The organism is Pseudomonas sp. NFACC02, assembly GCF_900110765.1.
Lineage (GTDB): Bacteria > Pseudomonadota > Gammaproteobacteria > Pseudomonadales > Pseudomonadaceae > Aquipseudomonas.
The window spans coordinates 1-57,671 of record NZ_FOEO01000026.1 but is presented as its reverse complement, the minus strand read 5'-3'; the positions used below and the strand labels follow the sequence as shown (position 1 = coordinate 57,671).

Here is a 57,671-nt window from a genome sequence, read left to right as displayed (position 1 = left end):
TCCTACCTGGCCCCGCGAGTCAGAGTTACGGCCTGGCCGTGGCCCAGTTGGCGGGGGTTCCCGGCAAAGTGATCAGTCGTGCGAAGGAACACTTGCAGCGCCTTGAAACCACCAGCCTGCCCCATGAACAACCCAAGCCAAAGCCAGGCAAAACGCCAGCACCACAGCAGGCCGACCTGTTCGCCACGTTGCCGCACCCCGTGCTTGAAGAGTTGTCGAAGCTGAAGATTGACGACATGACGCCACGCCAGGCAATCGAATGGTTATATGGACTGCAAAACCGGATCTAACGGTCTTTGCAACAAGCTGTTAGAATCCCGCGCGGTTTGGGAATGGTGCGGCCTCTAGCCGGGCCGTAAGAGATCCGAGCCGCGTTCGAACACAGCGAACCAAAGTACCGCGCTCATGCTTTTCAGTATGAGACGAGCTGACTGCGTTCTGAATGGCCCGGGAAACACCCCGACCCAGCAACCCTGCCGTGAAGGGCTCTGCTGCCGCCGCCTGAGGAGAGAATTAGAAATGACCTTCGTCGTCACCGACAACTGCATCAAGTGCAAGTACACCGACTGTGTAGAAGTCTGTCCGGTGGACTGCTTCTACGAAGGCCCGAACTTCCTGGTGATTCACCCGGATGAGTGCATCGACTGCGCACTGTGCGAGCCTGAATGCCCGGCTACCGCGATCTTCTCGGAAGACGAGATCCCGGCAGGCATGGAAAATTTCATCGAGCTGAATGCCGAGCTGGCAGAGATCTGGCCAAACATCACCGAGCGCAAAGAAGCGCTGCCGGATGCTGAAGAGTGGGATGGCAAGACGGGCAAGATCGCCGACCTGGAACGTTAAGCCAAAGGCGGACATCTGCAAAAGGCCCTTCGGGGCCTTTTTGCATTGTCGGAAACGATACGCTGATGGGGTCACTTTTCAGCAGACGAAAAAAGGGGCGGTTTGACCCGCCCACATTTTTTCCGTAATCCCTTTAATCCTTTTCATCATCCTGATGAATCGCATCCTGCGATGTCCTTGCGGCTGTCTTCCTTGACCGCCTGTGCCTGTCCCTTGGCACAGTTCTGATCTTAGTGATTTCAGCAGACAGAGCAACACCCCTGAGTTTTCAAAACACTACATGAAGGGATGAGCGAAAAAAGATAAGTGCCTTTTAAATCAACGAGTTAATTTATTTCATTCGCGCCATGGCGCGTTATGCCCTGTGCATTTGGCTAATAACTGACAACTTATGTACGAAAGGTCTTACAACGAGCGTTATATCCCCTGACGAGCGCCATACATATCAGGAACGATCTGATTGCGCTGAGCTCGCCATTTATTCGTAAAAGCCATAAGAATCGGCGACATTAAAAAGCCCCGACACGTCGGGGCTTTAGTTGATACCAATCTGCCATCTAACAGGGCAGTCAAAGAGCGCCGTTATTGGAATAACGACTCACTTGAAAGGCCGTTCTTCTCCAGGATTTCTCGAAGACGCTTGAGGCCTTCGACCTGAATCTGCCGCACTCGCTCGCGCGTCAGACCAATCTCCAACCCTACATCCTCCAGCGTGCTGCTTTCGTGCCCACGCAGACCGAAGCGACGCACCACCACCTCACGTTGCTTGTCGGTCAGCTCAGAGAGCCACTGATCGATGCTCTGCGACAAGTCGTCGTCCTGCAGCAGCTCACACGGGTCCGTGGGGCGATCGTCCGTCAGCGTGTCGAGAAGGGTCTTGTCGGAATCAGGGCCCAGAGAAACATCCACCGAAGACACCCGCTCGTTGAGACCCAGCATGCGCTTGACCTCGGCGACCGGCTTCTCCAGCAGGTTGGCAATTTCTTCCGGGGAAGGTTCATGATCGAGCTTTTGGGTGAGCTCGCGTGCGGCGCGCAGGTAGACGTTGAGTTCTTTAACCACATGAATGGGCAGGCGGATGGTCCGCGTCTGGTTCATGATCGCGCGTTCGATGGTCTGACGAATCCACCATGTCGCGTAGGTAGAAAAGCGGAAACCGCGCTCCGGATCGAATTTCTCGACCGCTCGAATGAGGCCCAGGTTGCCCTCCTCGATCAGGTCCAGCAATGACAGACCACGATTGACATAACGTCGGGCGATTTTCACCACCAGGCGCAGATTGCTCTCAATCATGCGTTTACGTCCGGCCGGATCACCGCTCTGCGACAAACGCGCAAAGTGGACCTCTTCTTCCGGGGACAGTAGAGGAGAAAAGCCGATTTCGTTGAGGTAGAGCTGCGTGGCATCCAGTGCCCGCGTGTAATCGATGTACTTGTGCTGCTTGAGTGCTGTGGAGTTTTTGGCCTTCGCACGAATAGAAGGTGTAGCTGGCTTCTCATCCGTTGCAGAATCCAGGACGATCGCGTGCTCCATAAGGAGAACTTCGTCGTCTATGTCAAACTCCGGCACTTCTTTGTTGAGAGCCATTGTTATAGTCCTTTGGTGAGTTCGACCTCAAGCCCCCGTGGCGCCTTCTTCCTTGGCAACACTTGAGCCTGTCCCCTCTACGGCAGGAACAGGCTGGTAACCGATCAACGACGTGGCAAAAATTCCAGCGGATCAACAGGTTTACCCTGACGGCGAATCTCAAAATGCAGTTTCACCCGGTCAGTACCCGTGGAACCCATCTCGGCAATTGTCTGCCCAGCCTTGACCTGTTGCCCCTCCCGAACCAACAGCCTACGGTTATGACCGTAAGCACTGACGTAGGTATCGCTGTGTTTGATGATGACTAACTCGCCGTAGCCCCTTAAACCACTCCCGGCGTAGACCACTGAACCATCAGACGCGGCTAAAACAGGCTGTCCCAAATCTCCGGCGATATCAATTCCTTTATTCAAACTACCGTTTGAAGAAAATTTACTGATCAAAACACCGCTGGTTGGCCATCCCCAACCGCTGGCTGATCGGGCACCGGTCACGACGGGCGTGTTGACCGGCGTTGCTGTCGGGGCGGTGGCAGACGCGGTCGTACCGCCTGAAGTGGCGCCGACAGGTCGCGTGATAACGGTGGTTTTAAGCGATCCCGAGGCCGAACCGGAGTTGGTCGTCGTGCTCTGGGTACCGCCACCGGCGGCCGTCCGAGGAACAACGACAGGTGCAGTTGCCACGGCAGTGGACGATGAATTTGAACGCCCATCGAAGCGAATCGCCTGACCGACGTGGATCGTGTAGGGCTCAGGGATATTGTTCCGGGCCGCCAGCGCCTTCCAGTCCCAGCCGTAACGGAAGGCGATCGAAAACAGGGTGTCGCCCCGCTTGACCACATACTGGCCGGTGGTCACCGGCTGGCGGGTGGGTGCTGAGGACTTGCCGTTGCGATCAACGACGCGCACGCCGCCCGACGGTGCGCTGGAGCAGCCAACCAGAAGGACACTCAGGGCAATGCCAATCACCAGACGTGGAAAGCTTGTTGAAGACATACGCTGCCGAATGACTGTGAGACTCACCCGCCACTCCCTTTACTGGTGACTGAATTGAAGCTGTCCATTGTGTCGAGATGATGACGGACAGCCATGAAAAAACCGGTTACAAAAATATACACGGCGACATTTAGCAGAACGGTAAGACCCTCATCGCAAATCGCCAGCCTGTAGACAGGCGGCGCCTCACGGAATTCATTGCAGTTGTGAAACAGTGGTTACGCCAGGGGCCCATTGAGCAACGGCACGAACCGCACCGCCCCAAGCACGTGACGTGAGAAGCCATGTTCTTCCCGAATAATCAGCATCAACTGCTGGACTTCACCCGCCCCGACCGGAATCACCAGACGGCCGCCGGGTGCCAGTTGGTCAAGCAACGCCTGGGGTACGTCAGTCGCAACTGCCGTGACAATGATGCCGTTGTAAGGAGCCAGGGCCGGCCAGCCCTCCCAGCCGTCTCCCCAGCGAAACACCATGTTGCGCAGGTTGAGTTCCAACAGGCGTTCCTTGGCGCGATCCTGAAGCACCTTGATCCGCTCGACCGAGAACACCCGCTCCACCAGCTGCGCCAGCACGGCCGTCTGATAACCCGAGCCGGTGCCGATCTCCAGTACTTTGTCCAGCGGGCCCGCCGCCAACAGCAACTCGCTCATGCGAGCGACCATGTAGGGCTGGGAAATGGTCTGGTTATTGCCAATCGGCAGCGCGGTGTCTTCGTACGCTCGATGGGCCAGTGCCTCGTCGACGAACAGGTGTCGAGGCGTCTTGCGAATGACGTCCAGCACCTGTGTGTTGCTGATACCTTCCTCGTACAACCGCTGAATCAACCGCTCACGCGTGCGCTGGGAGGTCATGCCCACGCCACGACGTAAAAGATCATCTTGCTCACGCGACATCAGGCCATTCCCTCCAGCCATGCGTTCAGGCTGTTGAAACCGTCCTGATAGGTCCTATCCAGCTGCAACGGCGTAATTGACACGTACCCCTGCATCACGGCGTGGAAGTCCGTGCCCGGACCGCCGTCCTCAGCATTGCCGGCCGCGGCAATCCAGTACCCGGCCTTGCCACGCGGATCGACCACACGGACCGGCGCCGCAGCGCGCGTCCGGTGCCCGAGGCGGGTCAACTGGATGCCGCGTATGTGTTCCAGCGGCAAATTCGGAATATTCACATTCAATACGGTACGCGGTGGAAGATCGAGTTGCTCGTGCGCCTCGACCAGGAGCCGGGCGAAATGCGCGGCGGTTGCCAGGTTATCGACCTGACGCGACAAAAATGAAAACGCGAACGACGGGCGTTGCAGAAAACGCCCTTCCAGCGCGGCTGCGACGGTGCCGGAATACAGTACGTCATCCCCCAGATTGGCGCCCAGGTTGATACCGGAAACCACCATATCGGGCTCTTGCTCCAGCAGACCGTTCAACCCCAGGTGGACGCAATCGGTGGGCGTGCCGTTAAGACTGATAAAGCCGTTGTCGAGCAGATGAGGGTGCAATGGCCGGTCAAGGGTCAAGGAACTGCTGGCACCACTCTTGTCTTGATCGGGAGCGATGACCGTGCACTCGGCATAACCCGTCAGCGCTCCGTGGAGCGCAACGAGTCCGGGTGCCGAGACCCCATCATCATTTGAAATCAGAATACGCATGAGCTGTCCGTCTGTCCCGCAGGCGCCAGATCGACGAGTTCGCGCACCAATGCGGTGGCGAAGCATCCGGCCGGCAGGACGAATTCCAGTTGCAGAATGTCAGGCTCGGGATAATGCCACGTCAACCGCCCGATGGGCAGTCGCAGGATGCGACGTTCGTGTTCCATTCCCGCTTTTATCAACCAGTTACAGAGCGACGACTCGCTTTGAGCGACCTTGTTCTCGAGCACTGCCGTGGCCCCGCCCGCAGGCGAATCGCCCTCGCCCCACTGCGGGCCGGTGGGGTGCAGATCGAGAATCGCCAGACGCGGGTCACTGCACTCGGCCTCGCCCGCCGGGAAAAAGCTGCGGCTGTCGGTGAATGCCAGCAAATCGCCCACTTGTGCCTTGTTCCAGGTGCCATTGGCAACGCGCTCGGCCAACACAAGATTGAACAGATAGCTGCGCGCGGTGGAAAGCAGGCGCGAACGGACATTGCGCTGTTCTGGCAATGCCTGTCGTTCAGCGTAATGCCTCGCTTCGCCAAGGTTACCGCCCTGGTGACCGAAGCGCTGAGCGCCAAAATAATTGGGAATGCCGCTGAGCTTGATCGCTTCCAGGCGCGCATCCAGCTCAGCCTTTTTCGCCTGCAACTGCGTCAGACGCAGCGTAAAGCCGTTGGCGGCATGCGCGCCGCGCTGCAGTTTGCGCTTATGGCGCTTGCTGTCGAGAATCCTGAGGGTGTCGTCCTCAGCCGTCGACATCTGCGGATCGGCCTTGCCGGGCAGTTGAATGCTGAACCACTGCCGGGTCAGTGCCTGACGGTCCTTCAAACCGGCATAGCTGACCGTGCGCAATGGAACGCCAGCCGCCCTGGCCAGACGTCGGGCCGCTTCTTCGGTGTTCAAACCACGCTTCTCAACCCACAGCCAGAGATGCTCACCGTCGCCAGACAGCGGAATGTCCAGCACCTCATCCACCTGGAAGTCGTCAGCCGTCGCTTTAAGCACTGCGGTGCCCAATGCGTCGCCGTAGGCCCTCGGGCCCAGAAGTTCGAATTCGGTCATGCGGCAATCAACAGCGCAACGGCGTGAACCGCGATGCCTTCTTCACGGCCGGTAAAGCCGAGCTTCTCGGTGGTGGTCGCTTTGACGTTGACCTGATCGAGGTCCACTTGCAGGTCTTCGGCAATTAGCGCGCGCATCGTGTCGATGTGCGGTGCCATTTTAGGGGCCTGGGCAACAATCGTGGCGTCGACGTTGCCGACTTTCCAGCCTTTGGCCTGCACCTGTTTCAGCACATGGCGCAGCAGGACGCGGCTGTCCGCCCCCTTGAATTGCGGGTCGGTGTCAGGAAAGTGCTTGCCGATGTCGCCCAGCGCGGCTGCGCCCAGCAAGGCGTCGCTCAGGGCGTGCAGCAGGACATCGCCATCGGAATGAGCGAGCAGCCCAAACCTGTGCGCGATACGCACCCCACCCAAGGTAATGAAGTCGCCCTCAGTGAAACGGTGCACATCGTAGCCGTGGCCAATACGCATAAAAAAACGCCCTGAAAAAGTCAGGGCGTGATTCTACCTACTTTGTCGGACATTAGGGCCACGTCGTCACGCCGCCAATGCCACGGCGTGATGGCGTAGATGGTCTTCGATGAAGCTTGCGATGAAGTAATAGCTATGGTCATAGCCGGGCTGCATGCGCAACTCCAGTGGATGCCCCACGGCTTTCGCCGCTTGCACCAGTGACTCAGGCTTGAGTTGGCTGGCAAGGAAATCGTCCCGATCCCCTTGATCGACCAGCAGCGGCAGACGTTCCCTGGCGTCGGCGATCAGCACGCTGGCATCCCATTCGCGCCAGCGTGAGCGGTCTTCGCCCAGATAGCGGGAGAACGCTTTCTGGCCCCATGGACAGTCCATCGGGTTGGTGATCGGCGAAAACGCAGAAACCGACTTGTAACGTCCCGGGTTGCGCAACGCACAGACCAGGGCTCCGTGCCCGCCCATCGAGTGGCCACTGATACTGCGTTTTTCAGACGCAGGGAAGTGTGCCTCGATCAACGCCGGAAGCTCGCTCACCACGTAATCGTACATGCGGTAATGACGAGCCCAGGGCTGTTGCGTGGCGTTGAGGTAGAAGCCGGCGCCCAGACCGAAATCATAGGCATTGTCCGGGTCGTCCGGCACGTCAGCGCCACGCGGGCTGGTGTCAGGCGCAACGATGATCAGCCCGAGTTCGGCCGCAATACGTTGCGCGCCGGCTTTCTGCATGAAGTTTTCGTCGGTACAGGTCAGGCCCGAGAGCCAGTAAACCACGGGAAGCTTGCCGCCCTGCTCTACCTGGGGCGGCAGATAAACGGCGAATACCATGTCGCAGCCCAGCACGTCGGAATGATGTTTATAGCGTTTATGCCAGCCGCCGAAGCTCTTCTGGCACGAGAGATTTTCCAGATTCATGGTCGTGAACTCCCAACTGCAAGCTGCAAGCCTAAAGCTGCAAGAGGACGCGGCGCTCTTGCTTGCAGCTTACGGCTTGCCGCTTGGGGCGGCTTTTAGAAGTGAATGACCGAACGGATGCTTTTACCTTCGTGCATCAGGTCGAACGCTTCGTTGATTTTGTCCAGGCCCATGGTGTGGGTGATGAAGGTGTCCAGCGGGATCTCGCCCGTCTGCGACTTCTCGACGTAGCTTGGCAGTTCGGTACGGCCCTTGACGCCACCGAACGCCGACCCGCGCCAGACGCGACCGGTCACCAGCTGGAAGGGACGCGTCGCGATTTCCTGACCCGACGGTGCGACGCCGATGATGACGGACTCGCCCCAGCCCTTGTGGCAGCATTCCAGAGCAGCGCGCATCAATTGCACATTACCAATGCACTCGAAGCTGTAATCGACGCCACCATCGGTCAATTCGACGATCACGTCCTGGATCGGCTTGTCGCCGTAGTCTTTTGGATTGATGAAATCAGTGGCGCCCAGTTCACGTGCAACGTCGAACTTCGCCGGGTTGATGTCGATGGCAATAATGCGGGAGGCCTTGGCCATCTTCGCACCGATGATTGCCGCCAGCCCGATGCCACCCAGACCAAAGATGGCGACCGTGGCGCCCTCTTCTACCTTGGCCGTGTTCAACACGGCGCCGATGCCGGTGGTGACACCACAACCCAACAGGCAGACCTTTTCCAGCGGGGCTTCTTTAGGGATTTTGGCCAGGGAAATTTCCGGGACCACCGTGTATTCGGAGAACGTCGAGCAGCCCATGTAGTGATAGACCGGCTCGCCGTTGTAGCTGAAGCGCGTGGTGCCGTCCGGCATCAGGCCTTTGCCCTGAGTGGCGCGGACTTTCTGGCAGAGGTTGGTCTTGCCGGATTTGCAGAATTTGCACTCACGGCACTCGGCGGTGTACAGCGGGATCACGTGGTCGCCAACGGCGAGCGAGGTCACGCCTTCACCGACGGCTTCAACGATCCCGCCGCCTTCATGGCCCAGAATGCACGGGAATACACCTTCGGAGTCAGCGCCGGACAGGGTGTAGGCATCGGTATGGCAAACACCCGACGCCACGGTGCGGATGAGCACTTCACCCGCCTTCGGCGCCTCGACGTCCACCTCGACGATTTGCAGCGGTTGGTTGGGCGCGAAAGCAACGGCAGCACGTGACTTGATCATCATGATCTCCAGCGAAGTGAAAACGAGTCTGGAGTGTAAAGCAGTGCGGTTTGATTAATAATCCGTGCGAAAGCAAAACATTAATGCTGTACAGGGATAATCGATGTACACCAATCGCTGGGAAGGGCTGGATGAATTTGTCGCCGTGGCGGAATGCGGTCAGTTCACGGCTGCCGCTGAGCGGCTGGGTGTTTCCTCGTCGCACATCAGCCGACAGATCGCTCGTCTGGAAGAACGCCTGCAGACTCGCTTGCTGTACCGAAGCACACGCAAGGTAGCACTCACCGAAGCAGGCCAGACGTTTTTGCATCATTGCCAGCGTTTGCAGGATGGCCGCGAAGAAGCGTTGCGCGCGGTGGGTGACCTGACCAGCGAGCCCAAAGGCCTGCTGCGCATGACCTGCGCGGTCGCCTACGGCGAGCGGTTCATAGCGCCACTGGTGACGCGTTTCATGGATGAATACCCGCAGCTGCGTGTCGACATCGAATTGACCAACAACACGCTGGATCTGGTGCATGAAGGCATGGATTTGGCGATACGCCTTGGCCGTTTGCAGGAATCCAGGCTGGTCGCCACGCGCCTGGCCCCTCGGCGCATGTACCTGTGTGCATCGCCTTCTTACCTGGAGCGGTATGGCCGACCGCACAGCGTGTCGGAGTTGAGCCGCCATAACTGCCTGATCGGCAGCTCCGACAGTTGGTTGCTGCAACAGAACGGAAAGGAGTTTTCACAACGCGTTCACGGAAACTGGCGCTGTAACAGTGGACAGGCGGTGCTGGATGCCGCGCTATTGGGCGTGGGGCTATGTCAGTTGCCGGACTACTACGTGCTTGAGCACCTTAAAAGCGGCGCACTGGTGTCGCTGCTCGACGCCCACCAGCCGCCGAATACCGCGGTATGGGCGCTTTACCCACAACAGAGGCACTTGTCGCCGAAGGTCAGGAAACTGGTGGATTATCTGAAAGCGGGGTTGGCGTTGCGGCCGGAATACCGGCAGTAAAGCGGTACATTGTAGGAGCGCGCTTGCCCGCGATGACGTAGGCAAGCTCAACAGTTGCGGTAGCTGACACACCGCAATCGCGCGCAAGCGCGCTCCTACAATGGAACTATGGACGGGTCAGCGCTGCTTCAGCGATTGAACTCGCCTCGCCGCTGGCGCAGCCACTCCAGGTCTTCCGGGCGGGTGACCTTGATGTTGTCCGCCCGGCCCTCGATCAGGCGTGGCGACTGGCCCGCCCATTCGATAGCCGACGCTTCGTCGGTGATCGAGACGTTCGACACCAGACTGTCCGCCAGCGCCCGGTGCAACGCCCCGAGACGAAACATCTGTGGCGTGTAGGCTTGCCAGATCAAGCTGCGGTCTACGGTTTCCGTGACCCGGCCATTGGCGTCCGCGCGCTTGAGGGTGTCTTTGGCAGGCACTGCCAGCAAGCCGCCAACGGGATCGTCTTTCAGCTCACTGAGCAGGTTATCCAGGTCAGAACGCATGAGGTTCGGCCGCGCGGCATCGTGTACCAGCACCCAGTCATTGTCGTCCGCGCCACTGGCATGCAGATGGAGCAATGCGTTGAGGACCGAGTCCGCGCGCTCCTTGCCGCCCGCCACCTGCTGGATTCGCGAATCCAGGGCGCATGGCAAGGTCGGCCAATAAGGATCGTCCACAGCCAGACTGATCACCAGTCCCTTGAGTCGGGGATGATCGAGGAAACAAAGCAGGCTGTGTTCAAGAATGGTGAGTCCGCCCAGTTGCAGGTACTGCTTGGGACGGTCTGCCGCCATACGGGCACCGACACCCGCTGCGGGAATCACTGCCCAGAAGGCAGGAAGGGATTGAGTCATTACGCCAGGGTCACTGTGCCAACTGATAAAGGGTTTCGCCGTCCTTGACCATGCCCAACTCATGACGGGCACGCTCTTCAACGGTTTCCAGACCTTTCTTCAGCTCCATCACTTCCGCGTCCAGCACACGGTTACGCTCGAGCAACGCGTCATTTTCGGCATGCTGATCGGCGATCTGCTGGGTCAGACTGGCCACCTGAGCGAGACTGCCGTTACCCACCCACAGGCGGTATTGCAGGCCAGCGAGCAGCAAGAGCAGAACGAGGAACAACCAGTTAGGACTGCGCATTGTGAATATCTGTTACCCGGTGGAGAAAGACAGCAAAACCGACCATATCAAATGACCAAGAGCCCGGTGGTCACCGGGCTCTTGGGTCAGGGCGTCAGGATAAATCGCATTTAGCGAAAAACCCTACCGCGCCTGCTGCCTTTTTACCATCTTGCAATCAGCCGCGAAACTCACCGCGACCACGATAAACCGCTTTGGCACCCAATTGCTCTTCGATACGCAGCAGTTGGTTGTACTTGGCGATGCGGTCGGAACGGCTCAGAGAACCGGTCTTGATCTGACCTGCCGCGGTGCCCACTGCCAGATCGGCAATGGTCGAATCCTCGGTTTCACCCGAGCGGTGGGAGATCACTGCTGTGTATCCGGCTGCCTTGGCCATCTGGATGGCTTCCAGGGTTTCGGTCAGGGTACCGATCTGGTTGAACTTGATCAGGATCGAGTTACCGATTTTCTTCTCGATGCCTTCTTTCAGGATCTTGGTATTGGTCACGAACAAGTCGTCGCCCACCAGCTGGATCTTGTCGCCGATCTTGTCGGTCAGGACTTTCCAGCCATCCCAGTCGGACTCGTCGAGGCCGTCTTCGATGGAGATGATCGGGTGCTTGCTGACCAGATCGGCCAGGTAGTCGGCGAAACCGGCAGAGTCGTACTCGCCTTCTTCACTCAGCGTGTACTTGCCGTTCTTGTAGAACTCGCTGGCCGCGCAGTCCAGGGCCAGGGTCACGTCAGTGCCCAGCTTGTAACCGGCGTTGGCCACTGCTTCGGCGATCGCGTCGAGTGCGTCGGCGTTGGAGTTCAGGTTCGGTGCAAAACCGCCTTCGTCACCCACGGCAGTGTTCAGGCCACGGGCCTTCAGAACCGCTTTCAGGTGATGGAAAATCTCGGTGCCCCAGCGCAGGCCTTCGGAGAAGGTCTTGGCGCCAACTGGCTGAATCATGAATTCCTGGATGTCGATGTTGTTATCGGCATGCTCGCCACCGTTGATGATGTTCATCATCGGGACCGGCATCGAGTAAACACCTGGCGTGCCGTTCAGGTTGGCGATGTGCGCGTACAACGGCAGGTCCTGATCCTGCGCTGCAGCCTTGGCAGCCGCCAGGGACACCGCCAGGATGGCGTTCGCACCCAGGCTGGCTTTGTTTTCGGTGCCATCGAGCTTGATCATCGCCTGATCCAGTGCTTTCTGGTCAACCGGATCCTTGCCCAGCAGCAGGTCGCGGATCGGGCCATTGATGTTGGCCACGGCCTTCAGAACGCCCTTGCCCATGTAACGGCCCTTGTCGCCATCACGCAGCTCAAGCGCTTCACGCGAGCCGGTGGAAGCACCGGACGGCGCACATGCACTGCCGATGATGCCGTTGTCGAGGAGCACATCTGCTTCCACGGTGGGATTGCCACGGGAGTCGAGAACTTCACGACCTTTGATGTCGACGATTTTTGCCATTGTTGTTAACACTCCAAGATTGACGAAAACGACGCAGCTGGGAAAACGACTGCCATCTTCAGGCACTAGACAGCGGGCAGGCCCAAGACGACAAAAAATCCCGACCCGTTGGTCGGGAAAGAAACGAGCGGCACTGTACCGGAGGCGTCAGTGCCGGAGAAGCGGGTTTTACGCCGTTTCGATTGTCGGGAAGCTCTTCACCAGATCATCGAGCGCCTTGAGCTGGGTCAGGAATGGCTCCAGCTTGTTCAGTCGCAGCGCGCAAGGACCGTCGCATTTGGCGTTATCCGGGTCCGGATGCGCCTCGAGGAACAGGCCCGCCAGACCCTGGCTGATACCCGCCTTGGCCAGGTCGGTGACCTGGGCACGACGACCGCCAGCAGAGTCGGAGCGACCGCCAGGCATCTGCAGCGCATGGGTCACGTCGAAAAACACCGGGTATTCGAACGCTTTCATGATGCCGAAACCGAGCATGTCCACCACGAGGTTGTTGTAGCCGAAGCTCGAACCACGCTCACAGAGAATCAACTGATCGTTCCCGGCCTCTTCGCACTTGTTCAGGATGTGTTTCATTTCCTGTGGGGCGAGGAACTGGGCTTTCTTGATATTGATCACGGCACCGGTTTTGGCCATCGCCACCACCAGATCGGTCTGCCGCGACAGGAAAGCCGGCAACTGGATGATGTCGCAGACTTCGGCAACGGTCGCCGCCTGATGCGGCTCATGCACATCGGTGATCACCGGCACGTTAAAGGTACGCTTGATCTCTTCGAAGATCCGCATGCCCGCTTCCAGACCCGGGCCGCGATAAGAGGTCACCGAGGAACGGTTGGCTTTGTCGAAGCTGGCCTTGAACACGTAAGGAATGCCGAGCTTTTCGGTCACCCGTACGTATTCTTCGCAGACCTGCATGGCCATGTCCCGTGATTCCAGAACATTCATGCCACCGAACAAGACCATCGGCTTGTCGTTGGCAATGTCGATGGAACCGACGCGGATGATTTTCTGTGCCATGTAATGAATTCCCTATCAGGCGTTTTTCTGGTGCTGGGCGAGTGCAGCCTTCACAAAGCCGCTGAACAGCGGATGACCGTCGCGCGGAGTCGAGGTGAACTCAGGGTGGAACTGGCAGGCCACGAACCACGGATGGTCCCTGGACTCGACCACTTCGACCAACGCGCCATCACCGGAACGACCGGACACTTTCAGACCGGCGTCGATCAGTTGCGGCAGCAGCTTGTTGTTCACTTCGTAGCGATGGCGATGGCGCTCGACGATCACATCGTTGGCGTAGCAATCATGCACCAGCGAACCCGGCTCCAGCTGGCACTCCTGAGCACCCAGACGCATGGTGCCGCCCAGATCGGACGCTTCGGTGCGGGTTTCAACGGCGCCGGTGGCGTCTTCCCACTCGGTGATCAGGCCGACCACAGGGTGCGGGCTGGCGCGGTCGAACTCGGTGGAGTTGGCGTCTTTCCAGCCCAGCACATTACGCGCGAACTCGATGACGGCCACCTGCATGCCCAGGCAGATGCCCAGGTAAGGCACTTTGTTTTCGCGGGCGAACTGGACGGCCGTGATCTTGCCTTCCACGCCACGCAGACCGAAGCCGCCTGGAACCAGGATCGCGTCCACGCCTTCCAGCAGGCCGGTGCCCTGATTCTCGATGTCTTCGGAGTCGATGTAACGCAGGTTGACCTTGGTGCGGTTGGTGATGCCGGCGTGACTCATCGCTTCGATCAGCGACTTGTAGGCGTCCAGCAGCTCCATGTACTTACCGACCATGGCAATGGTGACTTCATGCTCAGGGTTTAGCTTGGCGTCAACGACCTTGTCCCACTCGGACAGGTCGGCACCCGCACACTGCAAACCGAAGCGCTCCACGACGAAATCGTCCAGCCCCTGCGAATGCAGGATGCCCGGAATCTTGTAGATGGTGTCGGCGTCTTCCAGCGCGATCACCGCGCGCTCTTCGACGTTGGTGAACTGGGCGATCTTGCGGCGCGACGAGACGTCGATCGCGTGATCGGAACGGCAGATCAGCACGTCAGGCTGCAGACCGATGGAGCGCAGTTCCTTGACCGAGTGCTGAGTCGGTTTGGTCTTGGTTTCACCGGCCGTGGCGATATACGGAACGAGGGTGAGGTGCATCAGCATGGCGCGCTTGGCGCCCACTTCGAAACGCAACTGGCGGATGGCTTCCAGGAACGGTTGCGACTCGATGTCACCGACCGTGCCGCCGATTTCCACCAGGGCAACGTCGGCATCGCCGGCACCCTTGATGATGCGACGTTTGATTTCGTCGGTGATGTGCGGAATCACCTGAATGGTGGCGCCCAGATAATCACCACGGCGCTCTTTGCGCAGGACGTGTTCGTACACACGGCCAGTGGTGAAGTTATTGTTCTGGGTCATGGTGGTGCGAATGAAACGCTCGTAGTGACCCAGGTCCAGGTCGGTCTCGGCGCCGTCGTGCGTGACGAACACCTCACCATGCTGGAACGGGCTCATGGTGCCGGGGTCGACGTTGATGTAGGGGTCCAGCTTGAGCATGGTGACCTTAAGTCCCCTCGCCTCCAGGATGGCCGCCAATGAAGCCGAGGCAATGCCTTTCCCCAATGAAGAAACAACACCGCCCGTGACGAAGATGTAGCGCGTCATGAAAAACCCTAGAAGTCTGCGTTAAAGCGGTCAGAGCCGCCGGGGAAAGCGAAGGAAGGCCGAAGCCCCCGATGACCTGCCAGTCTCACGATGCAGTTCTGAAATAGCCGCGCTGAAAATGACTGGTCGAAATCGGACCTGTCCATTGCTCGCCACATTTTGAGAATCGCCCAGTAATGACTGGCTGGTAATCGGCAACTTGCATCGTTCCGAAAGGATCGACAGAAGCTGTATCAAGAAGGGAGCGTAGTCTACCGGAAACGGGCTCTCATCTCAAACTGTGGTCATTCGTCGGTGGCTGCCAATGCAATCGCCAGTCACCACGGGGGTCGGCGTCCAGCCCAGGCAGATTGGCAACGGCCAACAACTGCTCACCCCGATACAACAGCGGCAATCGGCCGCGCAAAAAGACCGGCACACCCTTTTCATTGAGCAGCCGTTTGAGATCCCTTCGTCCCCTCTCGGGCACATCGACGATTTCGCCGCCCTGCCGATAGTGAACGTGCAAGCCACCTCGAGGAATCTCGCCGAGGATTTCCAGCATGCCGTTCCCGGGCAGGATCAAGGGTTGCGACGCAGTCGACCAATGTTGGGAACCGGCAACGTTCTTCAGCCAGATGCCCGACAACCACCAGATGCGCCCCTCCGCGCGGTGCAGTTGCCCATCCGCCAGACGCCAGATCGGTCGGCCATCGGGCCCTGCATCGCGCAACGAGTCCCAGCCTGCCCAGTGATCGCTGTCCGGCAAGCGCGTCAGCGGCCCGAGCCAGTGGCGCAGCGCATTACGTTGCCGTGCGCCGGACAAGGCTTCCAGCGGTGCCAGTTCCAGTGAAGGCACATTCAGCCACGGCCACGGGCACGGGGTGTCCACGTGTGCGAGGTCCTGCAACGCCAGCTCGTCCAGCAGTCCTTGCGCTTCTGCCAGGTGCGCTGCACTGCGGTTGATGCTCGCAATCGCTTGTGGCCAGCGCGCCGTGAGCATGGGCAGTACCTGGTTGCGCAGGTAATTGCGAGAAAACCGCGAATCCTTGTTGCTGGGGTCTTCGATCCAGCTCAGCCCTTGCTCCGTGGCATAGGCTTCCAGCAGCGCACGTGGCTCCTCCAGCAGCGGCCGAAACAACTGCCCCCTGCCTAACGCTCTTTGGGCAGGCATGGCGGCCAGCCCCTTGACGCCCGCACCTCGCAGCAACCGAAACATCAGGGTTTCGGCTTGATCGTCACGGTGCTGTGCAGCCAGAAGCACTTCCCCCGGGAGAAGCACTTCGTCGAACGCGGCGTAACGGGCGTCGCGCGCCGCCTGCTCCACGCTGGCGCCTGGACGCACCTGCACCTCGATGACTTGAAACGGCACGCCCAGAATCTGACACATCTGGCGGCAATGCCCCGGCCACGACGCGGCAACGGCCTGCAGGCCGTGATGAACATGGATGGCGCTCAGCGGAGGGAGGCGGTGATGCCGGGCCAGATCGGCCAGCAGGTGCAACAGAACGGTGGAGTCGAGCCCACCCGAGAAGGCAATGCGCCAACCGGCTGCGCCACGCCAGTTGGACAAGCGTGACAACAGTCGTCTGGATAACTCTTTTTTGATGGTGTCCGGCCTGGTCATGCTGGTTTAACCCTGCGTTACGCTGGCCGGACCTCGATGCTGGCCTCGGTGAGAGGCCCGCCTCGATTAAACGCCGTAGCTCATGAGGCGCTCGTAACGGCGAGCCAGCAGTTCGTCGTTGTTGAACTTCTTGAGCATCGCCAACTGGCTGCTCAGTTCTGCACGAATCAATTCGGCAGCCGCCGCTGGATCGCGGTGTGCGCCGCCCAGTGGCTCGCTGATCACTTTGTCGACAATGCCCAGCCCTTTGAGACGCTCGGCAGTGATGCCCATCGCCTCAGCGGCGTCCGGCGCCTTCTCGGCAGTCTTCCACAGAATCGATGCGCAGCCTTCCGGCGAGATCACCGCGTAGGTGGAATATTGAAGCATGTTGAGCTGATCGCAGACGCCGATGGCCAATGCCCCGCCCGAACCGCCCTCACCGATCACGGTGGCGATGATGGGCGTCTTCAGGCGTGCCATGACGCGCAGGTTCCACGCGATGGCCTCGCTCTGGTTACGCTCTTCGGCGTCGATACCGGGGTAAGCGCCCGGGGTGTCGATGAACGTCAGGATCGGCATCTTGAAGCGCTCTGCCATTTCCATCAGACGGCAGGCCTTGCGATAGCCTTCAGGACGCGGCATGCCGAAGTTGCGACGCACTTTTTCGCGCACTTCACGGCCCTTCTGATGACCGATCACCATGACCGGCTGATCTTCCAGGCGAGCGATACCGCCCACGATGGCCGCGTCGTCGGAGAAGTGGCGATCGCCATGCAGCTCGTCAAATTCGGTGAAGATGTGTTCGATGTAGTCCAGCGTATACGGACGGCGCGGATGACGCGCCATGCGCGCGATCTGCCAACTGGTCAGGTTGCCGAAAATGCTTTCGGTGAGCGTATTGCTCTTCTCTTGCAGTCGAGAGATCTCGTCGCCGATGTTCAGCGAGTTGTCATTGCCGACCAGACGCAGCTCTTCAATTTTGGCTTGCAGGTCAGCAATCGGCTGTTCGAAATCCAGAAAATTCGGGTTCATAGGCATCCGTCTTGGGTCGACGGCCAAGAGGCCGGCCGGTTGATCCGTAAGCGCCATACCATAAAGGATCTGGCGGCTTACGGTCGAGATTAAAAAGGTCGAGCTTAAAAGTGTCGAGTTTAAAAATCGAGATCAGCTTTCAGCGATACTGCAGGAAGACGTTCTCTCGTCCGAACTGGTCACGCAGCGCCTGAATCAGGCTGTCTGCGGGATCGATTCGCCACGCTTCGCCGAACTGCAGCAACGCCCTGGCTTCCTGCCCGGTGTAATCGAGCGTGATCGGGCACGCTCCCCGGTGCTTCCTGCACAGGTCACCCAGCCAGCGTAGACGATCGCCCTTGAGCGCCTCGCTATGCACGGTCAGGCGTAAACTTTCGGCCAGGCCCGTTCGCGCCTCCTCCAGACTCATGACCCGTTTGGCGCGCAAACGCAGGCCACCGGAGAAATCATCTGAACTGACCTCACCTTCCACAACGACCATCGCGTCCGTCTGCAGCAGCGATTGGGCCGCCTGAAACGAATCGGCGAACAACGACGCTTCAATACGTCCGGAGCGGTCATCAAGGGTGATGAACCCCATCTTGTCGCCCTTTTTGTTCTTCATGACGCGCAGCGCGATGATCAGTCCGGCAACGGTCTGAGTGTCGCGCGCAGGTTTCAGGTCGACGATTCGCTGACGGGCGAAGCGGCGGATCTCACCTTCGTATTCATCGATGGGGTGACCGGTCAGGTACAGCCCCAGCGTTTCCTTCTCACCACGAAGCCGCTCTTTGAGAGTGACCTCCTTGGCGTTGCGATGGTTCGCATAAACATCAGCGTCCGCTTCCACGAACAGCCCGCCGAACAGGTCGGCGTGACCACTGTCATGACTGCGCGCGGTCTGCTCGGCGGCCTGAATCGCGCCTTCCAGCGAGGCCAGCAACACGCCACGGTTACGATCGATGTTGGCTTGATACTGTTTCGGCTCATCAAAGAAGAACGGGCCAAGACGGTCCAGCGCGCCACTGCGAATCAAGCCGTCCAGGGTGCGCTTGTTGACCCGCTTGAGGTCGATGCGTGCGCAGAAGTCGAACAGATCCTTGAACGGGCCCGCCTGACGCGCCTCGGTGATCGCTTCCACCGGACCTTCGCCGACGCCCTTGATCGCGCCCAGGCCGTACACGATGCGACCTTCGTCATTCACCGTGAACTTGAACTCGGAGTTATTCACGTCCGGCGCATCAAGGCGCAGCTTCATGGTCCGCACTTCTTCGATCAAGGTCACGACCTTGTCAGTGTTGTGCATGTCCGCCGAGAGTACCGCCGCCATGAACGGCGCCGGGTAGTGCTTCTTGAGCCAGGCCGTCTGGTACGAGACCAGCCCGTAGGCGGCGGAGTGGGATTTGTTGAAACCGTAACCGGCGAATTTCTCTACCAGGTCGAAGATGTTACCGGCCAGGTCAGGGTCGATGTTGTTGGTCTTGCAACCTTCGATGAAACCGCCGCGCTGCTTGGCCATTTCTTCGGGCTTCTTTTTACCCATGGCACGACGCAGCATGTCGGCGCCGCCCAGGGTGTAGCCCGCCATGACCTGGGCAATCTGCATCACCTGTTCCTGATACAGGATGATCCCGTAGGTCGGCGCAAGGACAGGCTTGAGGCCTTCGTATTGATAGTCGACGTGCGGGTACGACAGCTCGGCACGACCGTGCTTACGGTTGATGAAGTCGTCCACCATGCCCGACTGCAGCGGCCCTGGACGGAAAAGCGCCACCAGTGCGATCAAGTCTTCCAGGCAGTCAGGCTTGAGCTTCTTGATCAGCTCTTTCATGCCGCGCGATTCAAGCTGGAATACCGCCGTGGTTTCGGCTTTCTGCAGCAAGTCGTAGGTCGGAGCGTCGTCCAGCGGAATGAACGCGATGTCCAGCGGCTCCTCTCCGGCCTTGGCACGGTCGCGGTTGATCGTCTTCATCGCCCAATCGATGATCGTCAGCGTCCGCAGACCGAGGAAGTCGAACTTCACAAGACCGGCGGCTTCGACGTCGTCCTTGTCGAACTGGGTGACCAGGCCGCTGCCCTCTTCGTCGCAATAGATCGCCGCGAAGTCGGTCAGTTTGGTCGGCGCAATGACCACACCACCGGCGTGCTTGCCCACGTTGCGGACAACGCCTTCGAGCTTGCGGGCCATTTCCCAGATTTCCGCCGCTTCTTCGTCAGTCTTGAGGAAGTCGCGCAGAATCTCTTCCTGCTCGTAGGCTTTTTCCAGGGTCATGCCGACTTCGAACGGAATCATCTTCGACAGACGATCCGCCAGACCGTACGACTTGCCCTGTACCCGCGCCACGTCTCGTACCACGGCCTTGGCCGCCATGGAACCGAACGTGATGATCTGACTGACCGCGTTGCGGCCGTACTTCTCGGCCACGTAGTCAATCACGCGGTCACGGCCGTCCATGCAGAAGTCGACGTCGAAGTCGGGCATTGACACCCGCTCCGGGTTCAGGAAACGTTCGAAGAGCAGGTCATACTGCAGCGGATCGAGGTCGGTGATCTTCTGCACGTACGCCACGAGCGAACCCGCACCCGACCCACGGCCCGGACCGACCGGCACACCGTTGTTCTTCGCCCACTGGATGAAGTCCATAACGATGAGGAAGTAACCGGGAAAGCCCATCTGGATGATGATATCCAGCTCGAAATTCAGGCGGTCGACGTAGACCTGGCGTTTTTCTTCGTAGTTGGGCGTCGTCTCCTTCGGCCAAAGCACCGCGAGCCGTTCCTCCAGGCCCTCGAACGAGACCTTGCGGAAGTACTCGTCGATGGTGAGGCCATCCGGGATCGGGAAGTTGGGCAGAAAGTGCGTGCCCAGCTTGACCTCGATGTTGCAGCGCTTGGCAATTTCCACCGTATTGGCCAGCGCATCCGGCAGATCGCTGAACAGCTCGGCCATTTCCTCGGCGCTTTTCAGGTACTGCTGATCGCTGTAGTTGTGCGATCGGCGCGGATCGTCCAGCGCACGGCCCTCACCGATGCAGACCCGCGTTTCATGGGCCTCGAAGTCTTCCTGCTTGATGAAGCGCACATCGTTGGTCGCCACCAGCGGCGCGCCATGGCGCTCGGCCAGGGCCACGGCCGCGTGCAGATGTTCTTCGTCATTGATGCGATGGGTGCGCTGGACTTCAACGTAGAAGCGGTCCGCAAACACGGACATCCATTCCTTGAGTAACTCGTCGGCTTCAGACGGGTTACCGCCCAGCAGGGCCATGCCGATTTCGCCTTCTTTGGCCGCGGACAATGCAATCAAGCCTTCGTTGGCCTCAGCGACCCACTCACGCTCGATGACCACCATTCCGTTACGCTGCCCATGCATGAAGCCACGGGAAATCAGTTCGGTGAGGTTCAGATAGCCTTTCGGGTTCATCACCAGCAGGCTCATGCGGCTCAGCGGCGCCTCGCGGTCGCGCCCCGCCAGCCAGATGTCAGCGCCGCAGATCGGCTTGATCCCGGCACCCATGGCGGCTTTATAGAATTTGACCAGCGAACACAGGTTGTTCTGGTCGGTCACCGCCACCGCCGGCATGTTCATGGCGCTGAGCGCTTTAACCAGCGGCTTGACCCGGACCAGACCATCAACCAGAGAGTATTCGGTGTGCAGGCGTAGATGAACGAAAGAAGCCGGCATGGGTGATCCTATAGCGCACAGAAAACAAAGGCCGGATTGTACCGGCCTCTCATGAAAACATCAGCCCGCGATCAACTGAACGGCAACGGGGTAAAGCCGGTCGAGATCATCATCTCCCGTGCTTCGTAGGCTGCTCGCACCGGGGCGAACGAACGCCGATGAATGGGCGTCGGCCCCAGTCGGGCCAGCGCCTCCAGGTGAACCGGCGTCGGATAACCTTTGTGGCCGCCAATGCCGTACCCCGGATAAACAAGCTCCATCGCCGCCATTTCCCGATCACGGCTGACCTTTGCCAGGATCGATGCGGCAGCGATGGCGGGCACCTGAGCATCGCCCTGAATCACCGGCGCAGACGGCACGGACAACTGAGGGCAGCGATTACCATCGATCAGTGCCAGCTTCGGCGTGATGAGCAGGCCTTCGACGGCACGTTTCATGGCCAGCATCGTGGCGTGCAGAATGTTCAATTCGTCGATTTCTTCGACTTCAGCCCGTGCGATGTGCCAGCACAGCGCTTTCTCGCAGATCTCGTCGAACAGCTTTTCGCGCTTGGCTTCGGTGAGCTTTTTCGAATCGTTCAGACCCAGAATGGGGCGATTGGGGTCCAGGATCACGGCGGCCGTCACGACCGCGCCGCACAGCGGGCCACGGCCCACCTCGTCGACACCGGCGACCAGATCCTCGACCAGATTGAAGTCCAGGCCCATTTGCATTGATTGCACACTCATCGTGAAGGCGACGCGCCAATCAGGCTCAATACCGCATCGGCAGCCTGATTGGATGCGTCGCGACGCAAGGTTCGGTGAAGCTCATCGAAGCCGGCTGTCTGCTCCGCGCCGTTATCGAGCAGCGGCAGCAAGGTTTGCGCCAGGGCATCGGCGGTCGCCGCATCCTGTAGAAGCTCAGGGACCAGCAAACGCCGGGCCAACAGGTTCGGCAGCGACACATACGGACTCTTCACCATCCGCTTGAGTATCCAGTAGGTCAGCGGCGCCAGACGATAGGCAACCACCATCGGTCGTTTGTACAGCAGCGCTTCCAGGGTGGCCGTGCCCGACGCGATCAGGACCGCATCACACGCGGCCAAAGCGACATGAGAGCGACCGTCCAGGAGAGTGAGCGGGAGATCACGCCCTTGCAACAGCAGTTCGATCTGCGCACGACGTTGCGGGCTCGCACAGGGCAGCACGAAACGGATGTCTGGACGCTGAGCCAACAGGCGTTCTGCCGTATCGAAGAACAGCGCCCCCAGACGGCCCACTTCTCCACCACGGCTGCCCGGCATCAACGCCACCACGGGGCCATTACCCAATCCCAGCTCGGCGCGCGCGGCGTCGCGATCGGCCTGAAGGGGAATGGTGTCGGCCAGCGGATGGCCGACAAAACGCACCGGCACGCCTTTCTCTTCGTAAAAACGCGCCTCGAAGGGCAGCAAGGTCAGCATCAGATCGCACCCTTCGCGAATCTTCAGCACCCGCTTTTGCCGCCATGCCCAGACGGACGGGCTTACGTAATGCACGGTCTTGATCCCGGCCTGGCGCAGCTTGAGTTCGATATTGAGGGTGAAGTCCGGCGCATCGATACCGATGAACACATCCGGCTTTTCGTCGATGAGGGTCTGGATCAACAGCTTGCGACGAGCCAGCAATTCTTTGAGTCGGCCGAGCACTTCGACCAACCCCATGACCGAGAGCCGTTCCATCGGGAAGTAAGAGCTCATGCCCTCCGCTTCCATGAGCGGACCACCCACGCCAATGAACTGAGCGTCAGGATGACGGGCCTTGATGGCACGCATCAAACCGGAGCCCAGGATGTCGCCGGAAGCTTCTCCGGCGACCAGTGCTATACGCAGGACACTCATGATTAACGGGTGATGCCGCGGGTCGATTTCTGGATCGAATCAAGAAACAGCGCGACTTCCGGAAACTGTGCCGCAGGCTCGGCGAGATCGATGATCGCCTGCTCAACGGTCAACCCCTGACGATAGACCGTCTTGTAGGCGCGGCGCAGCGCGTGGATCGCCTCATCAGAGAACCCACGACGGCGCATGCCCTCGAAGTTCATGCTGCGCGCCTCGGCCGGATTACCGAACACCGTGACGAACGCCGGGACGTCCTTGCCGATGGCTGTACCCATCCCGGAGAAGCTGTGGGCACCGATGTGGCAATACTGATGCACCAGGGTAAAACCGGACAGGATGGCCCAGTCATCCACATGCACGTGACCGGCCAGCGCAGTGTTGTTGACCAGAATGCAGTGATTGCCGATGACGCTGTCGTGGCCGATGTGGGCGTAGGCCATGATCAGGTTGTGATCACCGATCGTGGTTTCGGCGCGGTCCTGAATGGTGCCGCGATGGATCGTGACGCCTTCACGAATCACGTTATGGTCACCAATGACCAGACGCGTCGCTTCGCCTTTGTACTTGAGGTCCGGCGTATCCTCACCCACCGATGAAAACTGGTAGATGTGATTATGTTTGCCGATTTTGGTCGGGCCACGCAGGATCACGTGCGGACCAATGACCGTACCCTCGCCGATTTCCACACCGGGCCCGACGATCGACCAAGGGCCGACCTCCACATTGTCAGCCAGAATGGCCGTCGGATCGATGATTGCGCGAGAGTCAATCAAACTCATAGTTTACGTTCCGCACAGATGATTTCTGCGGAGCAGACTGGCTTGCCATCCACCGACGCCTGGCATTCGAACTTCCAGATCTGACGCTTGCAGCTGATGAACCTGGCTTCAAGGATCAACTGATCGCCCGGCAGCACCGGCTGGCGGAAGCGCAGTTTGTCGGAGCCCACGAAATAGTACAGGGTGCCGTCGGCAGGCTTCACGTCAAGCATTTTGAAGCCAAGGATGCCAGCGGCTTGCGCCATGGCTTCGATGATCAGCACACCCGGCATGATTGGATGCTGGGGGAAGTGCCCGTTGAAAAAGGGCTCATTGATGCTGACATTCTTGTAGGCACGAATGCTCTTATTCTCAACATCCAGCGCCACGACACGGTCCACGAGCAGGAACGGGTAACGGTGGGGCAGATATTCGCGAATTTCGTTGATGTCCATCATTTCGAGAGGAAGCCTGTAGTAAAGATTGGGAGTGCGCGACGAATGCGCAGCACTCCTCTAGCAAATCAAGGAGGCAGTTTATCGGCTTTGCACACTTGATAAGAAAAAGGTATCAGCCATCAGATGACGCTTTACCGCCTGAGGTCACTGCCTCGACAATCTTTTCCAGCTGTTGCAGCCGTCGCGCCATATCGTCCAGTTGGCGAATACGTGCTGCGCTCTTGCGCCATTCCGCCGCCGGCTGCATCGCCGTCCCCGAAGAGTAAGAGCCAGGCTCGGTAATCGACCGGGTCACCATGGTCATCCCGGTAATGAAAACACCGTCGCAAATTTCAATGTGTCCGACCAGTCCCACGCCACCGGCCAGCATGCAATGCTTGCCAATCTTCGCGCTGCCGGAGATACCGACACAAGCGGCCATCGCCGTGTGATCGCCTACCTGTACGTTGTGTGCGATCTGAATCTGGTTATCCAGCTTCACACCATTGCCGATGCGGGTATCGTCCATGGCGCCGCGATCAATGGCGGTGTTCACGCCGATCTCCACGTCATCGCCGATGGTGACGCCACCGATCTGCGCGATCTTCTGCCACACGCCTTTCTCGTTGGCGAAGCCGAAGCCCTCACCACCGAGCACCGCACCGGACTGAATCACCACACGCCGACCGATGCGCACATCGTGATAAAGCGTCACGCGGGGCGCCAGCCAGCCACCTTCACCGATCGTGCTGCGCGCGCCGATGAAACAATGAGCGCCGATGGTGACGCCGGCCGCGATGCGCGCTCCGCTTTCGATCACCGCATAGGCCCCCACACTGGCAGTCGCATCAACGAATGCGTCTTCAGCCACCACTGCAGTCGGGTGAATGCCGGCTGCCGCTTTGGGCTTCGGATCGAACAAGTGGGAGATGCGTGCATACGCCAGGTAAGGATCGGCAATCAACAACGCGTCGCCCGCATAACCTTCGGCATCCGCCGGCTTGAGCAACACGGCAGACGCATGAGTGGTCGCGAGGAATTTACGGTACTGAGGGTTGGCCAGAAAACTGACCTGACCGGGCCCTGCCTCCTGCAAGGTGGCAAGGCCGGTGATTTCTTTGTCCGCCGGACCACGAAGCGTGGCACCGAGGAACTCGGCCAACTGGCCGAGCTGGATAGTCGCGGTCATGAAGTTACTTCAGCTGGTTCATGCGCTCGATGACCTGGCGAGTGACGTCATACTGTGGCTTGACGTCAATCACGGCACCGCGCTCGAACACCAGGTCGTAACCGCCTTTCTTGATCACTTCCTCAACCGCCGAATCCAGTTTTGGCTTCAGTTGCTTGAGCATCTCACGGTCGGCGACGGCCTTGGCCTCGTTCAACTCTTTGGACTGGAACTGGAAGTCACGGGCTTTCTGTTTGAAGTCCAGCTCCAGTTTCTCGCGCTCAGGCTGAGCCATTTTGTCGCCACCAGCAACCAGACGATCCTGGATACCCTTGGCGCTGCTTTCCAGCGCTTTGAGCTTGGTCAGTTGAGGACCGAATTTCTTTTCAGCGTCGACGGCGTATTTCTTGGCCGCGTCCGATTCCAGCAGCGCCATCTGATAGTTCAGGACAGCGATCTTCATGTCAGCGAATGCCGGGCCTGCGATCAGAACCGTTGCCAGCAATGCCAATTGGGTCAACTTACGCACAATGTAACTCCTGCAAATCCGTTGTCGTGATCAATGACCAGACCCTTAGAAGGTCTGACCGAGAGAGAATTGGAAGACCTGGGTTTCGGTGTTGTTGTCCGGTTTCTTGACCGGCATCGCCAATGCGAAGCTCAACGGGCCCAGCGCGGTCACCCATGTCACGCCCACACCGACGGAGCTGGCCAGGCCGGAAAGATCGGGGCCGTTACACTCGACCTTCTCGCCGTTGACGGTGGTCTTGGCCCCACCACAGTTGGTGTCGAATACGTTACCCACGTCCCAGAACAGAGAGGTGCGAATGGAGCGTTGGTCCTTGATGAACGGCAGCGGGAACAGGATTTCAGCACCGCCGGTGATCAGCACGTTACCACCGAATGGCAACGGATCCTGATCAGGGTCAAGCACCGTACCGGGTTTACCACCAGGCACGCCTGCACCCCGGCTAGGCGTACTGCGTGGACCCAAGGTGCTGTCCTTGAAACCACGAACCGAGTTGAAACCGCCCGCGTAGTAGTTCTCGTAGAACGGCAGACCGGAGGTTGAACCGTAGCCGTCACCGTAACCCAGTTCCGAGTGCAGACGCAGGGTGGTGTTGGTGGTGATCGGGTGGAACAACTGGCCACGGTAGTCGAGTTTATAGAACGACAGGTCGCTGCCGGGAATGGTGGTTTCCAGGGTCAGGCTCTGGGAATGACCACGGGTCGGCAGCGTGCCTTTGTTCAGGGTCGACTCGGACCAGCCGACAGACGCCTTGAAGTTGGTGAAGTTATCGCCTTCCTTCTCGAGGAAGTCGAAGATTTCGTCAACGGTGTACTTGCCGGTGTTGATCTCGTCTTTCTGGACCGACAGGCCGAAGTTCAGACGCGACGTCTCGCTGATCGGGTAGCCCATGTTGATACCGGCACCCAGGCTGTCCACCGAATAGCTCGCCACGTCGACATTGAGGTCGTCGTAGTTGGTTTTGCGGTAGAAGGCGCTGTAACCCAGGCTCACACCGTCCGGTGTGAAGTACGGATCGACGTAGCTGAAGTTGTAGCGGGTCTGGTATTCACTTTTGGTCAGACCGATGCTGACCTTGTTACCGGTACCCAGGAAGTTGTTCTGGCTGATGGAACCGCCCAGGATCAGACCGGCGCTCTGTGCAAAACCGACGCTGGCGGTGATCGAACCGGACGCCTGCTCTTCCACGGCGTAGTTCACGTCAACCTGGTCGTCGGTGCCCGGCACCGCAGGGGTTTCAACGTTCACTTCCTTGAAGAAGCCCAGACGGTCGAGACGGGTCTTGGACTGGTCGATCAGGTAGGTCGAAGCCCAGCCACCTTCCATCTGACGCATTTCGCGACGCAGCACTTCGTCCGCGGTCTTGGTGTTGCCACGGAAGTTGATGCGGTTGACGTAAGCACGTTTACCCGGATCCACGGCGAACAGGATGTCGACCGTGTGGTCCGCGTCGTTCGGTGTCGGCACGCCGTTGACGTTGGCGAAGGTGTAACCCTCGTTACCCAGACGGCGGGTGATCAGCTCGGACGTGGTGGTCATCACCTTGCGCGAGAACACCTGGCCCGGCTTGACCAGCAGCAACGACTTGACCTGGTCTTCAGGCACCTTGAGGTCGCCGCTCAGCTTGACCGACTTGACGGTGTACTTGTCGCCTTCATGGATGTTGACGGTGATGTACACGTGTTTCTTGTCAGGCGTGATCGAGACCTGAGTCGAGGCGATATCCATGTTGATATAGCCGCGGTCCAGATAGTACGAACGCAGACGCTCCAGGTCGCCGGACAGTTTTTCCCGGGCGTACTTGTCGTCGTTTTTGAAGAAGGAAAGCCAGTTGGTGGTCTTCAGCTCGAACAGGTCAATGAGGTCTTCCTCGGGAAACACCGAGTTGCCCACGACATTGATGTGCTGGATCGCTGCGACCGCACCTTCGTTGATGTTGATCTTCAACCCAACGCGGTTGCGCGGCTCAGGCACCACCTCAGTCGCGACTTCTGCGGAATAGCGGCCTTGGGCCACGTACTGACGCTGCAGCTCGTTACGAACCCCTTCCAGGGTCGCACGCTGAAAGATCTCGCCTTCGGCCAGACCCGATTGCTTCAAGCCCTTCATGAGGTCTTCGGTCGTGATCGCCTTGTTGCCTTCGATCTCGATGCTGGCCACCGACGGACGCTCGACCACCGTGATGACCAGAACGTTGCCGTCACGGCCCAGCTGGATGTCCTGGAAGAATCCGGTTTTGAACAGCGCACGCGTTGCGTCGACAAGACGCGCGTCATCGGCCTGTTCACCCACATTCAACGGCAACGCACCAAAGACGCTACCGGCGGAAACCCGCTGTAGGCCGTTGACACGGATATCGGAGATAGTGAAGGACTCGGCGTGAACTTCGGCGATCATCAGTACGGCAAGAACCGCAGTTAGCAGCAGACGTTTCATGAAGTCCTTTCTTATTCCAACTGGCAATAAACAAACTGCCGCAAAATGCGGCAGATTCACAATTCGGCGTAGCTTTTACAGTCGTCCCAGATCGTTGACCAGTGCGAGCAACATGACTCCAACCACCAGACTTATCCCGATCTGAACCCCCCAACCCTGTACCTTTTCCGACAGTGGACGACCACGTGCCCACTCGATCAGATAAAACAGCAAGTGCCCCCCGTCCAACACTGGAATGGGCAGCAAATTGAGAACCCCCAGGCTTATGCTCAGATAAGCAAGGAAATTCAAGAAGTCACCTACACCTGACTGGGCCGAAGCGCCCGCCACTTTAGCAATGGTTATCGGTCCGCTCAAGTTTTTTACCGACAGCTCGCCGAACAACATTTTCTTCAGCGAATCGAGGGTCAGTACGCTCATGGTCCATGTACGTCGCGCGCCCTCTGCCACGGCGGCGAGCGGACCGTAACTGACCTCGCGGAGCATCTCCGGTGGCCAGTCGACACCTTTCACCCCTGCGCCCAGGTATCCCGTCGCAGCCTTGCCCTCGCCATGAGCGACCAGCGTGACCGGCACGTCGATTTTTGCACCGTCGCGCTCAACGGTCAGTGAAATTCGCGCATCGGGACGGGCGCGCACCCAGTCCACGAGTTGCTGCCATTCGTTGATCGGCTGACCATCGGCGGCCAACAGACGATCACCGGTTTTCAGGCCAGCGGCCTGAGCGGGCCCCTTGGGATCGAGTTCCGCCAGCACGGGTGCCAGCGCCGGACGCCATGGACGAATGCCCAACGACCGTATGGGGTCCGGCTCATCCGCCCCTTTGAGCCAGTTGTCCAGCACCAAGGTGCGTGGCGTGTCGACATCGGAGCCCTGCTCGCGCACCTTCAACGCAATGCTGCCGGTTTCACCCAAACGGCGCACCAGCTGCAGATTGACGGCGGACCACCCGCTGGTGGGTTCGCCATCCACGGAAACGATCTCCTGTCCCGAGGTGAGTCCCGCTTTTTCGGCGATACTGCCGGCCTCGACACCGCCAATAACCGGGCGCACCTGCTGGCTACCCAACATGGCAAGCACCCAGAAAAATACGATGGCCAGCAGAAAGTTGGCGACCGGCCCCGCGATGACAATCGCGATACGCTGATAAACCGATTTGCGATTGAAGGATTGATCGACCAGCTCGGGTGGCACCTCGCCTTCGCGCTCATCGAGCATTTTCACGTAGCCGCCCAGCGGGATAGCGGCTACCACGTACTCGGTGCCCTTGCGGTCATGCCAGCGCAGGAGGGGCATGCCGAACCCGACGGAGAAACGCAAAACCTTGACGCCACAACGCCGGGCCACCCAGAAGTGACCAAATTCGTGAAAGGTGACCAGCACACCCAAGGCAACCAGGGTGCCGACAATCATATATAGCGCGCTCATCGCTGTTCTCCGGGTACCGGTTCAGCGCTGCAGGCGCATCTGAAATACAGCCTTGCCCGCAGCGATGGACCTGTGCCTTCTGGCATGTGCCGTTTACCGCCCATGGCGGCCGAGCCAGTGTTCGGCCAGCACACGAGCCTTGGCGTCAACTTCGAAAACCGTCTCAAGCTCGTTCACCGCCACGACAGGCTCCAGATTCAAGACTTCGTCGATCATACTCGCGATTTCCGGATAACGAATCCGCCGATCCAGAAATGCTGCAACGGCCACTTCGTTAGCGGCATTCAACACCGCCGGCGCGCTGTTACCGGTTTCCGCAGCTTGCCGTGCCAGACGCAGGCAAGGGAAGCGTAATTCGTCCGGCGCCTGGAAATCCAGCCGCGCAATGCTGAACAGGTCCAGCGGGGCAACGCCTGAATCAATACGCTCCGGCCAGGCCAGTGCGTGGGCGATGGGCGTACGCATATCCGGATTCCCCAACTGGGCCAGCACCGAGCCGTCGACGTAGTCCACCATTGAATGGATGACACTTTGCGGATGAATGACCACTTCGATACGCGCCGGAGCGGCATCGAACAGCCAGCAGGCTTCGATCAGCTCGAGCCCCTTATTCATCATGCTCGCCGAGTCCACGGAGATTTTGCGCCCCATGGACCAGTTCGGGTGAGCGCACGCCTGCTCGGGAGACACGTGTTCAAGATCCGCCAGCGGCGTCTCGCGGAACGGCCCGCCTGACGCCGTGAGGAGTATCCGCCGCACGCCGACTGCACCCAGACCACTGGCGTAGTTGCCCGGCAAGCATTGAAAGATTGCGTTGTGTTCGCTGTCGAGTGGCAACAAAACCGTGCCACTGCGGCGCACGGCCTGCATGAACAGGGCGCCGGACATGACCAGCGCTTCCTTGTTGGCCAGCAGGACCTTCTTGCCCGCTTCGACGGCGGCCAGCGTCGGGCGCAAGCCCGCAGCACCGACAATCGCCGCCAGCACGGTATCGACCTGAGGATGGGCCGAGACTTCGCACAGACCGCCCTCCCCCACCAACACACGGGTATCGAGGCCCGCAGCGCGCAAGTCGTCCTGCAACTGACGCGCCGCCAGTGCAGTCGGCACCACCGCGAACCGAGGCGTGTGGCGAACGCACAACGCCAGCAGCTCGGTCAGACGCGTAAAACCGGTCAGCGCAAAAACCTGATAGCGCGACGGATGACGAGCAATGACATCGAGGGTGCTCAGGCCAACCGAACCGGTAGCGCCCAACACGGTAATCTGTTGAAGTCCGCTCACATCACGCCCCAGTCTTTCGCTGCCCACAGCAGCAACGCAAACACCGGAATGGCAGCCGTCAGGCTGTCGATGCGATCAAGCACGCCACCGTGACCCGGCAGCAGGTTGCTGCTGTCCTTGACCCCGGATTTGCGCTTGAACATGCTCTCGGTCAGATCGCCGACCACGGAGATGAGCACCACGATCGCAGCGCCGATCAGCGCAAACAAAATCTCAGGAAACGACCAGCCGCGGGAGATACCCACGACAGCCGTGATGACCAGGCACGCCGCGAGCCCGCCATACAGACCTTCCCAGCTTTTTCCAGGACTGACCTTGGGCGCAAGCTTGCGTTTGCCGAACGCCTTGCCGGAGAAGTAGGCACCGATGTCAGCCCCCCACACCAGCACCATGACCGACAGGATCAACCAGTTACCCATAGGCTCCTGCTTGATCAGCATCAGCCCCTGCCACGCTGGCAGCAGAATCAGCAGGCCGATCACCAGCTTGCAGACCACGCTGGACCAGTGACCACTGGATTCAGGATACGTGAGCACCAGCCAGGTCGCTGCCAGCCACCAGATCAGCGCAGCCACCAGGATCCAGGGCGCCAGCCCCGGGAGCAGGTAAAGCAGAAACAGCAGGACCGCTACTACGGCAGCGTAAAGCACACGAATCGACTGGGTTTCAAACCCCGCCAGACGCGCCCATTCCCAGGCACCGAGCGCCACTACCGCGCCGATGAACAGGGCAAAGCTGCCGCCCTCTAGCAGAAAGAAGCCGCACAGTGCGAGTGGCGCAAGGATCAGCGCTGTAATGATTCGTTGTTTGAGCATTAAGCGCGGGCTCCAGCTTCTACCTGCTCGCTGGTTTTCCCGAAGCGGCGTTGGCGAGAAGCGAAATCGGCCAGCGCGTGGCGCATGGCGTCGTGTTTGAAGTCCGGCCAGAAGAGGTCGGAGAAATACAGCTCGGCATACGCCAGCTGCCACAGCAGGAAATTGCTGATGCGGTGCTCGCCCCCCGTGCGAATGCACAGGTCCGGCAAGGGCAGATCGCCTGTTGCCAGGCAGGTCTGCAACAGTTCCGGGGTGATGTCCTCCGGACGCAGGTGCCCGGCCTGAACCTCACGCGCCAGCCGCTGCGCAGCCTGGGCAATGTCCCACTGACCGCCATAGTTGGCGGCGATCTGCAGGACGAAGCGGCTGTTGCCCGCGGTACTGGCTTCTGCCTCGCGAATGGCCGCCTGCAGCTCGGGATGGAACCGTGAACGGTCACCAATGATGCGCAGGCTGATGCCGTTCTCGTTCAGCCGTTTGGTCTCGCGACGCAAGGCGGTGAAGAACAGCTCCATCAATGCCCCGACCTCGTCGGCCGGGCGTTGCCAGTTCTCACTGGAGAATGCGAACAGTGTCAGCACCTCGACCTTCGCCTCGGCACACACCTCGATCACCGCACGGACAGCATCCACGCCCGCCTTGTGACCTGCCACACCCGGCAACAGACGCTTTTTAGCCCAGCGGTTGTTCCCATCCATGATGATCGCGACATGACGCGGTACCGATGACGGCACAGCCAGCTTCGTCTTTTCCATGAAAGCTTCCCGGCCTTTATACGGCCATCAGGTCCGCTTCTTTTTTCTTCACAGCCACTTCGATCTCGGCCACGAACTTGTCGGTCAGCTTCTGGATGTCATCGGCCGCACGACGCTCTTCGTCTTCGCTGATTTCTTTTTCCTTGACCAGCTCTTTCAGGTCACTCAGCACATCGCGGCGAATGTTACGCACGGCAACACGGGCGTTCTCGGCCTCTTCACGCGCCTGTTTGGTGAAACCACGGCGGGTTTCTTCAGTCAGCGCAGGCATCGAAATCAGCAGCAGCTCGCCCAGGTTGGTCGGGTTCAGGTTCAGACCGGCGCTACCGATCGCCTTGTCGACAGCGCCCAGCATGTTGCGCTCGAACGCCACGACCTGAAGGGTGCGCGCGTCCTTGACCGTGATATTGGCCACCTGTTTGATCGGGGTGTCCGCACCGTAATAAGGCACCATGACACCTTCCAGGATGCTCGGGTGAGCCTGCCCGGTACGGATGCGACCGAAGTTGTGAGCCAGGGACTCCAGGGATTTCTGCATGCGCTCTTGAGCGTCTTTCTTGAGTTCGTTGATCATTGTTCGCCTTCCTCGATCAAGGTTCCTTCCGCCCCGCCATGCACGATGTTCAGCAATGCGCCGGGCTTGTTCATATTAAAGACACGCAGAGGCATCTTGTGGTCACGGCACAGGCAGATGGCCGTCAGATCCATAACGCCCAGCTTGCGATCCAGCACTTCATCGTAAGTCAGATGATCGAACTTCTCGGCATGCGGGTCCTTGAATGGATCGGCAGTGTACACACCATCGACCTTGGTTGCCTTCAGCACGACGTCAGCGTCGATTTCGATGGCACGCAAACAGGCGGCCGAATCGGTGGTGAAGAACGGGTTGCCGGTCCCCGCCGCGAAAATCACGACTTCCTTCGCGTTGAGGTGACGCATCGCCTTGCGACGATCGTAGTGATCGGTCACGCCCACCATGGAAATGGCCGACATCACGATCGCGGAGATATTGGCACGCTCCAGGGCGTCGCGCATGGCCAACGCGTTCATCACAGTGGCCAGCATGCCCATGTGGTCGCCTGTTACCCGATCCATGCCGGCAGCGCTCAACGCTGCACCCCGGAACAGGTTGCCACCGCCGATGACCAGACCGACCTGGACACCGATTCCAACCAGTTGACCCACTTCAAGCGCCATGCGATCCAGCACTTTAGGGTCAATACCGAACTCTTCCGACCCCATCAGGGCCTCGCCGCTAAGCTTGAGTAGAATGCGTTTATAGCGAGCTTGATAACCACTGCCCTGCTGAGCCATTGCGAATCTCTCCTGCGGCGTTTTAAAAAAAATCTTCTGAGCGAAAGGCCGTTTTCAGCCTGCTGCTTCTGAGCCTGCTAACTCTAGGCTACTGCGCCAGGGATGTGCAGCCTCGTAAGCTGCCTCCTGAAAAAACAAATCCCCCGCCGCTTTGACAAAGAGGCTGCGCGCGTGAGCGGGCAGCCTCTTTGGGGCGACAGCGGTAAACCGTCTTATTGCTTACTGGCGGCTACTTGAGCAGCGACTTCTTCAGCGAAGTTGTCGACTGGCTTCTCGATGCCTTCACCGACCTTGAAGTAGGTGAACGAAACGATTTCAGCACCGGCTTTCTTGGCCAGCTCACCGACCTTGATTTCCGGGTTCTTGACGAACGCTTGCTCGACCAGACTGGCTTCAGCCAGGAATTTGGAGATACGACCGGCAACCATCTTCTCGGCGATATCGGCAGGCTTGCCTTTCAGTTTGTCTTCGTTCAGTTGCATGAAGACATTCTTCTCACGCTCGATCGCTTCAGCCGAAACGTCGGTAGGCAGCAGGAACTCAGGATTGCTGGCAGCTACGTGCATGGCGATGTCCTTGGCCAGTTCAGCGTCACCGCCTTTCAGGGCCACAACAACACCAATCTTGTTGCCGTGCAGGTACGAACCCAGTACGTCGCCTTCAACGCGCGCCAGACGACGGATGTTGACGTTTTCGCCGACTTTGGCAACCAGAGCGGTACGCTCGGCTTCCTGGGCTTCGATCAGTTGCTCAACGGTGACGTCCTGCTGATCGAACGCTTTTTCGACGCTGGAAGCGACGAAATTCTTGAAGTCGTCCTGCAGAGCCAGGAAGTCGGTCTGCGAGTTGACTTCGATCAGGACAGCACGCTTGCCGTTGTCCTTGATTGCGATGGCGCCTTCAGCAGCGACGTTGCCTGCTTTTTTAGCGGCCTTGATTGCGCCGGATGCGCGCATATCGTCGATGGCTTTTTCGATGTCGCCGCCGGCCTTGGTCAAGGCCTTTTTGCAGTCCATCATGCCTTCGCCAGTACGCTCGCGCAGTTCTTTGACCAACGCTGCAGTAATCTCTGCCATTTCAAAATCCTCTTGGACAGGTCTTCAACCATTCCACCCGCCGGGCGGGCATTCAAATTCGTGAAAATCCATGGTGACAGCTGCGCATGACAATAAGGTCGATGGCAACGCCAGATGGTTTTCGAGGTGGCAAAAAGGGGGCAAAGCCCCCTTTTCGCGTACTGAGTAAACGCCAGGCGTTTGCTACTCAGCCTTCAACAGCTGCCGCTGGAGCTTCTTCAACGTAAACGTCGGTGCCGCCAGCAACGTTGTTGCGACCACGGATAACCGCGTCAGCCATCGAACCCATGTACAGCTGGATGGCGCGAATGGCGTCATCGTTGCCTGGGATGATGTAATCAACGCCTTCCGGGCTGCTGTTGGTATCGACGACGCCGATAACCGGGATACCCAGCTTGTTGGCTTCGGTGATCGCGATACGCTCGTGATCAACGTCGATAACGAACAGTGCGTCTGGCAGACCGCCCATGTCCTTGATACCGCCCAGGCTACGATCCAGCTTTTCCAGATCGCGAGTGCGCATCAGCGCCTCTTTCTTGGTCAGCTTGGAGAACGTACCGTCTTCAGCCTGAACTTCAAGCTCGCGCAGACGCTTGATGGAAGCACGGATGGTTTTGAAGTTGGTCAGCATGCCGCCCAACCAGCGGTGATCGACATACGGCGAACCGCAACGTGCCGCTTCTTCAGCAACGATCTTGCCAGCGGAACGCTTGGTGCCGACGAACAGAATCTTGTTTTTGCCCTGGGCCAGGCGCTCAACGAAAGTCAGTGCTTCGTTGAACATCGGCAGGGTTTTTTCAAGGTTGATGATGTGAATCTTGTTACGCGCGCCGAAAATGTACTTGCCCATTTTCGGATTCCAGTAACGGGTTTGGTGACCGAAGTGCACACCGGCCTTCAGCATATCGCGCATGTTGACTTGGGACATGATAGTTCCTTGATAAGTCGGGTTAGGCCTCCACGTATCCCAATGACCAACCAACGGCTTGAGCCGAGGGCACCCAGGTCATCGTGTCGACACGTGTGTGGGTTTGAGCTTTCGGGGCTTACCCCGTAAAGCGGCGCATTTTATATCACAAAAGTGCCGATAACGGAACCCGAAATAAGATGCTGTTTTACGGGACTTTTTGCCTGCATTGCGCGACCGGACGATGAGCCTGCCAGCCGCCATACAAGGATGCGATGATAACCCGCCCGGCGGCGGTCTGGTAGAATCGCGTTTTTCCGTGTTTAGCAGCGGCCCCGCCGCGCCGAGAGAGCCTTGTATGTCCGTTACCCTCAAAACCCCTGAAGACATCGAAAAGATGCGAATCGCCGGTCGTCTGGCCGCAGACGTCCTGGAAATGATCGGGGCGTACGTCAAACCTGGCGTCACCACCGACGAACTGGACCGCATCTGCCATGACTACATCGTCAACGAGCAGAAGGCCATTCCGGCTCCGCTGAATTACAAGGGCTTCCCGAAATCCATCTGCACGTCGATCAACCATGTGGTCTGCCACGGCATCCCCAACGAAAAGCCGCTGAAAGAAGGCGACGTGCTGAATATCGACGTGACCGTCATCAAGGACGGCTACCACGGCGACACCAGCAAGATGTTCCATGTCGGCAAAGTGCCCGAGTGGGCAGAACGGCTGTCGAGGATCACCCAGGAATGCATGTATAAAGGCATCGAAATCGTCAAACCCGGTGCACACCTGGGCGATATCGGTGAAGTCATCCAGAAACACGCCGAGAAAAACGGCTTTTCCGTGGTGCGCGAATACTGCGGCCATGGCATCGGCAAGGTGTTTCATGAGGAGCCGCAGGTCCTTCACTATGGCAAGGCCGGCACCGGCATGGAGCTCAAGGAAGGCATGACGTTCACCATCGAGCCGATGATCAACCAGGGCAAGCCCGACACGCGCCTGCTGGGTGACGGCTGGACAGCCATCACCAAGGACCGCAAGCTTTCAGCGCAGTGGGAGCACACCATTCTGGTGACCGCCACCGGCTATGAAATCTTCACCCTGCGCAGCGACGACACCATCCCACGCACTTCGGCGTGATCACCACGTGCTACATACACAGCCGGTATAGATAGAAGGAAAGCAGTTCGATGCCGCAGGTGGACCCAGATTTGTTCGATCGCGGCCAGTTCCAGGCCGAACTGGCGCTGAAGGCCAGCCCGATCGCTGCTTTTAAAAAAGCCATCCGTCAGGCCCGCGAGGTGCTGGACGAACGTTTCAAGGCTGGCCGGGACATTCGTCGCCTGATCGAGGATCGCGCCTGGTTCGTCGACAACATCCTGCAACAGGCCTGGGAACAGTTTGACTGGAGCGAAGACGCCGACATCGCCCTGCTGGCGGTCGGCGGCTACGGCCGCGGCGAGTTGCACCCGTATTCCGACATCGACCTGCTGATCCTGCTCGACAGCGCTGATCACGAGATCTTCCGCGACTCCATCGAGCGTTTTCTGACCTTGCTGTGGGACATCGGTCTGGAGGTGGGTCAGAGCGTGCGCTCCGTCGATGAGTGCGCCACTGAAGCCCGTGCCGACCTGACGGTGATCACCAACCTGATGGAAAGCCGCACCATTGCCGGCCCCGAGCGTCTGCGCCAGCGTATGCTGGACGTCACCAGCACCCATGAAATGTGGCCGAGCAAGGAGTTTTTCCTCGCCAAACGTGCCGAGCAGAAGACCCGCCACCACAAGTATTTCGACACCGAATACAACCTGGAGCCCAACGTCAAAGGCTCGCCGGGTGGCCTGCGCGACATTCAGACCATCCTCTGGGTTGCGCGGCGTCAGTACGGCACCCTGAATCTGCACGCGCTCGCCGACCAGGGCTTCCTGCTGGAGAGCGAGAACGCGCTGCTGGCAGCTTCCCAGGAATTTCTCTGGAAAGTCCGTTACGCACTGCACATGCTGGCGGGGCGTTCGGAGGATCGACTGCTGTTCGACTACCAGACCAATATCGCGCGTTTGCTGGGGTATCAGGACAGCGACGCGAAGCTCGCCATCGAGCGCTTCATGCAGAAGTACTACCGCGTGGTCATGAGCATCGCCCAGTTGAGCGACCTGATCATTCAGCACTTCGAGGAAGTGATTCTGTCGGACGACGCCAACACCGTCACCGAATCGATCAATTCGCGGTTCCAGCTGCACGACGGTTACATCGAGGCGACCCACCCGAACGTCTTCAAGCGTACGCCGTTCGCCATGCTGGAGATCTTCGTGCTGATGGCTCAGCGTCCGGAAATCAAGGGCGTGCGCGCGGACACCATTCGACTGCTGCGCGAACATCGGCACCTGATCAATAACGAGTTCCGCAACGATATCCGCAATACCAGCCTGTTCATCGAGCTGTTCAAGTGCGAGATCGGCATCCATCGCAACCTGCGCCGCATGAACCGCTACGGCATTCTGGGTCTGTATCTGCCGGAATTCGGACACATCGTGGGGCAGATGCAGCATGACCTGTTCCATATCTACACGGTCGATGCGCACACGCTGAACCTGATCAAACACCTGCGTAAGCTTCAGTACACGCAAGTGTCAGAGAAATTCCCGCTGGCCAGCAAGCTCATGGGCAAGCTGCCCAAGCCCGAGCTGATCTACCTGGCGGGCCTGTACCACGACATCGGCAAAGGCCGCGGTGGCGATCACTCGGAACTGGGCGCGATGGATGCCGAAGCCTTCGGCATTCGTCATCATCTGCCGCACTGGGACACTCAACTGATTGTCTGGCTGGTGCAAAACCACCTGGTGATGTCGACCACGGCGCAACGCAAAGACTTGTCCGACCCTCAAGTGATCCACGACTTTGCCCAGTTCGTGGGTGACGAAGTGCACCTCGATTACCTCTATGTGCTGACCGTCGCCGACATCAACGCGACCAACCCGACGCTGTGGAACTCGTGGCGGGCCAGCCTGTTGCGTCAGCTTTACACCGAAACCAAGCGCGCGCTCAAACGCGGCCTGGAAAACCCGGTGGACCGCGAGGAACAGATCCGCCGCACGCAAAGCGCTGCATTGGATATTCTCGTGCGCAACGGCACCGACCCGGACGATGTCGAGCAATTGTGGTCGCAACTGGGCGACGATTACTTTCTGCGCCATACCGCCGGCGATGTGGCCTGGCACAGCGACGCCATCCTGCAGCAACCGGCGGACGGCGGGCCGTTGGTCCTGATCAAGGAAACCACTCAGCGGGAGTTCGAAGGCGGCACCCAGATCTTTATTTACGCGCCAGACCAGCACGACTTCTTCGCGGTGACGGTGGCCGCGATGGACCAGTTGAACCTTAACATTCACGACGCACGGGTCATCACCTCGACCAGTCAGTTCACCCTCGACACCTACATCGTGCTCGACAGTGACGGTGGCTCGATCGGCGACAACCCTGAGCGGATCAAGGCCATTCGCGACGGTCTGACCGAGGCACTGCGCAACCCTGACGATTACCCGACCATCATCAAGCGTCGTGTGCCCCGTCAGCTCAAGCATTTCGCCTTCGCGCCCGTGGTGACCATCTCCAACGATGCGCAGCGTCCGGTCACAGTGCTTGAACTGAGCGCACCCGATCGCCCCGGCCTGCTGGCGCGCGTCGGCAAGATTTTCCTGGAGTTCGATCTGTCATTGCAGAACGCCAAGATCGCAACGCTTGGCGAGCGCGTGGAAGACGTGTTCTTCCTGACCGACGAAAACAACCAGCCGCTGTCCGACCCGCAACTGTGCAGCCAGCTGCGTGACGCGATCGTCCAGCAGTTGAGCGTCAACCCGGAGCCGAGCAGCGAACTGCGGATCAGCATCTGAGACCCGATTCCCCGACCTGAACATTCGATTCAAGGCGCCTTCTCCAAGGGAAGGCGCCCCGTTCTTGAGACCGATCGCCCATGAATAATGCCCTGCAACAGCTTCAGCCCTACCCGTTCGAAAAGCTTCGCGCCCTGCTCGGCAATGTCACGCCGAACCCGGACAAAAACCCGATTGCGCTTTCTATTGGCGAACCCAAGCACACGTCGCCGGCATTCGTCGCCAAAGCGTTGGCCGACAACCTCGACCAGATGGCGGTCTACCCGACCACAGCCGGTATTCCGGCACTGCGCGAAGCCATCGCCACTTGGTGCGAGCGTCGTTTCAGCGTCCCTGAAGGCTGGCTGGACGCAGGCAAACATGTGCTGCCTGTCAACGGAACCCGTGAAGCGCTGTTTGCCTTTACCCAGACCGTGGTCAACCGCAGCGATGACGGCCTGGTGGTAAGCCCGAACCCGTTCTACCAGATCTATGAGGGCGCAGCGTTCCTGGCCGGTGCCAAGCCGCACTACCTGCCCTGCCTGGCCGAGCACGGCTTCAATCCCGACTTCGACGCCGTGCCTGCCGATATCTGGAAGCGTTGCCAGATCCTGTTCCTGTGCTCGCCGGGCAACCCGACGGGCGCATTGATCCCCGCCGAAACGCTGAAAAAGCTGATCGCACTGGCCGACGAACATGACTTCGTGATCGCCGCGGACGAGTGTTACAGCGAGCTGTATTTCGACGAACAGACCCCGCCGCCAGGCCTGCTCACTGCCTGCGCCCAACTGGGCCGCAAGGACTTCAAGCGCTGCGTGGTCTTCCACAGCCTGTCCAAGCGTTCGAACCTGCCGGGCCTGCGTTCAGGGTTCGTGGCCGGCGATGCCGAGATCCTCAAGGCCTTTCTGCTGTATCGCACCTACCACGGCTGCGCGATGCCGGTTCAAACCCAACTGGCGAGTATCGCGGCGTGGAACGATGAAGCGCACGTTCGGGCCAACCGGGACCTGTACCGCGAGAAGTACGACGCGGTGCTGAACATTCTCGCTCCCGTCATGGATGTCCAGCGGCCCGATGGCAGTTTCTATCTGTGGCCGAACGTCGGCGGGGATGACGCACAGTTCTGCCGCGATTTGTTCGTGACACAACACGTTACCGTGGTGCCAGGCTCCTACCTGTCCCGCGAGGTAGATGGCTTCAATCCTGGCGCCGGTCGAGTTCGCATGGCTCTGGTCGCGCCGCTGGCCGAATGCGTCGAGGCTGCAGAACGGATTCGTGAGTTCGTCCTGAACCGTTGAGCACGTCGCGGCAGCGCTATTTGGCTAACCCCAGATTGGCTTCGTTCAAGTCAAGCTCTGCCAGCACGATACGCAGCACGTCATCACCGATCTGGTGATGGCGGTGCAGGCTGTACAGCTCCAGTCGCTGGGCCCGCAGTGCATTGATGCGCATCCGTTTCTCCAACTGTTCCATCTGGAACGCCAAGGCCTGGGCCTCGGCGGTGTCGTTGAAAATCTCCAGACGATGCCGGTATTCGGACATGATCCGTGACTTCACTTCAGTGGCCAGCACGGCCTGGACTGCGTCGGGCGAGGTGCCGGTGGCGCCGGGAATTTCCTGGTTTTCCAGCGTCTGGATGGCGGCTTCAGCGGTACGCTTCCATGCGTCACGGACTTCGCGCTTGAGGCGCAGGTCCGGCTCGGAAACCCGTCCGCGCAACAGCAGCGGCAAACCGATGCTCGCGCCCACCAATGACAGCAAGATCACGCCTGCCGCGATAAATATCAGCAAATCCCGCTCGGGAAACTCGACGCCCGCGGCCAGCAACGTGGGCACCGACAGCGTACCGGCCAGGGTTACCGCGCCCCGAACACCTCCCACCGTCAGCAGCAACGATGAGCGGGGCGACAACTCCACCAGGCCCTCGTTATGCCCGCGCCAACGCCCTGCCAGCACCATCAGACGCCAGACGCTGCGCACCCAGACATAGCGCAGCACCGCCAAAACCACAAAGATCGCCAGCACATCAAGGCAACGCCACAGCAATGTCGGCCAGAGGGTAGGCTCGTGATGGGTGACTGCACTGACGATGTCCGGCAGTTGCAAGCCCAGCAGCAGGAAAATCAGGCCGTTGAAGGCAAACTCCAACAAGGTCCAGACACTGCGGTTGAGCAACCGGGTGCTGGTCTGACGCGGCAGCAGGTCCACCCAGCTCTGCATCATGCCCGCCGCCACCGCCGAAAGAATGCCCGACAGTTCGAGTCGTTCTGCAAGCACATACGCGGCAAACGGCAGCAGCAACATGAAGACGACGTGGGTCGCCGGATCGTCCCAGCCACGCATGATCATCCAGCTTCGGAAGCGTCCCACCAGCCAGCTCAGCACTACCCCGACCGCCAGGCCGCCGAAGGCCACCAGCAAGAACGTGAGGCTGGCGTCAGTCAGGGAAAAGACGCCGGTGATGGCCGCTGCCAGGGCGAACTTGAAGGTTACCAGGCCCGTCGCATCGTTCATCAACGCCTCGCCCTGCAGAAGCCGCATGATCGGTGCAGGCAACCGGTCCTGAGCAATCGCGGACACCGCCACGGCGTCTGTCGGTGACAACACGGCGGCCAGCGCGAAGGCCACCGGTAACGGAATGGTGGGCAGCAGCCAATGAATGAAATACCCCGCACCAATGACGGTGAAGATCACCAGCCCTACCGCCATGGTCAGGATCGGGCCGCGATAACGCCAGAAATCGCGTTTGGGCATGCGCCAGCCGTCGGAGAACAGCAACGGTGGCAGAAACAGAAAAAGAAACAGCTCGGGGTCCAGCGCGACATGCAGGCCCAGCGTTGGCCACGCCAACAGTGCGCCCGCTGCGATCTGAACCAGAGGCAATGGCAGCGGGATGACCCGGGCCAGCAATCGCGAGACACCTACCAGCGTCAACAGGATAAGGACGGTATAGGCTGTCTGCATTGCGTATTTCCCCGGGCGAGCGACTGTTTGACTGACACCCGGAGCAGACCCGCGTGCAGCGTCGAAGTGCCATAGTAGCGGTTCAAGCTTGGGCCACGTCCTGATACCTAGGTATGACTGAATACCAAAATCCGCGGTAAACCCATTCAAAGCATCGGCAGTCCGCGCCCAAGTGGTTTGTACGTGGCATAATCCGTCACCGTTTTTTTCCATATTCCAAAGGGGGCAAGCTCATGGCCGATAAAAAGTTGCACCTTTACGGGATCAAAGCCTGTGACACGATGAAGAAGGCTCGCACCTGGCTTGATGAAAAACCGGTGAGCTACGATTTCCACGATTACAAAACGCAGGGCATCGACCGCGAACACCTGACCCAGTGGTGCAATGAGCACGGCTGGCAGACGGTGCTCAATCGCGCCGGTACGACCTTTCGCAAGCTGGACGAGGCGCAGAAAGCCGATCTCGACCAGGACAAGGCGATCGAACTGATGCTCGCCCAACCGTCGATGATCAAGCGTCCGGTGCTGGATCTTGGCGGCAAAACCCTGATTGGCTTCAAACCCGAACTGTACGCAGCAGCTATCGCCTGATTGAGATAGCCATTTAAAGAGGTATTCACATGTCCACTTCCCTGTTCAGCCTGGCCTTTGGCGTTGGCACTCAAAACCGTCAAGGCGCCTGGCTGGAAGTTTTCTACGCCCTGCCGCTGCTCAACCCGTCGGCTGAAATCGTCGCGGCGGTTGCGCCAGTTCTGGGTTACACCGGTGGCAATCAGGCCATCACTTTCAACACCGATCTGGCCTCGAAGCTGGCTGACGCACTGAAGTCGGTGGACGCTGCGCAGGCTGCGCTGCTGACCCGTCTGGCCGAAAGCCACAAGCCGCTGGTCGCCACGCTGCTGGCCGAAGACGCCGCGCTGACCTCCACGCCTGAGGCTTACCTCAAGCTGCATTTGCTGTCTCACCGTCTGGTCAAGCCTCATGGCCTGAGTCTGGCGGGCGTGTTCCCGTTGTTGCCGAACGTGGCGTGGACCAGCCAGGGTGCCATCGACCTGAACGAGCTGGCCGAGCGTCAACTGGAAGCCCGTCTGAAAGGCGAGCTGCTGGAAGTCTTCTCCGTCGACAAATTCCCGAAAATGACCGACTACGTGGTGCCGGCCGGCGTGCGCATCGCCGACACCGCTCGTGTACGTCTGGGCGCCTACGTCGGCGAAGGCACCACCGTGATGCACGAAGGCTTCGTCAACTTCAACGCTGGCACCGAAGGCCCTGGCATGATCGAAGGCCGTGTGTCGGCGGGTGTGTTCGTCGGCAAGGGCTCTGACCTGGGCGGCGGCTGTTCGACCATGGGCACACTGTCCGGCGGCGGCAACATCGTGATCAAAGTGGGCGAAGGCTGCCTGATCGGCGCGAACGCCGGTATCGGTATTCCGTTGGGTGACCGCAACACGGTGGAAGCCGGTCTGTACATCACTGCAGGCACCAAGGTCGCCCTGCTGGACGACAAGAACGAACTGGTCAAGGTGCTCAAAGCCCGTGATCTGGCGGGTCAGCCTGACCTGCTGTTCCGTCGCAACTCGCAAACCGGTGCCGTGGAATGCAAATCCCACAAGTCGGCCATCGAGTTGAACGAAGCGCTGCACGCTCACAACTGATCGACTCGCAGGCACGAACTCACGTTGAATTCGTGCCTGCGGTGCAGAGAGCGAGATCCTATGTCCCTCATTTCCCCTTGGCGCGCTGACTTCCCTGCCCTCGACGCCCTTGAACGGCAAGGCCAGACCTACCTGGACAGCGCCGCCACAGCGCAAAAGCCTCAAGCCCTGATCGACGCCCTGACGCACTATTACGCCACCGGTGCCGCCAACGTACACCGTGCGCAGCATTTGCCAGGGGCCATGGCCACCCAGGCGTTCGAGGACACTCGTCAGAAAGTGGGCGAGTGGCTGCACATCGGTGCTGGCGGGCAGGTCGTCTTCACCCACGGCGCAACCTCGGCATTCAACCTGCTGGCGTACGGGCTGGAACATCTGTTTCAGGCCGGCGACGAGATCGTTGTCAGCGCACTGGAACACCACGCCAATCTGCTGCCCTGGCAGCAACTGGCTAAACGCCGCGACCTGAAGCTGGTGGTGCTGCCGCTGACGCCACAAGGCGTGATCGATCTAGACGCCGCTCGCGGCCTGATCAACTCACGCACGCGTCTGCTGGCCGTCAGTCAGTTATCCAACGTGCTGGGCACCTGGCAGCCTGTTACCGCGTTGACTGCATTGGCGAAGACTCAGGGCGCTATCACCGTAATCGATGGCGCTCAAGGCGTGGTTCACGGTCGCCACGACGTGCAGGCGCTGGGCTGCGACTTTTACGTGTTTTCCAGCCACAAGCTGTACGGCCCGGACGGCGTCGGCGTGCTGTTCGGTCGGCACGAGGCGCTGGCGCAATTGAAACCTTGGCAGTTCGGCGGCGAGATGGTGCTGCAGACCGATTACCACCACGCCACCTTTCGCCCTGCCCCGCTGGGCTTCGAAGCTGGTACACCGCCTGTGTCCGGCGTGATCGGGCTGGGCGCGACGCTGGACTACCTGAGCGATGTCAATCACCTCGCAGCCGCCGAGCATGAGATGCGCCTGCACGCGCTGCTGCGGGCCGGGCTGATGTTGCGCGAGGGCGTGCGACTGGTGGGTGAACCAGAAATCGCGTTGGCGAGCTTTGTGATCGACGGCGTGCACAACGCCGATCTGGCGCACCTGCTCACCGAACAAGGTATCGCCGTGCGTGCGGGTCACCATTGTGCGATTCCGCTGATCAACAGCCTGGGCCTGTCCGGCGCCATTCGTGTATCGCTGGGGCTGTATAACGATTCCGATGATCTGGCGCGGTTTTTCAGCGCACTGGACCAGGCACTGGAGTTGCTGCGATGAGCCTTCCCGATGCCGCCCGTACCGCACTGGAAACCTTTGGCACGTCGCTGAGTTGGGAGCAGCGCGCCCGCTTGCTCATGCAATGGGGCGACCGCCTCCCCGCCATGGCTGACGAAGAGAAGACTGCCGAGCACCTTGTGGACGGCTGCGAGAGCAAAGTCTGGTTGCTCGCCGACGTCATCGACGGTCACTGGCAGTTTCGTGCCGCGAGCGACGCGCGGTTGATTCGTGGGCTGGTGGCGCTGCTGCTGGCACGAGTCAACGGTCTGACGGCGCAGGATCTGCAAAAGGTCGATCTGCCGGACTGGTTCAATCAGCTGGGCTTGAGCCGCCAGTTATCACCGTCACGCAGCAACGGCCTGAATGCGGTGTTGCAGAGGATGCGGCAGTTGGCGGGTTGAGCCATGAGATGTTGAATCCAAGCAGCGCAAAGCGCTCTGGCTTTTGATCTTCTTACCGCAGCAGGCCAGACACCACAAAACGCGACTTGGGTGCAGGCTGAACGCAGGCGGCGCGGAGTGGGTCGAGCGGCATGGATGCCGCGAGAGCGCCGTCAGGGCATGGATGCCCGTTCGGCGCGGGCCCACGGAGCGTCGCCGGAGTGAAGGAACCCGACGCAGGAGGGCCAAGCCGGGAGCCTGACACTTGGTTACTTGGTGTCTTTTCAAGTAACCCGCCGAAGGCGGAACAGTTTGGCCGTTAGGACAAACCAAACCATCAGCGTCACCCCGAATAGTGGTAATGAACACCCTATAAGTGAGATTGCTCGCTCAACGGTCAAGACCGCCAGACATTCAGGACTGAGCTTCTTCCTTCGCCTTGACCCGATCAGCCGGGCGCCTTACGCCCGCGACGATCTTATCCACTGCTTTGGTGGCAGCCACCATACCGAAAGTGGCGGTCACCATCATCACCGCGCCAAACCCACCGGCGCAGTCCAGCTTCACGCCGTCGCCGACAAAGCTTTTCTGCAGGCAGATACTGCCATCCGGCTTCGGGTAGCGCAGTTGCTCGGTCGAAAACACACACGGCACGCTGTAATGACGAGTAACCGTGCGCGAGAAGCCATAGTCGCGACGCAGGGTCGAACGCACTTTTGAAGCCAGCGGATCGTTGTAGGTGCGGTTGAGGTCACAGACCTGAATCAGCGTCGGGTCGATCTGTCCGCCCGCACCGCCGGTGGTGATGATCTGGATCTTGCGCCGCTTGCACCAGGCGATCAGCGCCGCCTTCGCGTTAACACTGTCGATGCAGTCGAGCACGCAGTCGATGTTCGGCGTGATGTACTCGGCCATGGTCTCGCGGGTGACGAAATCAGCCACGGCGTGCACGGTGCAATCCGGGTTGATTTCGCGCAAACGGTCAGCCATGACCTCGACCTTGGGGCGACCGACTGTGCTGGTCAGGGCATGCAACTGGCGGTTGCTGTTGCTGACGCAGACGTCGTCCATGTCGAACAGCGAGATCTCGCCCACGCCGCAGCGGGCCATGGCTTCCGCCGCCCAGGAACCGACGCCGCCAATGCCGACCACCGCGACATGGGCCGCGCGCAAGCGCTCCAGGCCTTCGATGCCGTACAAACGGGCGACGCCAGCAAACCGCGGATCTTCTGTGCTCATGACCAATACCCCAAAAAACCGGCGCGCATTATAGGCCCTGCCGAGGATTGGGACAGCAGTGGGTGACGGGTGTTTGGTCAGAAAACCTGAAGGTGATCGCTGCGCGATGTGAGCCGGCCTGGTGCGGGTCGGGGTCGGACGAATGCGGTTGCTCAGCCAATACAGGCTTCACTGACACACCGCGTTCGCTGCCGTCGTAACCTCCGACGTCTACTACAGAAAACAGTGTTCGCCGATCGGAACGGGAAAACTCCTCGCCATAGATAGCGAAAAAAACTACATTTTTCCCGGAATAGAACTTCAACCTTTGTCGGTTGCCAAAGCTCTCGCTGGCTGACGTCTGTCAGCTTCTCCCTGTTCCCCTCTTGGAACCCGAAGTACCTATGCCATCGCGTAAATTTGGACTCAACCTGGTTGTCGTCGTGGCCATCGCCGCGCTGTTTACCGGTTTCTGGGCGCTGATCAACCGCCCGGTCACGGCCCCCAACTGGCCCGAACAGATCTCTGGATTCTCCTACTCTCCGTTCCGACTGGGCCAAAGCCCTCAAAAAGGCGTCTACCCGTCCGACGATGAAATGCGTCAGGACCTGGAGATCATGAGCAAGGAGACGGACAACATTCGCATCTACTCGGTGGATGGCAGCCTCAAGGACATCCCCAAGCTGGCCGAAGAATTTGGTTTGCGTGTCACCCTGGGCATCTGGATCAGTCCGGACCTGGAACGTAACGAGCGCGAGATCAACACCGCCATCGAACTCGCCAACACCACCCGCAGCGTCGTTCGCGTGGTCGTAGGCAACGAGGCGCTGTTTCGCGAGGAGATCACTCCCAAGGATCTGATCGCCATTCTCGACCGCGTGCGCGCGGCGGTGAAAGTGCCGGTCACCACCTCCGAGCAGTGGCACATCTGGGAGAAATACCCGGAGCTTGGAAAGCATGTCGATCTGATCGCTGCACACATCCTGCCGTATTGGGAATACATCCCGATGGACAAGGCTGGCCAGTACGTACTCGACCGGGCGCGGGAGCTGAAACACATGTTCCCGAAAAAGCCGTTGCTGCTGTCTGAGGTCGGCTGGCCAAGTAATGGCCACATGCGTGGCGGCGCCGACGCGACCCAGGCCGATCAGGCCATTTATCTGCGCACGCTGGTCAACAAGCTCAACCGTCAGGGCTTCAACTACTTCGTGATCGAAGCCTTCGACCAGCCGTGGAAAGCCAGCGACGAAGGCTCGGTCGGCGCGTACTGGGGCGTGTTCAACGCAGCACGCCAGCAGAAATTCAACTTCGAAGGCCCGGTGGTTGCGATCCCGCAGTGGCGAGTATTGGCCATCGGATCCGCAGTGTTGGCGATGTTGGCACTCGCCCTGCTGCTGATCGACGGCTCGGCCCTGCGCCAGCGAGGCCGCACCTTCCTGACATTTGTCGCGTTCCTCTGCGGCTCGGTCCTGGTGTGGATCGGCTACGACTACAGCCAGCAATACAGCACCTGGTTCAGCCTGCTGGTCGGGTTCCTTCTGGCGCTCGGTGCTTTCGGGGTCTTTATCGTGCTGCTAACCGAGGCGCACGAACTGGCCGAAGCGGTCTGGACCCACAAGCGACGTCGTGAATTCCTGCCAGTCGAAACGGACACCGCCTACCGACCCAAAGTCTCGGTGCATGTGCCCTGCTACAACGAGCCGCCGGAGATGGTCAAACAGACCCTCAATGCGCTGGCCGCGCTGGATTACCCGGACTTCGAAGTGTTGCTGATCGACAACAACACCAAGGACCCGGCCGTCTGGGAACCGGTGAAGGCTCATTGCGAGATGCTTGGCGAGCGGTTCAAGTTTTTCCACGTTGCACCACTGGCCGGCTTCAAGGGTGGCGCGCTGAACTACCTGATCCCGCACACCGCACCTGACGCGGAAGTGATCGCGGTGATCGACTCGGACTACTGCGTCGACCGCAACTGGCTCAAGCACATGGTCCCGCACTTCGCCGACCCGAAAATTGCGGTCGTGCAATCGCCGCAGGACTACCGCGACCAGCATGAAAGCGCGTTCAAGAAGCTGTGCTATTCGGAATACAAAGGTTTCTTCCATATCGGCATGGTCACCCGCAACGACCGTGACGCGATCATTCAGCACGGCACGATGACCATGACCCGTCGCTCGGTACTGGAAGAACTGGGCTGGGCCGACTGGTGCATCTGTGAGGACGCCGAACTGGGCCTGCGCGTGTTCGAGAAAGGTTATTCGGCGGCCTACGCTCACAACAGCTACGGCAAGGGCCTGATGCCCGACACCTTCATCGACTTCAAAAAGCAGCGCTTCCGCTGGGCCTATGGCGCGATCCAGATCATCAAGCGTCACGCCGCCAGCCTGCTGCGCGGCAAGGACACCGAGTTGACCCGTGGCCAGCGCTATCACTTCCTCGCCGGCTGGCTGCCCTGGGTCGCCGACGGCATGAACATTTTCTTCACGGTCGGCGCGCTGCTGTGGTCGGCGGCAATGATCATCGTGCCCAACCGGATCGATCCACCGCTGCTGATTTTCGCGATTCCGCCGCTGGCGCTGTTTTTCTTCAAGGTCGGCAAGATCATCTTCCTGTACCGTCGCGCCGTCGGCGTGAACCTCAAGGACGCGTTCTATGCCGCGCTGGCCGGTCTGGCGTTGTCGCACACCATTGCGAAGGCAGTGCTGTACGGTTTCTTCACCACCAGCATCCCGTTCTTTCGCACGCCTAAAAATGCCGACAGCCACGGCCTGCTGGTCGCGATTTCCGAGGCGCGGGAAGAGCTGTTCATCATGTTACTGCTGTGGGGCGCGGCGCTGGGCATCTGCCTGGTGCAGGGGCTGCCGAGCAATGACATGCGTTTCTGGGTGACCATGCTGTTGGTGCAATCGCTGCCGTACCTGGCGGCGTTGATCATGGCCTTCCTGTCTTCGCTGCCGAAACCCAAGGCGGCGACAGAGCCCGCCACGGCCTGAAACAAAAGTGCGCTCGACCAAACGGCGGCCTTAGGGTCGCCGTTTTGCTTTAAGATATCCGCCGTTTTGTAGGAGCGCGCTTGCCCGCGAATGCTTTGTGTCAGATACCTATGATGTGCCAGACAGAACGCATTCGCGGGCAAGCGCGCTCCTACAGGGTTAACACTCCTACTTCTGCGGACCTTTCATGACAGCCCCAGCCGACCTCTCGCCCACTCTGCAACTCGCCTGCGACCTGATCCGTCGCCCATCGGTCACGCCGCTCGACGCCGACTGTCAGGCCGTGATGATGAAACGCCTGGGTGATGCCGGCTTCATGCTGGAACCCATGCGCATCGAGGAGGTGGATAACTTCTGGGCCACCCACGGCACGCAGGACGGTCCGGTGCTGTGCTTCGCCGGTCACACCGACGTGGTGCCGACCGGTCCGGTCAAGGCCTGGCAGAACGACCCGTTCGACGCGCTGATCGACGAAAACGGCATGCTGTGCGGCCGTGGCGCGGCGGACATGAAAGGCAGCCTGGCGTCGATGATCATCGCCACCGAGCGCTTCGTCGCCGATTACCCGAATCACAAGGGCAAGGTCGCCTACCTGATCACCAGCGATGAAGAGGGCCCGGCGCACCATGGCACCAAAGCCGTGATCGAACGCCTGGCGGCCCGCAAGGAGCGTCTGGACTGGTGCATCGTCGGCGAACCTTCGAGCACCACCCTCGTCGGCGATGTGGTCAAGAACGGCCGTCGAGGCTCGCTCGGCGCCACCTTGACCGTCAAGGGTGTGCAGGGCCACGTGGCCTACCCGCATCTGGCCAGAAACCCTATTCATCTGGCGGCTCCGGCGCTGGCCGAACTGGCGGCCGAACATTGGGACGAAGGCAACGCATTCTTCCCGCCCACCAGCTTCCAGATTTCCAACCTGAACTCGGGGACGGGCGCGACCAACGTGATTCCGGGCGACCTGACGGCGGTGTTCAATTTCCGGTTCTCCACCGAATCCACGGTTGAAGGCTTGCAGAAGCGCGTCGCCGACATCCTCGACAAACATGGCCTGGACTGGCACGTGGAATGGGCACTGTCGGGCCTGCCGTTTCTGACCGAACCGGGCGCGCTGCTCGACGCGGTGTCGGCCAGCATCAAGACCGTCACCGGTCGCGACACCCAGCCGTCCACCAGCGGCGGCACGTCGGATGGGCGTTTCATTGCAACTCTGGGCACGCAGGTGGTTGAACTCGGGCCAGTCAATGCGACCATTCACCAGGTCAACGAACGCATCCTGGCGAGCGATCTCGACGTGCTCACCGAGATTTACTATCAGACCCTGGTCAAGTTGCTCGCCTGATGCTGACCTGCCCGATCTGCTCAGCGCCGCTCGACGCAGCGGACAACGGCGTGGTGTGCCCGGTGGGCCACCGCTTCGACCGCGCCCGCCAGGGTTACCTGAACCTGCTGCCGGTGCAGCACAAGAACAGCCGCGACCCCGGCGACAACCAGGCGATGGTCGAGGCGCGCCGCGACTTTCTCAATGCCGGGCATTACGCCCCGGTGGCCAGACGCCTGGCTGAGCTGGCCGCCGAGCGTCATCCTGCCCATTGGCTCGACATCGGCTGCGGAGAGGGTTACTACACCGCGCAAATCGCGACGGCCCTGCCCGATGCCGACGGTTATGCACTGGACATCTCCCGCGAGGCGGTCAAGCGCGCCTGCAAGCGAAATCCTGACCTGACGTGGTTGATTGCCAGCATGGCCCGCGTGCCGCTGCCAGACGCCAGCCTCCAGTTCATCGCCAGCGTGTTCAGTCCGCTGGACTGGGCAGAAGCCAGGCGCTTGCTGTCGCCCGGTGGCGGCCTGATGCGTGTGGGGCCGACCAATGAACATTTGATGGAGCTGCGCCAACGCCTGTACGACGAAGTCCGTGACTACGCGGACGAAAAGCACCTGGCGCTGGTGCCCGAGGGCATGACCTTGCAGCACAGCGAAACCCTGACGTTCAAGCTGACGCTGGTCGATGGTCAGGCCCGCGCGAATCTGCTGGCGATGACGCCGCACGGTTGGCGCGCCAGTGCCGAACGACGGGCAAGCGTGGTCGACCAGACGGAGCCGTTCGAGACCACGGTGTCGATGCGTTACGATTATTTCGTTCTGCAGTAAGCACCCGGCGACCGGCATCGAACCTGTACACCGAACGAATCCGCGAATGGATTTACCAGAACACTCACGAGGCCGCCATGCGCCAACCCGATATCGAGATTTACCTGAAAGACGCTGATGTCGATCACAAAGCCATTACTGCGTGGCTGACGGCAGACATCGGCCCGTGCAGCGAATGGGTCCAGAAAGGCCAGACCTGGAAGTGCAAGGCGGGCGACATCCCCGTGACCTGGATTCCCAAGGCCGTCGGCAAGTGGAATAGCCTGTGCCTGGACAGCGACCAGACGCCCTGGGAAGACGACATCGCCTGCGCCCGCGCCGCCTTCTCCGCCCTGAACGTCGAAGTCCGCTGCGCGCCGGGCACCTGGGTGGAAGAAGAGAACGACGAAGACGCCGACCGCTGGATTCGCATCAGTGCCGACGGCGAAGAAGAGATCACCTGGCGGACGTCGTAAGGCGACATGCGCACTCCTCTCTCACAGGTTACGAATCACCTGGGGGAGTGAGCTTGCTCGCGAAAGCCATGTGTCAGTCCCTGAAGATGCAGGGACTGAACGCCTTTCGCGAGCACGCTCGCTCGCACAGGACGAGGCCCTCGTCCCTGCGCGCAACTTTGCCCATCCCCGCCATATGCGGCAAACTGGCCGCTTCGTGGGCATTGACCCCCTAGCGCAGAATTCGTATGACCCGTTCCCCGTTCCGCCGTCTTGTGTTTGGCACCCTGCGTCGCTTGCTGTACCTGTGGGTGCGTTCGGAAACCATCAATCAATCGTCGTTTACCCTCAATCTGGACCGCAGCCGTCCCGTCTTTTATGCGCTGCAGAATCCGTCGCTCAGCGACCTTGCCGTACTCGACACCGAGTGCCGCAAAGCCGGTCTGCCGCGTCCTGTGCTGCCGGTTGCGGTGGGCAATCTGACCGAACCCGCCGCCTTCTTTTACCTGACGCCCGAGCCTGACTGGCTGGGCCGTCAGGACAAACGCGGCGCGCCACCTGCCCTGGAGCGCCTGGTGGGCGCCGTGACGCAAAATGCGACCGAAGACGCGCAGATCATTCCCGTCAGCGTGTTCTGGGGCCAATCGCCGGACAAGGAAGACAGCCCCTGGAAACTGCTGTTCGCCGACAGTTGGGCCGTCACCGGGCGTCTGCGCCGTTTCGTCACGATTCTGATTCTGGGGCGCAAGACCCGGGTGCAGTTTTCCGCCCCCGTCCACCTGCGCGAACTGGTCGACGAAAACAAAGGCTACGAGCGCACAGTGCGCATGGCCCAGCGCCTGTTGCGCGTGCATTTCCGCAACCTCAAGACGGCCACTATCGGTCCCGACCTTTCGCACCGTCGCAACCTGGTGAAAGGGCTGGTCGCCGATCCCTTGGTCAAACAGGCCATTCTCGACGAGGCCGCCCGAGAGAAAATCCCGGAAGCCAAGGCCCGCGAGAAAGCCCTGCACTACGGCAACGAAATCGCCTCGGACTACACCTACACCGCGATTCGCTTTCTGGAAGTGGTGCTGAGCTGGTTCTGGAACAAGATTTACGACGGCATCAAGGTCAGCCATCTGGAAGGCGTGCAGAACGTCGCCCAAGGCAACGAGATCATCTATGTGCCCTGCCACCGCAGCCATATCGACTACCTGCTGCTGTCGTACCTGCTGTTCCGCAACGGCCTGACGCCGCCGCACATCGCGGCAGGCATCAACCTCAACATGCCGGTCATCGGCGGCCTGCTACGGCGCGGCGGTGCGTTCTTCATGCGCCGCACGTTCAAGGGCAATCCGTTGTACACAGCGGTCTTCAACGAGTACCTGCACACGTTGTTCACCAAGGGTTTCCCGGTGGAGTACTTCGTCGAAGGCGGGCGTTCGCGCACCGGTCGCATGCTGCAACCCAAGACCGGCATGCTCGCGATCACGATGCGCAGTTTCCTGCGCAATTCCCGCACGCCGATCGTGTTCGTCCCCGTGTACATCGGTTACGAGCGGGTGCTCGAAGGCCGCACGTACCTCGGCGAATTGCGCGGCGCGGCGAAGAAGAAAGAATCGATCTTCGACATTTTCAAAGTCATCGGCGCACTCAAGCAGCGTTTCGGTCAGGTGTCAGTCAACTTCGGCGAGCCGATCAAACTGGCCGACTTCCTCGACCACGAACAACCGGACTGGCGCACTCAGGAGCTGGGCCCGGTCTTCAAACCGGCCTGGCTCAACGAGACCACTCACCGCTTGGGCGAACGCGTGGCCCGGCATCTGAACGAAGCGGCCGCGATCAATCCGGTCAATCTGGTCGCGCTGGCCCTGCTGTCGACGAACAAGCATGCACTGGACGATCAGGCCCTGGCGCGCGTGCTCGACCTGTACCTGACGCTGCTGCGCGCGGTGCCTTACTCCCCGCACACCACGTTGCCGGACGGTGACGGCCGTGCATTGATCGAGCACGTGAAGGGAATGGACTTGCTGTCCGAGCAGAAAGACGCGCTGGGCAAGATTCTGTACCTGGACGAGCAGAACGCCGTCCTGATGACGTATTACCGCAACAACGTGTTGCACATTTTCGCGCTACCCTCGCTGCTCGCGAGTTTCTTCCAGAGCTCGTCGCGCATGAGTCGCGAGCAGATCCTGCGCTACGCACGCGCGCTTTACCCGTACCTGCAAGCGGAGCTGTTCATTCGCTGGTCGCTGGACGAACTGGATGCCGTCATCGATCAATGGCTGGCGGCGTTCGTCGAACAGGGCCTGCTACGCTTCGAGAATGATGTCTACCTGCGCCCCGCCCCGAGCTCACGTCACTTCGTGTTACTGACCGTGCTGTCGCGCGCCATCGCCCAGACCCTGCAGCGTTTCTACATGTCGATCTCCCTGCTGCTCAATAACGGCCAGCACACCCTGACGGCAGAACAGCTGGAGGACCTGTGCACGATCATGGCCCAGCGCCTGTCGATCCTGCATGGCCTGAACGCGCCGGAATTCTTCGACAAGAGCCTGTTCCGCCACTTCATCCAGACGCTGCTCGACCAGGACGTGTTGCGCAAGGACGAAAACGGCAAACTGGGTTATCACGCGCTGCTGGGGGAACTGGCCGAAGGCGCCGCCAAGCGTGTATTGCCCGCCGAAATCCGCCTGTCCATTCGCCAGGTGGCACTGCATCGCAATGAAGAAGTCGTAGACACGGACCCGGGCGTCTGACGCAGTGCCCCTTCCCCTTTGGGAGTGCGCTTGCTCACGAAGGGAGCCGTCCGCACATAACCGTTTTCACCGTGTAAGCGCACGCCGTCGCACGCCAAGGAGATCCACCCGATGAAACACATTCTGCTGACCTTGATGACCACCGTCCTCGCCGCGTGCGCCCATGCCCCGGACAACCTGCCCGGCACCCTGGACGGTGAGGTGTTTTACCTTCAACGCATGGCTTTGCCGCCGACCGCTACGCTGAAGGTCACGCTTCAGGATGTGTCGCGGGCCGATGCGCCCGCACAGACACTGGCCAGCCAGAACGGCCCGATCAAAGGTCAGGTGCCGCTACCGTTCCACCTGACCTACGATCAGAAACAGGTTCAACAGGGCCACACGTACGCCGTCAGTGCGCGCATCGAAGTCGACGGCAAACTGCTGATGATCAGCACCGAGCGCTACACCGTGGACCTGACGCTGGAGGAAAAACCTCCTGTGAAGATCCGTTTGAACCCGGCCCGATAAACCGGCCGCCCCTGCTTTCGCTTTTCTGAAAAGGACATAACCCATGCTGCTTCGCACACTTTCATTCACGGGCCTTTGCGCCGGCCTGATGTTCTCGGCCAGTGCATTCGCGCTGTCGCTCAGTGACCTGTCGCAATCGGACGCGACCGGCGGCCTGAAGGATGCGCTGACCCAAGGCGCCCAGATCGCTGTCAAGCAACTGGGTGTGCCGGGCGGTTTCAGCAACAACAAGGACGTGCGCATCGAACTGCCGGGCAAGTTGGGCAAAGTCGCGAGCAAGATGAAATTGCTGGGGATGGGCACTCAGGTTGAACAGTTGGAAAACAGCATGAACCAGGCGGCTGAAGCCGCCGTGCCCCAGGCTCAGGCGCTGTTGGTCGATGCAGTGAAGAAGATGAGCGTGTCGGATGCCAAGGGTATTCTCAGCGGCGGCAAGGATTCGGCCACTCAGTACCTGAACACGTCGAGCCGCGAACAGATCCGCGCCAGGTTCCTGCCGATCGTGAAGCAGGCCACCGACAAGGTGGGTCTGGCGCAGAAATACAACGCTTTTGCCGGTCAGGCGGCGAGTCTGGGCGTGGTCGATGCGAAGGATTCGAACGTCGAGGGCTATGTGACCGAGAAGACGCTGGACGGGTTGTTCAAGATGATCGCCAAACAGGAAGAGAGCATTCGCGCGAATCCGGGCGCCGCTGCGACGGGTCTGGCGAAGAAGGTGTTTGGGGCGCTGTAAGCGCTTCGCTTTCTTTTTTGACGGCTTTTAAGTCGTGTGTATATCCGTTATTCGGGGGGCGCTGATCTTGTTCTGCCTAACGGCAGAAGCGTTCCGCCTTCGGCGGGTTACTTGAAAAGACCCCAAGTAACCAAGGGTCTGAACTCCCGGTTTGGCCTCGACTTCGTCGAGGTTCCTTCACTCCGGCGACGCTCCGTGGGCCCGCGCTGAACGGACATCCATGTCCTCGCAGCGCTCTCGCGGCATCCATGCCGCTCGGCCCACTCCACACCGCCTGCGTTCAGCCTGCACCCAAGTCGCGTTTGGTGGCGTCTGGACTGACGAGGCAGGAAAAGCAACAGCAACAGCAACAGCAACAGCAGTCGTAAAACAAGTGTCATGGAAGTCCGCTGATTCTGCCGAAGGCGTAGGAACGCGCTTGCTCTGGGCCGTACTCGGACGATCTGTCGCGCAGCGGCAGCAAAATCAGGCGACTTGGTTGTACCTGACACACCGCATGCACCGGTTTTGCTGCCGGTTCCCGGCAGATCGCGGGACAAGCCACGCTCCTACAAGAGAGAAGTGTGCGGGAAATGGATGCACGACCCAAGAATGCGAGGAGCGCTAGCTCCAGCCCGAGCTGTTCATATACGCGACAGCCCAGACACCACAAATCGCGACTTGGGAGCAGGCCAAACGTAGACGACGCGCAGTGGGTCGAGCGGCAGGGATGCCGCGAGAGCGCCGTCAGGGCATGGATGCCCGTTCGGCGCGGGCCCACGGAGCGTCG

Annotated in this window: 50 protein-coding genes (1 of these 50 running past the window's edge); 17 read left to right on the top strand and 33 right to left on the bottom strand. The window is 59.9% G+C overall.

Annotated features, from left to right (window positions below):
• Both mutS and fdxA read left to right on the top strand, forming a co-directional pair.
• Positions 1–290 carry the end of a DNA mismatch repair protein MutS gene (gene mutS, locus BMY73_RS19300; protein ID WP_175500217.1) on the top strand. 2,278 nt of this gene lie to the left of the window's left edge, so 290 of the gene's 2,568 nt are visible here — the last part of the coding sequence; its start codon lies beyond the left edge, outside the window; its stop codon occupies positions 288–290.
• 229 nt (positions 291–519) lie between these two features.
• Positions 520–843 carry a ferredoxin FdxA gene (gene fdxA, locus BMY73_RS19295; RefSeq protein WP_092409080.1) on the top strand — a complete coding sequence of 108 codons (324 nt, stop codon included), beginning with the start codon at positions 520–522 and terminating at the stop codon, positions 841–843.
• 582 nt (positions 844–1,425) lie between these two features.
• On the opposite strand, the gene rpoS is transcribed toward fdxA, so the two are convergent.
• The 8 genes from rpoS to BMY73_RS19255 form a co-directional block, all read right to left on the bottom strand.
• Positions 1,426–2,430, bottom strand: a complete 1,005-nt coding sequence (rpoS, locus tag BMY73_RS19290) for an RNA polymerase sigma factor RpoS (protein ID WP_062383054.1) — start codon at positions 2,428–2,430, stop codon at positions 1,426–1,428.
• Positions 2,431–2,534: 104 nt separating this feature from the next.
• Positions 2,535–3,452: a peptidoglycan DD-metalloendopeptidase family protein gene (locus BMY73_RS19285; protein WP_092409078.1), complete on the bottom strand. Its 918-nt coding sequence runs from the start codon at positions 3,450–3,452 to the stop codon at positions 2,535–2,537.
• A 191-nt stretch (positions 3,453–3,643) separates the two neighbouring features.
• A complete protein-coding gene (locus BMY73_RS19280; protein ID WP_175500216.1) occupies positions 3,644–4,279 on the bottom strand; it encodes a protein-L-isoaspartate(D-aspartate) O-methyltransferase in 636 nt (211 codons plus the stop codon).
• A gap of 41 nt (positions 4,280–4,320) precedes the next feature.
• Positions 4,321–5,070 carry a 5'/3'-nucleotidase SurE gene (gene surE / locus BMY73_RS19275; protein ID WP_062383062.1) on the bottom strand — a complete coding sequence of 250 codons (750 nt, stop codon included), beginning with the start codon at positions 5,068–5,070 and terminating at the stop codon, positions 4,321–4,323.
• Positions 5,058–6,116: a tRNA pseudouridine(13) synthase TruD gene (gene truD / locus BMY73_RS19270; RefSeq protein WP_092409076.1), complete on the bottom strand. Its 1,059-nt coding sequence runs from the start codon at positions 6,114–6,116 to the stop codon at positions 5,058–5,060. The genes surE and truD overlap by 13 nt, the downstream gene beginning before the upstream one ends.
• On the bottom strand, positions 6,113–6,586 hold the full coding sequence (gene ispF / locus BMY73_RS19265) for a 2-C-methyl-D-erythritol 2,4-cyclodiphosphate synthase (protein ID WP_092409074.1): 474 nt from the start codon (positions 6,584–6,586) through the stop codon (positions 6,113–6,115). Before ispF ends, truD begins: the two co-directional genes overlap by 4 nt.
• 66 nt (positions 6,587–6,652) lie before the next feature.
• On the bottom strand, positions 6,653–7,498 hold the full coding sequence (gene fghA / locus BMY73_RS19260; RefSeq protein ID WP_092409072.1) for an S-formylglutathione hydrolase: 846 nt from the start codon (positions 7,496–7,498) through the stop codon (positions 6,653–6,655).
• 95 nt (positions 7,499–7,593) lie between these two features.
• Positions 7,594–8,709, bottom strand: coding sequence for an S-(hydroxymethyl)glutathione dehydrogenase/class III alcohol dehydrogenase (locus BMY73_RS19255; protein ID WP_062383076.1), 1,116 nt, complete (start codon positions 8,707–8,709; stop codon positions 7,594–7,596).
• A 103-nt stretch (positions 8,710–8,812) separates the two neighbouring features.
• Here BMY73_RS19255 and BMY73_RS19250 point away from each other — a divergent pair, with 103 nt between their 5' ends.
• Positions 8,813–9,709: a LysR substrate-binding domain-containing protein gene (locus BMY73_RS19250; protein WP_092409070.1), complete on the top strand. Its 897-nt coding sequence runs from the start codon at positions 8,813–8,815 to the stop codon at positions 9,707–9,709.
• A gap of 128 nt (positions 9,710–9,837) precedes the next feature.
• Here BMY73_RS19250 and ispD read toward each other — a convergent pair whose 3' ends face one another.
• The 23 genes from ispD to rpsB all read right to left on the bottom strand — a co-directional run bounded on the left by ispD (position 9,838) and on the right by rpsB (position 36,012).
• Complete coding sequence (ispD, locus tag BMY73_RS19245) at positions 9,838–10,548, bottom strand: 2-C-methyl-D-erythritol 4-phosphate cytidylyltransferase (RefSeq protein WP_092409068.1); 711 nt, start codon at positions 10,546–10,548, stop codon at positions 9,838–9,840.
• Between the two features lie 10 nt (positions 10,549–10,558).
• Complete coding sequence (gene ftsB, locus BMY73_RS19240) at positions 10,559–10,837, bottom strand: cell division protein FtsB (protein WP_062383086.1); 279 nt, start codon at positions 10,835–10,837, stop codon at positions 10,559–10,561.
• A gap of 157 nt (positions 10,838–10,994) precedes the next feature.
• Positions 10,995–12,281, bottom strand: coding sequence for a phosphopyruvate hydratase (gene eno / locus BMY73_RS19235; protein ID WP_062383088.1), 1,287 nt, complete (start codon positions 12,279–12,281; stop codon positions 10,995–10,997).
• Between the two features lie 168 nt (positions 12,282–12,449).
• Complete coding sequence (kdsA, locus tag BMY73_RS19230; RefSeq protein WP_092409066.1) at positions 12,450–13,295, bottom strand: 3-deoxy-8-phosphooctulonate synthase; 846 nt, start codon at positions 13,293–13,295, stop codon at positions 12,450–12,452.
• A 15-nt stretch (positions 13,296–13,310) separates the two neighbouring features.
• Positions 13,311–14,942: a CTP synthase gene (locus tag BMY73_RS19225; RefSeq protein WP_092409064.1), complete on the bottom strand. Its 1,632-nt coding sequence runs from the start codon at positions 14,940–14,942 to the stop codon at positions 13,311–13,313.
• A gap of 268 nt (positions 14,943–15,210) precedes the next feature.
• Entirely contained in the window at positions 15,211–16,548 is a 1,338-nt protein-coding gene (gene tilS, locus BMY73_RS19220; protein ID WP_092409062.1) for a tRNA lysidine(34) synthetase TilS, read from the bottom strand.
• Positions 16,549–16,614: 66 nt separating this feature from the next.
• Positions 16,615–17,562 carry an acetyl-CoA carboxylase carboxyltransferase subunit alpha gene (locus BMY73_RS19215; RefSeq protein ID WP_062383100.1) on the bottom strand — a complete coding sequence of 316 codons (948 nt, stop codon included), beginning with the start codon at positions 17,560–17,562 and terminating at the stop codon, positions 16,615–16,617.
• A 139-nt stretch (positions 17,563–17,701) separates the two neighbouring features.
• A complete protein-coding gene (gene dnaE / locus BMY73_RS19210; protein ID WP_092409060.1) occupies positions 17,702–21,223 on the bottom strand; it encodes a DNA polymerase III subunit alpha in 3,522 nt (1,173 codons plus the stop codon).
• 71 nt (positions 21,224–21,294) lie between these two features.
• On the bottom strand, positions 21,295–21,936 hold the full coding sequence (gene rnhB / locus BMY73_RS19205; protein WP_062383107.1) for a ribonuclease HII: 642 nt from the start codon (positions 21,934–21,936) through the stop codon (positions 21,295–21,297).
• Between the two features lie 11 nt (positions 21,937–21,947).
• Positions 21,948–23,084, bottom strand: coding sequence for a lipid-A-disaccharide synthase (gene lpxB / locus BMY73_RS19200; RefSeq protein ID WP_062383109.1), 1,137 nt, complete (start codon positions 23,082–23,084; stop codon positions 21,948–21,950).
• A 2-nt stretch (positions 23,085–23,086) separates the two neighbouring features.
• A complete protein-coding gene (gene lpxA / locus BMY73_RS19195; protein WP_062383113.1) occupies positions 23,087–23,863 on the bottom strand; it encodes an acyl-ACP--UDP-N-acetylglucosamine O-acyltransferase in 777 nt (258 codons plus the stop codon).
• A complete protein-coding gene (gene fabZ / locus BMY73_RS19190) occupies positions 23,860–24,300 on the bottom strand; it encodes a 3-hydroxyacyl-ACP dehydratase FabZ (RefSeq protein WP_062383116.1) in 441 nt (146 codons plus the stop codon). The genes lpxA and fabZ overlap by 4 nt, the downstream gene beginning before the upstream one ends.
• Positions 24,301–24,412: 112 nt before the next feature.
• Positions 24,413–25,468, bottom strand: a complete 1,056-nt coding sequence (gene lpxD / locus BMY73_RS19185) for a UDP-3-O-(3-hydroxymyristoyl)glucosamine N-acyltransferase (RefSeq protein WP_092409056.1) — start codon at positions 25,466–25,468, stop codon at positions 24,413–24,415.
• A 4-nt stretch (positions 25,469–25,472) separates the two neighbouring features.
• Positions 25,473–25,976, bottom strand: a complete 504-nt coding sequence (locus BMY73_RS19180; RefSeq protein WP_062383122.1) for an OmpH/Skp family outer membrane protein — start codon at positions 25,974–25,976, stop codon at positions 25,473–25,475.
• A gap of 45 nt (positions 25,977–26,021) precedes the next feature.
• On the bottom strand, positions 26,022–28,412 hold the full coding sequence (gene bamA, locus BMY73_RS19175) for an outer membrane protein assembly factor BamA (RefSeq protein ID WP_092409054.1): 2,391 nt from the start codon (positions 28,410–28,412) through the stop codon (positions 26,022–26,024).
• Between the two features lie 75 nt (positions 28,413–28,487).
• Entirely contained in the window at positions 28,488–29,840 is a 1,353-nt protein-coding gene (rseP, locus tag BMY73_RS19170) for a sigma E protease regulator RseP (RefSeq protein ID WP_062383129.1), read from the bottom strand.
• A gap of 93 nt (positions 29,841–29,933) precedes the next feature.
• Positions 29,934–31,124, bottom strand: a complete 1,191-nt coding sequence (gene ispC, locus BMY73_RS19165) for a 1-deoxy-D-xylulose-5-phosphate reductoisomerase (protein ID WP_092409052.1) — start codon at positions 31,122–31,124, stop codon at positions 29,934–29,936.
• Positions 31,121–31,939, bottom strand: a complete 819-nt coding sequence (locus BMY73_RS19160; protein ID WP_062383136.1) for a phosphatidate cytidylyltransferase — start codon at positions 31,937–31,939, stop codon at positions 31,121–31,123. Before BMY73_RS19160 ends, ispC begins: the two co-directional genes overlap by 4 nt.
• Positions 31,939–32,694 (bottom strand): polyprenyl diphosphate synthase, encoded by a 756-nt coding sequence (uppS, locus tag BMY73_RS19155; RefSeq protein WP_092409050.1) that lies wholly within the window; start codon positions 32,692–32,694, stop codon positions 31,939–31,941. Before uppS ends, BMY73_RS19160 begins: the two co-directional genes overlap by 1 nt.
• A gap of 16 nt (positions 32,695–32,710) precedes the next feature.
• Positions 32,711–33,268, bottom strand: a complete 558-nt coding sequence (gene frr / locus BMY73_RS19150; protein ID WP_092409048.1) for a ribosome recycling factor — start codon at positions 33,266–33,268, stop codon at positions 32,711–32,713.
• Positions 33,265–34,008, bottom strand: coding sequence for a UMP kinase (pyrH, locus tag BMY73_RS19145; protein ID WP_019692086.1), 744 nt, complete (start codon positions 34,006–34,008; stop codon positions 33,265–33,267). Before pyrH ends, frr begins: the two co-directional genes overlap by 4 nt.
• A 212-nt stretch (positions 34,009–34,220) precedes the next feature.
• Positions 34,221–35,084 (bottom strand): translation elongation factor Ts, encoded by an 864-nt coding sequence (gene tsf / locus BMY73_RS19140; protein WP_062383142.1) that lies wholly within the window; start codon positions 35,082–35,084, stop codon positions 34,221–34,223.
• Positions 35,085–35,271: 187 nt separating this feature from the next.
• On the bottom strand, positions 35,272–36,012 hold the full coding sequence (rpsB, locus tag BMY73_RS19135; protein ID WP_062383145.1) for a 30S ribosomal protein S2: 741 nt from the start codon (positions 36,010–36,012) through the stop codon (positions 35,272–35,274).
• Positions 36,013–36,349: 337 nt separating this feature from the next.
• Between rpsB and map the strand changes: the two genes are divergently transcribed.
• From map to dapC, 3 genes are all read left to right on the top strand, one after another.
• Positions 36,350–37,132 carry a type I methionyl aminopeptidase gene (map, locus tag BMY73_RS19130; protein WP_062383148.1) on the top strand — a complete coding sequence of 261 codons (783 nt, stop codon included), beginning with the start codon at positions 36,350–36,352 and terminating at the stop codon, positions 37,130–37,132.
• A 50-nt stretch (positions 37,133–37,182) separates the two neighbouring features.
• Entirely contained in the window at positions 37,183–39,882 is a 2,700-nt protein-coding gene (locus BMY73_RS19125) for a [protein-PII] uridylyltransferase (RefSeq protein ID WP_092409046.1), read from the top strand.
• Positions 39,883–39,962: 80 nt separating this feature from the next.
• A complete protein-coding gene (dapC, locus tag BMY73_RS19120) occupies positions 39,963–41,159 on the top strand; it encodes a succinyldiaminopimelate transaminase (RefSeq protein WP_092409044.1) in 1,197 nt (398 codons plus the stop codon).
• 16 nt (positions 41,160–41,175) lie between these two features.
• Here the strand turns inward: dapC and BMY73_RS19115 are convergent, their stop codons facing one another.
• Positions 41,176–42,825, bottom strand: coding sequence for a Na+/H+ antiporter (locus BMY73_RS19115; protein WP_092409041.1), 1,650 nt, complete (start codon positions 42,823–42,825; stop codon positions 41,176–41,178).
• Positions 42,826–43,058: 233 nt separating this feature from the next.
• On the opposite strand from BMY73_RS19115, the gene BMY73_RS19110 reads away from it, so the two are divergent.
• Genes BMY73_RS19110 through BMY73_RS19095 form a run of 4 tightly spaced genes read left to right on the top strand, consistent with a single transcriptional unit; the run spans position 43,059 to position 46,146 of the window.
• Positions 43,059–43,415 carry an ArsC family reductase gene (locus tag BMY73_RS19110; protein ID WP_062383165.1) on the top strand — a complete coding sequence of 119 codons (357 nt, stop codon included), beginning with the start codon at positions 43,059–43,061 and terminating at the stop codon, positions 43,413–43,415.
• 29 nt (positions 43,416–43,444) lie between these two features.
• The gene (dapD, locus tag BMY73_RS19105; protein WP_062383168.1) at positions 43,445–44,479 is read left to right on the top strand and encodes a 2,3,4,5-tetrahydropyridine-2,6-dicarboxylate N-succinyltransferase; all 1,035 of its coding nucleotides are present in this window, start codon (positions 43,445–43,447) and stop codon (positions 44,477–44,479) included.
• 60 nt (positions 44,480–44,539) lie between these two features.
• Positions 44,540–45,745: an aminotransferase class V-fold PLP-dependent enzyme gene (locus tag BMY73_RS19100; protein WP_092409039.1), complete on the top strand. Its 1,206-nt coding sequence runs from the start codon at positions 44,540–44,542 to the stop codon at positions 45,743–45,745.
• Positions 45,742–46,146, top strand: coding sequence for a SufE family protein (locus BMY73_RS19095; RefSeq protein WP_092409037.1), 405 nt, complete (start codon positions 45,742–45,744; stop codon positions 46,144–46,146). Before BMY73_RS19100 ends, BMY73_RS19095 begins: the two co-directional genes overlap by 4 nt.
• Positions 46,147–46,539: 393 nt before the next feature.
• Here BMY73_RS19095 and tcdA read toward each other — a convergent pair whose 3' ends face one another.
• Positions 46,540–47,370 (bottom strand): tRNA cyclic N6-threonylcarbamoyladenosine(37) synthase TcdA, encoded by an 831-nt coding sequence (gene tcdA, locus BMY73_RS19090; protein WP_092409035.1) that lies wholly within the window; start codon positions 47,368–47,370, stop codon positions 46,540–46,542.
• A gap of 377 nt (positions 47,371–47,747) precedes the next feature.
• On the opposite strand from tcdA, the gene BMY73_RS19085 reads away from it, so the two are divergent.
• The 7 genes from BMY73_RS19085 to BMY73_RS19055 all read left to right on the top strand — a co-directional run bounded on the left by BMY73_RS19085 (position 47,748) and on the right by BMY73_RS19055 (position 56,902).
• The gene (locus BMY73_RS19085; protein WP_062383183.1) at positions 47,748–50,336 is read left to right on the top strand and encodes a glycosyltransferase family 2 protein; all 2,589 of its coding nucleotides are present in this window, start codon (positions 47,748–47,750) and stop codon (positions 50,334–50,336) included.
• A gap of 187 nt (positions 50,337–50,523) precedes the next feature.
• Positions 50,524–51,675: a succinyl-diaminopimelate desuccinylase gene (dapE, locus tag BMY73_RS19080; RefSeq protein WP_062383185.1), complete on the top strand. Its 1,152-nt coding sequence runs from the start codon at positions 50,524–50,526 to the stop codon at positions 51,673–51,675.
• Positions 51,675–52,484 (top strand): putative RNA methyltransferase, encoded by an 810-nt coding sequence (locus BMY73_RS19075; protein ID WP_092409033.1) that lies wholly within the window; start codon positions 51,675–51,677, stop codon positions 52,482–52,484. The genes dapE and BMY73_RS19075 overlap by 1 nt, the downstream gene beginning before the upstream one ends.
• Before the next feature lie 77 nt (positions 52,485–52,561).
• A complete protein-coding gene (locus tag BMY73_RS19070; RefSeq protein ID WP_062383191.1) occupies positions 52,562–52,939 on the top strand; it encodes a hypothetical protein in 378 nt (125 codons plus the stop codon).
• Positions 52,940–53,166: 227 nt separating this feature from the next.
• On the top strand, positions 53,167–55,659 hold the full coding sequence (plsB, locus tag BMY73_RS19065; protein ID WP_092409031.1) for a glycerol-3-phosphate 1-O-acyltransferase PlsB: 2,493 nt from the start codon (positions 53,167–53,169) through the stop codon (positions 55,657–55,659).
• A 111-nt stretch (positions 55,660–55,770) separates the two neighbouring features.
• Positions 55,771–56,169: a YbaY family lipoprotein gene (locus tag BMY73_RS19060; protein WP_062383195.1), complete on the top strand. Its 399-nt coding sequence runs from the start codon at positions 55,771–55,773 to the stop codon at positions 56,167–56,169.
• Positions 56,170–56,212: 43 nt separating this feature from the next.
• Positions 56,213–56,902: a DUF4197 domain-containing protein gene (locus tag BMY73_RS19055; protein ID WP_092409029.1), complete on the top strand. Its 690-nt coding sequence runs from the start codon at positions 56,213–56,215 to the stop codon at positions 56,900–56,902.
• The last annotated feature ends 769 nt before the right edge of the window (positions 56,903–57,671 follow it).

Coding starts and splice junctions, on each gene's coding strand:
- fdxA (WP_092409080.1), top strand. CDS start 520: ATGACCTTCGTCGTCACCGACAACTGCATCAAGTGCAAGTACACCGAC.
- rpoS (WP_062383054.1), bottom strand. CDS start 2,430: ATGGCTCTCAACAAAGAAGTGCCGGAGTTTGACATAGACGACGAAGTT.
- BMY73_RS19280 (WP_175500216.1), bottom strand. CDS start 4,279: ATGACCTCCCAGCGCACGCGTGAGCGGTTGATTCAGCGGTTGTACGAG.
- surE (WP_062383062.1), bottom strand. CDS start 5,070: ATGCGTATTCTGATTTCAAATGATGATGGGGTCTCGGCACCCGGACTC.
- truD (WP_092409076.1), bottom strand. CDS start 6,116: ATGACCGAATTCGAACTTCTGGGCCCGAGGGCCTACGGCGACGCATTG.
- ispF (WP_092409074.1), bottom strand. CDS start 6,586: ATGCGTATTGGCCACGGCTACGATGTGCACCGTTTCACTGAGGGCGAC.
- fghA (WP_092409072.1), bottom strand. CDS start 7,498: ATGAATCTGGAAAATCTCTCGTGCCAGAAGAGCTTCGGCGGCTGGCAT.
- BMY73_RS19255 (WP_062383076.1), bottom strand. CDS start 8,709: ATGATCAAGTCACGTGCTGCCGTTGCTTTCGCGCCCAACCAACCGCTG.
- BMY73_RS19250 (WP_092409070.1), top strand. CDS start 8,813: ATGTACACCAATCGCTGGGAAGGGCTGGATGAATTTGTCGCCGTGGCG.
- ispD (WP_092409068.1), bottom strand. CDS start 10,548: ATGACTCAATCCCTTCCTGCCTTCTGGGCAGTGATTCCCGCAGCGGGT.
- ftsB (WP_062383086.1), bottom strand. CDS start 10,837: ATGCGCAGTCCTAACTGGTTGTTCCTCGTTCTGCTCTTGCTGCTCGCT.
- eno (WP_062383088.1), bottom strand. CDS start 12,281: ATGGCAAAAATCGTCGACATCAAAGGTCGTGAAGTTCTCGACTCCCGT.
- kdsA (WP_092409066.1), bottom strand. CDS start 13,295: ATGGCACAGAAAATCATCCGCGTCGGTTCCATCGACATTGCCAACGAC.
- BMY73_RS19225 (WP_092409064.1), bottom strand. CDS start 14,942: ATGACGCGCTACATCTTCGTCACGGGCGGTGTTGTTTCTTCATTGGGG.
- tilS (WP_092409062.1), bottom strand. CDS start 16,548: ATGACCAGGCCGGACACCATCAAAAAAGAGTTATCCAGACGACTGTTG.
- BMY73_RS19215 (WP_062383100.1), bottom strand. CDS start 17,562: ATGAACCCGAATTTTCTGGATTTCGAACAGCCGATTGCTGACCTGCAA.
- dnaE (WP_092409060.1), bottom strand. CDS start 21,223: ATGCCGGCTTCTTTCGTTCATCTACGCCTGCACACCGAATACTCTCTG.
- rnhB (WP_062383107.1), bottom strand. CDS start 21,936: ATGCAAATGGGCCTGGACTTCAATCTGGTCGAGGATCTGGTCGCCGGT.
- lpxB (WP_062383109.1), bottom strand. CDS start 23,084: ATGAGTGTCCTGCGTATAGCACTGGTCGCCGGAGAAGCTTCCGGCGAC.
- lpxA (WP_062383113.1), bottom strand. CDS start 23,863: ATGAGTTTGATTGACTCTCGCGCAATCATCGATCCGACGGCCATTCTG.
- fabZ (WP_062383116.1), bottom strand. CDS start 24,300: ATGATGGACATCAACGAAATTCGCGAATATCTGCCCCACCGTTACCCG.
- lpxD (WP_092409056.1), bottom strand. CDS start 25,468: ATGACCGCGACTATCCAGCTCGGCCAGTTGGCCGAGTTCCTCGGTGCC.
- bamA (WP_092409054.1), bottom strand. CDS start 28,412: ATGAAACGTCTGCTGCTAACTGCGGTTCTTGCCGTACTGATGATCGCC.
- rseP (WP_062383129.1), bottom strand. CDS start 29,840: ATGAGCGCGCTATATATGATTGTCGGCACCCTGGTTGCCTTGGGTGTG.
- BMY73_RS19160 (WP_062383136.1), bottom strand. CDS start 31,939: ATGCTCAAACAACGAATCATTACAGCGCTGATCCTTGCGCCACTCGCA.
- uppS (WP_092409050.1), bottom strand. CDS start 32,694: ATGGAAAAGACGAAGCTGGCTGTGCCGTCATCGGTACCGCGTCATGTC.
- frr (WP_092409048.1), bottom strand. CDS start 33,268: ATGATCAACGAACTCAAGAAAGACGCTCAAGAGCGCATGCAGAAATCC.
- pyrH (WP_019692086.1), bottom strand. CDS start 34,008: ATGGCTCAGCAGGGCAGTGGTTATCAAGCTCGCTATAAACGCATTCTA.
- tsf (WP_062383142.1), bottom strand. CDS start 35,084: ATGGCAGAGATTACTGCAGCGTTGGTCAAAGAACTGCGCGAGCGTACT.
- rpsB (WP_062383145.1), bottom strand. CDS start 36,012: ATGTCCCAAGTCAACATGCGCGATATGCTGAAGGCCGGTGTGCACTTC.
- map (WP_062383148.1), top strand. CDS start 36,350: ATGTCCGTTACCCTCAAAACCCCTGAAGACATCGAAAAGATGCGAATC.
- BMY73_RS19125 (WP_092409046.1), top strand. CDS start 37,183: ATGCCGCAGGTGGACCCAGATTTGTTCGATCGCGGCCAGTTCCAGGCC.
- dapC (WP_092409044.1), top strand. CDS start 39,963: ATGAATAATGCCCTGCAACAGCTTCAGCCCTACCCGTTCGAAAAGCTT.
- BMY73_RS19115 (WP_092409041.1), bottom strand. CDS start 42,825: ATGCAGACAGCCTATACCGTCCTTATCCTGTTGACGCTGGTAGGTGTC.
- BMY73_RS19110 (WP_062383165.1), top strand. CDS start 43,059: ATGGCCGATAAAAAGTTGCACCTTTACGGGATCAAAGCCTGTGACACG.
- dapD (WP_062383168.1), top strand. CDS start 43,445: ATGTCCACTTCCCTGTTCAGCCTGGCCTTTGGCGTTGGCACTCAAAAC.
- BMY73_RS19100 (WP_092409039.1), top strand. CDS start 44,540: ATGTCCCTCATTTCCCCTTGGCGCGCTGACTTCCCTGCCCTCGACGCC.
- BMY73_RS19095 (WP_092409037.1), top strand. CDS start 45,742: ATGAGCCTTCCCGATGCCGCCCGTACCGCACTGGAAACCTTTGGCACG.
- BMY73_RS19085 (WP_062383183.1), top strand. CDS start 47,748: ATGCCATCGCGTAAATTTGGACTCAACCTGGTTGTCGTCGTGGCCATC.
- dapE (WP_062383185.1), top strand. CDS start 50,524: ATGACAGCCCCAGCCGACCTCTCGCCCACTCTGCAACTCGCCTGCGAC.
- BMY73_RS19075 (WP_092409033.1), top strand. CDS start 51,675: ATGCTGACCTGCCCGATCTGCTCAGCGCCGCTCGACGCAGCGGACAAC.
- BMY73_RS19070 (WP_062383191.1), top strand. CDS start 52,562: ATGCGCCAACCCGATATCGAGATTTACCTGAAAGACGCTGATGTCGAT.
- plsB (WP_092409031.1), top strand. CDS start 53,167: ATGACCCGTTCCCCGTTCCGCCGTCTTGTGTTTGGCACCCTGCGTCGC.
- BMY73_RS19060 (WP_062383195.1), top strand. CDS start 55,771: ATGAAACACATTCTGCTGACCTTGATGACCACCGTCCTCGCCGCGTGC.
- BMY73_RS19055 (WP_092409029.1), top strand. CDS start 56,213: ATGCTGCTTCGCACACTTTCATTCACGGGCCTTTGCGCCGGCCTGATG.